This is a genomic window from Streptomyces sp. NPDC018263, assembly GCF_055562575.1.
In genome coordinates this window covers 453,494-511,164 of sequence record NZ_JBVHFA010000006.1, presented here as the reverse complement: position 1 = coordinate 511,164, position 57,671 = coordinate 453,494, and the positions used below count along the sequence as shown (strand labels likewise).

Annotated in this window: 44 protein-coding genes, 1 tRNA gene and 1 other RNA gene (2 of these 46 running past the window's edge); 32 read left to right on the top strand and 14 right to left on the bottom strand. The window is 73.1% G+C overall.

Features of this window, described 5'->3' with window-relative positions; translation table 11 throughout:
* Nucleotides 1-936, bottom strand: partial view of a glycosyltransferase family 2 protein gene (locus ACZ3HQ_RS20335; protein ID WP_467512755.1) — the 5' portion only. It extends 669 nt beyond the left edge of the window; 936 of the gene's 1,605 nt are visible here — the first part of the coding sequence; the start codon lies at nt 934-936; its stop codon lies beyond the left edge, outside the window.
* A 16-nt stretch (nt 937-952) separates the two neighbouring features.
* Nucleotides 953-2,218 (bottom strand): glycosyltransferase 87 family protein, encoded by a 1,266-nt coding sequence (locus ACZ3HQ_RS20330; protein WP_467512753.1) that lies wholly within the window; start codon nt 2,216-2,218, stop codon nt 953-955.
* 154 nt (nt 2,219-2,372) lie between these two features.
* Here ACZ3HQ_RS20330 and ACZ3HQ_RS20325 point away from each other — a divergent pair, with 154 nt between their 5' ends.
* Nucleotides 2,373-3,941: a glycosyltransferase family 39 protein gene (locus tag ACZ3HQ_RS20325; RefSeq protein WP_467512751.1), complete on the top strand. Its 1,569-nt coding sequence runs from the start codon at nt 2,373-2,375 to the stop codon at nt 3,939-3,941.
* On the opposite strand, the gene ACZ3HQ_RS20320 is transcribed toward ACZ3HQ_RS20325, so the two are convergent.
* Nucleotides 3,883-4,395, bottom strand: a complete 513-nt coding sequence (locus tag ACZ3HQ_RS20320) for a MarR family winged helix-turn-helix transcriptional regulator (protein WP_467512749.1) — start codon at nt 4,393-4,395, stop codon at nt 3,883-3,885. The two genes, ACZ3HQ_RS20325 and ACZ3HQ_RS20320, sit on opposite strands and share 59 nt — an antisense overlap.
* A 130-nt stretch (nt 4,396-4,525) precedes the next feature.
* On the opposite strand from ACZ3HQ_RS20320, the gene ACZ3HQ_RS20315 reads away from it, so the two are divergent.
* The gene (locus tag ACZ3HQ_RS20315; RefSeq protein WP_030811020.1) at nt 4,526-4,939 is read left to right on the top strand and encodes an organic hydroperoxide resistance protein; all 414 of its coding nucleotides are present in this window, start codon (nt 4,526-4,528) and stop codon (nt 4,937-4,939) included.
* Between the two features lie 16 nt (nt 4,940-4,955).
* On the opposite strand, the gene ACZ3HQ_RS20310 is transcribed toward ACZ3HQ_RS20315, so the two are convergent.
* The 7 genes from ACZ3HQ_RS20310 to ACZ3HQ_RS20280 form a co-directional block, all read right to left on the bottom strand.
* Nucleotides 4,956-7,172 carry a bifunctional glycosyltransferase/CDP-glycerol:glycerophosphate glycerophosphotransferase gene (locus ACZ3HQ_RS20310; protein WP_467512747.1) on the bottom strand — a complete coding sequence of 739 codons (2,217 nt, stop codon included), beginning with the start codon at nt 7,170-7,172 and terminating at the stop codon, nt 4,956-4,958.
* Between the two features lie 6 nt (nt 7,173-7,178).
* Nucleotides 7,179-9,380, bottom strand: a complete 2,202-nt coding sequence (locus tag ACZ3HQ_RS20305; protein WP_467512746.1) for a bifunctional glycosyltransferase/CDP-glycerol:glycerophosphate glycerophosphotransferase — start codon at nt 9,378-9,380, stop codon at nt 7,179-7,181.
* Nucleotides 9,381-9,505: 125 nt separating this feature from the next.
* The gene (locus ACZ3HQ_RS20300; protein ID WP_467512744.1) at nt 9,506-11,677 is read right to left on the bottom strand and encodes a bifunctional glycosyltransferase/CDP-glycerol:glycerophosphate glycerophosphotransferase; all 2,172 of its coding nucleotides are present in this window, start codon (nt 11,675-11,677) and stop codon (nt 9,506-9,508) included.
* Nucleotides 11,678-11,817: 140 nt separating this feature from the next.
* Nucleotides 11,818-12,735 (bottom strand): carbohydrate ABC transporter permease, encoded by a 918-nt coding sequence (locus tag ACZ3HQ_RS20295; protein ID WP_467512742.1) that lies wholly within the window; start codon nt 12,733-12,735, stop codon nt 11,818-11,820.
* Nucleotides 12,732-14,075 carry a carbohydrate ABC transporter permease gene (locus ACZ3HQ_RS20290; RefSeq protein ID WP_467512740.1) on the bottom strand — a complete coding sequence of 448 codons (1,344 nt, stop codon included), beginning with the start codon at nt 14,073-14,075 and terminating at the stop codon, nt 12,732-12,734. The genes ACZ3HQ_RS20295 and ACZ3HQ_RS20290 overlap by 4 nt, the downstream gene beginning before the upstream one ends.
* A 7-nt stretch (nt 14,076-14,082) precedes the next feature.
* A complete protein-coding gene (locus tag ACZ3HQ_RS20285; RefSeq protein WP_467512738.1) occupies nt 14,083-15,459 on the bottom strand; it encodes an ABC transporter substrate-binding protein in 1,377 nt (458 codons plus the stop codon).
* Between the two features lie 174 nt (nt 15,460-15,633).
* On the bottom strand, nt 15,634-18,828 hold the full coding sequence (locus tag ACZ3HQ_RS20280; RefSeq protein WP_467512736.1) for an FHA domain-containing protein: 3,195 nt from the start codon (nt 18,826-18,828) through the stop codon (nt 15,634-15,636).
* A 387-nt stretch (nt 18,829-19,215) separates the two neighbouring features.
* Between ACZ3HQ_RS20280 and ACZ3HQ_RS20275 the strand changes: the two genes are divergently transcribed.
* From ACZ3HQ_RS20275 to ACZ3HQ_RS20260, 4 genes are all read left to right on the top strand, one after another.
* Entirely contained in the window at nt 19,216-20,913 is a 1,698-nt protein-coding gene (locus tag ACZ3HQ_RS20275; RefSeq protein ID WP_467512734.1) for a serine/threonine-protein kinase, read from the top strand.
* 131 nt (nt 20,914-21,044) lie between these two features.
* On the top strand, nt 21,045-22,265 hold the full coding sequence (locus tag ACZ3HQ_RS20270; RefSeq protein ID WP_467512732.1) for a serine/threonine-protein kinase: 1,221 nt from the start codon (nt 21,045-21,047) through the stop codon (nt 22,263-22,265).
* Nucleotides 22,266-22,481: 216 nt separating this feature from the next.
* Nucleotides 22,482-23,588, top strand: a complete 1,107-nt coding sequence (gene prfB, locus ACZ3HQ_RS20265) for a peptide chain release factor 2 (protein ID WP_467512730.1) — start codon at nt 22,482-22,484, stop codon at nt 23,586-23,588.
* Between the two features lie 327 nt (nt 23,589-23,915).
* Nucleotides 23,916-24,779 (top strand): hypothetical protein, encoded by an 864-nt coding sequence (locus tag ACZ3HQ_RS20260; protein ID WP_467512728.1) that lies wholly within the window; start codon nt 23,916-23,918, stop codon nt 24,777-24,779.
* Between the two features lie 104 nt (nt 24,780-24,883).
* On the opposite strand, the gene ACZ3HQ_RS20255 is transcribed toward ACZ3HQ_RS20260, so the two are convergent.
* Nucleotides 24,884-25,078: a hypothetical protein gene (locus ACZ3HQ_RS20255; protein WP_030810994.1), complete on the bottom strand. Its 195-nt coding sequence runs from the start codon at nt 25,076-25,078 to the stop codon at nt 24,884-24,886.
* A 248-nt stretch (nt 25,079-25,326) separates the two neighbouring features.
* On the opposite strand from ACZ3HQ_RS20255, the gene ftsE reads away from it, so the two are divergent.
* From ftsE to ssrA, 5 genes are all read left to right on the top strand, one after another.
* The gene (gene ftsE, locus ACZ3HQ_RS20250; protein ID WP_030810993.1) at nt 25,327-26,016 is read left to right on the top strand and encodes a cell division ATP-binding protein FtsE; all 690 of its coding nucleotides are present in this window, start codon (nt 25,327-25,329) and stop codon (nt 26,014-26,016) included.
* Nucleotides 26,017-26,050: 34 nt separating this feature from the next.
* Nucleotides 26,051-26,971 carry a permease-like cell division protein FtsX gene (gene ftsX, locus ACZ3HQ_RS20245; protein WP_467512726.1) on the top strand — a complete coding sequence of 307 codons (921 nt, stop codon included), beginning with the start codon at nt 26,051-26,053 and terminating at the stop codon, nt 26,969-26,971.
* A gap of 67 nt (nt 26,972-27,038) precedes the next feature.
* Nucleotides 27,039-28,226 carry a S41 family peptidase gene (locus ACZ3HQ_RS20240; RefSeq protein WP_467512724.1) on the top strand — a complete coding sequence of 396 codons (1,188 nt, stop codon included), beginning with the start codon at nt 27,039-27,041 and terminating at the stop codon, nt 28,224-28,226.
* Between the two features lie 88 nt (nt 28,227-28,314).
* The gene (gene smpB / locus ACZ3HQ_RS20235) at nt 28,315-28,854 is read left to right on the top strand and encodes an SsrA-binding protein SmpB (RefSeq protein WP_467512722.1); all 540 of its coding nucleotides are present in this window, start codon (nt 28,315-28,317) and stop codon (nt 28,852-28,854) included.
* Between the two features lie 109 nt (nt 28,855-28,963).
* Nucleotides 28,964-29,332, top strand: a transfer-messenger RNA (tmRNA) gene (gene ssrA, locus ACZ3HQ_RS20230).
* A 95-nt stretch (nt 29,333-29,427) separates the two neighbouring features.
* Here the strand turns inward: ssrA and ACZ3HQ_RS20225 are convergent.
* Entirely contained in the window at nt 29,428-30,612 is a 1,185-nt protein-coding gene (locus tag ACZ3HQ_RS20225) for an MFS transporter (protein WP_467512720.1), read from the bottom strand.
* A gap of 85 nt (nt 30,613-30,697) precedes the next feature.
* Here ACZ3HQ_RS20225 and ACZ3HQ_RS20220 point away from each other — a divergent pair, with 85 nt between their 5' ends.
* The 10 genes from ACZ3HQ_RS20220 to ACZ3HQ_RS20175 all read left to right on the top strand — a co-directional run bounded on the left by ACZ3HQ_RS20220 (nt 30,698) and on the right by ACZ3HQ_RS20175 (nt 43,246).
* Entirely contained in the window at nt 30,698-31,663 is a 966-nt protein-coding gene (locus tag ACZ3HQ_RS20220; RefSeq protein WP_467512718.1) for a LysR family transcriptional regulator, read from the top strand.
* 454 nt (nt 31,664-32,117) lie between these two features.
* The gene (locus ACZ3HQ_RS20215) at nt 32,118-32,828 is read left to right on the top strand and encodes a hypothetical protein (RefSeq protein WP_467512716.1); all 711 of its coding nucleotides are present in this window, start codon (nt 32,118-32,120) and stop codon (nt 32,826-32,828) included.
* An 18-nt stretch (nt 32,829-32,846) separates the two neighbouring features.
* Nucleotides 32,847-34,994: a bifunctional polysaccharide deacetylase/glycosyltransferase family 2 protein gene (locus tag ACZ3HQ_RS20210; RefSeq protein WP_467512714.1), complete on the top strand. Its 2,148-nt coding sequence runs from the start codon at nt 32,847-32,849 to the stop codon at nt 34,992-34,994.
* Nucleotides 34,991-36,175 (top strand): acyltransferase family protein, encoded by a 1,185-nt coding sequence (locus ACZ3HQ_RS20205; RefSeq protein WP_467512712.1) that lies wholly within the window; start codon nt 34,991-34,993, stop codon nt 36,173-36,175. Before ACZ3HQ_RS20210 ends, ACZ3HQ_RS20205 begins: the two co-directional genes overlap by 4 nt.
* A gap of 89 nt (nt 36,176-36,264) precedes the next feature.
* Nucleotides 36,265-36,828 carry a CGNR zinc finger domain-containing protein gene (locus ACZ3HQ_RS20200; protein WP_467512710.1) on the top strand — a complete coding sequence of 188 codons (564 nt, stop codon included), beginning with the start codon at nt 36,265-36,267 and terminating at the stop codon, nt 36,826-36,828.
* Between the two features lie 270 nt (nt 36,829-37,098).
* Entirely contained in the window at nt 37,099-37,692 is a 594-nt protein-coding gene (locus ACZ3HQ_RS20195; protein ID WP_030810966.1) for a sigma-70 family RNA polymerase sigma factor, read from the top strand.
* A 47-nt stretch (nt 37,693-37,739) separates the two neighbouring features.
* Nucleotides 37,740-38,513: an anti-sigma factor family protein gene (locus ACZ3HQ_RS20190; RefSeq protein ID WP_467512708.1), complete on the top strand. Its 774-nt coding sequence runs from the start codon at nt 37,740-37,742 to the stop codon at nt 38,511-38,513.
* Between the two features lie 87 nt (nt 38,514-38,600).
* On the top strand, nt 38,601-40,916 hold the full coding sequence (locus ACZ3HQ_RS20185; RefSeq protein WP_467512706.1) for a HelD family protein: 2,316 nt from the start codon (nt 38,601-38,603) through the stop codon (nt 40,914-40,916).
* A gap of 357 nt (nt 40,917-41,273) precedes the next feature.
* Complete coding sequence (locus ACZ3HQ_RS20180; protein WP_467512705.1) at nt 41,274-42,698, top strand: NAD-dependent malic enzyme; 1,425 nt, start codon at nt 41,274-41,276, stop codon at nt 42,696-42,698.
* A gap of 266 nt (nt 42,699-42,964) precedes the next feature.
* Nucleotides 42,965-43,246 carry an HU family DNA-binding protein gene (locus ACZ3HQ_RS20175; protein WP_018549700.1) on the top strand — a complete coding sequence of 94 codons (282 nt, stop codon included), beginning with the start codon at nt 42,965-42,967 and terminating at the stop codon, nt 43,244-43,246.
* A 69-nt stretch (nt 43,247-43,315) separates the two neighbouring features.
* On the opposite strand, the gene murA is transcribed toward ACZ3HQ_RS20175, so the two are convergent.
* The gene (gene murA / locus ACZ3HQ_RS20170; RefSeq protein WP_467512702.1) at nt 43,316-44,656 is read right to left on the bottom strand and encodes a UDP-N-acetylglucosamine 1-carboxyvinyltransferase; all 1,341 of its coding nucleotides are present in this window, start codon (nt 44,654-44,656) and stop codon (nt 43,316-43,318) included.
* 246 nt (nt 44,657-44,902) lie between these two features.
* On the opposite strand from murA, the gene ACZ3HQ_RS20165 reads away from it, so the two are divergent.
* The 8 genes from ACZ3HQ_RS20165 (at nt 44,903) to ACZ3HQ_RS20130 (ending at nt 55,368) form a co-directional block, all read left to right on the top strand.
* Entirely contained in the window at nt 44,903-45,478 is a 576-nt protein-coding gene (locus ACZ3HQ_RS20165) for a YqgE/AlgH family protein (RefSeq protein WP_467512700.1), read from the top strand.
* Nucleotides 45,479-45,507: 29 nt separating this feature from the next.
* Nucleotides 45,508-45,792, top strand: coding sequence for a DUF3039 domain-containing protein (locus ACZ3HQ_RS20160; protein ID WP_030810948.1), 285 nt, complete (start codon nt 45,508-45,510; stop codon nt 45,790-45,792).
* Between the two features lie 154 nt (nt 45,793-45,946).
* Nucleotides 45,947-47,620 (top strand): beta-N-acetylhexosaminidase, encoded by a 1,674-nt coding sequence (locus ACZ3HQ_RS20155; protein ID WP_467512828.1) that lies wholly within the window; start codon nt 45,947-45,949, stop codon nt 47,618-47,620.
* 224 nt (nt 47,621-47,844) lie between these two features.
* A complete protein-coding gene (locus ACZ3HQ_RS20150) occupies nt 47,845-48,738 on the top strand; it encodes an FAD binding domain-containing protein (RefSeq protein ID WP_467512698.1) in 894 nt (297 codons plus the stop codon).
* Nucleotides 48,735-50,171: a (2Fe-2S)-binding protein gene (locus tag ACZ3HQ_RS20145; RefSeq protein ID WP_467512696.1), complete on the top strand. Its 1,437-nt coding sequence runs from the start codon at nt 48,735-48,737 to the stop codon at nt 50,169-50,171. Before ACZ3HQ_RS20150 ends, ACZ3HQ_RS20145 begins: the two co-directional genes overlap by 4 nt.
* Nucleotides 50,168-52,474, top strand: a complete 2,307-nt coding sequence (locus tag ACZ3HQ_RS20140) for a xanthine dehydrogenase family protein molybdopterin-binding subunit (RefSeq protein ID WP_467512694.1) — start codon at nt 50,168-50,170, stop codon at nt 52,472-52,474. Before ACZ3HQ_RS20145 ends, ACZ3HQ_RS20140 begins: the two co-directional genes overlap by 4 nt.
* 246 nt (nt 52,475-52,720) lie before the next feature.
* Entirely contained in the window at nt 52,721-53,842 is a 1,122-nt protein-coding gene (locus tag ACZ3HQ_RS20135; protein WP_467512692.1) for an SUKH-4 family immunity protein, read from the top strand.
* Between the two features lie 341 nt (nt 53,843-54,183).
* Entirely contained in the window at nt 54,184-55,368 is a 1,185-nt protein-coding gene (locus ACZ3HQ_RS20130; protein WP_467512690.1) for a Cmx/CmrA family chloramphenicol efflux MFS transporter, read from the top strand.
* A 217-nt stretch (nt 55,369-55,585) separates the two neighbouring features.
* Here ACZ3HQ_RS20130 and ACZ3HQ_RS20125 read toward each other — a convergent pair.
* Nucleotides 55,586-55,657 (bottom strand) — tRNA-Cys (locus tag ACZ3HQ_RS20125).
* Between the two features lie 165 nt (nt 55,658-55,822).
* On the opposite strand from ACZ3HQ_RS20125, the gene ACZ3HQ_RS20120 reads away from it, so the two are divergent.
* The 3 genes from ACZ3HQ_RS20120 to ACZ3HQ_RS20110 all read left to right on the top strand — a co-directional run.
* A complete protein-coding gene (locus tag ACZ3HQ_RS20120; protein WP_467512688.1) occupies nt 55,823-57,229 on the top strand; it encodes an MFS transporter in 1,407 nt (468 codons plus the stop codon).
* A 39-nt stretch (nt 57,230-57,268) separates the two neighbouring features.
* The gene (locus tag ACZ3HQ_RS20115; RefSeq protein WP_467512686.1) at nt 57,269-57,469 is read left to right on the top strand and encodes a CopG family transcriptional regulator; all 201 of its coding nucleotides are present in this window, start codon (nt 57,269-57,271) and stop codon (nt 57,467-57,469) included.
* Nucleotides 57,470-57,655: 186 nt separating this feature from the next.
* Nucleotides 57,656-57,671: the 5' end (the start) of a hypothetical protein gene (locus ACZ3HQ_RS20110; protein WP_467512684.1), read on the top strand. 116 nt of this gene lie beyond the right edge of the window; 16 of the gene's 132 nt are visible here — the first part of the coding sequence; it begins with the start codon at nt 57,656-57,658; its stop codon lies off the right edge, out of view.

The window sequence follows — 57,671 nt, the reverse complement described above, 5'->3', positions numbered from 1 at the left end:
CGCCGCGGGGTCGCGGGCCCAGTCCTCCTCGTCGTACCCGGCGAGGTACGCGCGGGTGTGCGCCCACCAGGCACGCTGGTACTCCGGGTCGCGCAGGCTCAACTCGCGCAGGTACATGCGCAGTTCGTGGTCGAGGAACTTCGTCCGTGCCGCCCGTGCCAGTTCCGTCTCCCCGGCGTCCCGCAGGATCTCGTACGCCTCGGCGCAGGCGCGGGTGCGGGAGTGCCAGTTGCCGATGTGTTCCCGGTTCAGGGAGAGCGAGAGCTGTTCGGCGGCCCGGCGGACGTGCCAGACGTAGACGAGGTCGGGGACGAGGGCGAGGCGGGGGGCGGCGGCGAGGACGCGGGCGGTGAAGACGAAGTCCTCGTAGAGGTAGCGGCCCTCGGGGAAGCGGATGCCATTCACCCGGAGGAAGTCGGTGCGGTACAGCTTGTTGACGCACAGGGTGTCGTGGACGAGGTGCGGGCGCCCGGCGGGGTGGCCGATCAGCGCCGCCTCGGCGAACAGGCCCGGCTGCCAAGGGTGTTCGCGCCCCGAGGGCAGCTCCCGGCGCACGCACAGCCCGGCCGCCACCTCGGCGCCCGCCTCCGTCGCCGCCCGCAGCAGCGCGTCCACCGCGCCGGGCGGCAGCAGGTCGTCGCTGTCCAGGAACATCACGTACGGCAGGGTCACCGCGTCGATGCCGGTGTTGCGCGGGGTGCCGCAGCCGCCGCTGTTGACGGCGTGCCGGATCACCCGCAGCCGAGGCTCGCCGGCCGCGACCCGGTCCAGGATCTCGGCGCTGGTGTCGGTGGAGCGGTCGTCCACGGCGATGACCTCGCCCACCGCCGGACCCTGGTCCAGCGCGGAGCGCACGGCGTCGGTGACATGGGCGGCGTCGTTGTAGCCGATGACCACGACGGCCACCCGGGGCGCGGTTTCGGGCATGGGGTCCATGGTGGGTGCCGGGCCGTCAGGAGCCGGTCAAGGCGCGGTCCGGGACCCGGCCGGACTCCGGCCGGGCGCGGCTCGCGGGCACATTGGCCGGGGACCGGGTGGACTGCCACAGGCGGACGAAGGACAGTACGGCGGCGGACAGCAGCAGCACGTTGCGGGCCAGGATGAGCAGGCAGCCCGGCCAGGTCCCGTCGATGACGGCGCCGTAGTTCATCGGGAATACCAGGGTGCTCACCCCGGTGGAGAGGAGGATCAGCACGGCCACCGGGCGCTGGCGGGTGTGCCGCGAGGTCAGGCAGACGGCGGCCAGGCCCAGCAGCCAGATCAGGTACTGCGGGCTGATGACCCGGCTGGTGACGGTGAACAGCAGCACCGCGGTGAGCGCCGCGTCGTACGGGGTCGCCGGGGAGAAGTGCCGGGCCCGCAGCCGCCACACCACCAGCAGCGCGAAGGCGACCGCCGTCAGCGCCAGGGAGACGGTGGCGACCGTGTGCACCCGGGGACCGACCAGCTCCATGGAGCCGTACTGGTAGCGGACCGTGCCCGACCAGCCCGCGTGCCGGGCGAGGTTGAGCGCGGTACCGCCGAGGGACTCCAACTGGACGCCCCGGTCGCCCTGTTCGCGCAGGAAGCCGAAGGGGTTGGCGAACAGCAGCGCCAGCACCGCGAGACAGGCGCAGCCGGTCGCCGTCGCCCACGACCACGCCGAGCGGGTCGCCCGTCCGCGTGACACGCCGAGCAGCACCAGCGCGGGCCACACCTTCACCACCGCGCCGAGTGCGCCGAACACCCCCGCCGCGCGCGGCGACCGGCCGAGCGCCAGCAGGGCGGCCACACCGAGCGCGGTGACCTGGACGTCGTAACGCGCCAGCGGCATGTGCAGCAGCAGCGGGAGCCCGCCCACCCAGAGCGCGGCGCCGCGCAGACTGCGCCCGGTGCGCCGCCCGGCGACGGCCAGCGCCACCGTGACGGCCGCGTCCGTCACCAGCGTCAGCAGCACGAACGCCTCGAAGTACGACAGCCGCGGCAGCAGTCCCGGCGCCAGCAGCACCAGCCCCGCGCCCGGCGGGTACTGCCACAGCGTGTCGTGCGTGGGGAACGTGCCCTGCGCCAGCACGCCGTACCAGTGGAAGTACAGCCGCCACACCTCGCGCGACACCGAGCCGCCGCCCAGCACGTGCGCCGAGCCGAGGACGAGGAGCCCCAGCATCAGCGCGCGGGTGGCGAGCCAGCCGGCGACGAGGGCGAGGACCGGACCGGAGGTGACACGGAGACGGTTCATCGCGTGGGAGCCTAATCCGCGCGGATGGTGTATCTCTGCCGATACGCCGTCAATGATCGGAAAAGACTGTCACATCGCAAAAGATCGGGCCGTGGTGGACGTCGGGCCTCTGGTGGAAACGCAGCCGCCCCGAGCGGCTGGAAGAACGGCGGTCGTGCCGGGCGGCGCGGACGCGGAGCGGACCGGCCGGGTGCCGTGGCGCGTCCGGTGGGGCGCGCCCGTGTGCCTGCCCGCGCTGGTGATGCTCGGGCTCGGGCTGTGGGGGGTGGACCGGGGCGGGATATGGCGCGACGAGGCCGTCACCTTCCAGGTCGCCCGCCGCTCGGTGCCGCAGATCTGGCAGCTCCTGCACGGCGTCGACGCGGTGCACGGCCTGTACTACCTGCTGATGCACGCCGTCCTCGCCCTTCACCCGAACGAGGTCGTGCTCCGGTTGCCGTCGGTGTGCGCGGCGGCCGTCACCGCCGCCCTCGTCGGCGAACTGGGCGTCCGGCTCGCCGGGCCGCGCGTCGGCCTGTGGGCCGGGCTCCTGTACGCCGTCTCCCCGTTGGCCGGGCACTACGCCCAGGAGGGCCGCTCGTACGCGCTCGTCGCCGCGGGCGCCACCGGCGCGACCCTGCTGTTCGTCCGCGGGGTGCGCACCGGCGCCTGGCGGGCCTACGGCACGGTCCTCGCGGTCACCTGCTGGCTGCACGAGTTCGCCGTGCTGCTGCTCCTCGCCCACGCGGCGTCCCTCGCGCTCGCCCGCGTCGGCGCCCGGGTGTGGCGGGGCTGGGGGAGTGCGGCCGGGGCCGTGACGCTCACTCTGCTGCCGATGATCCTGGTCTCGCACGCCCAGTCCGCCCAACTGGCCTGGGTGCGGCCGCCGACCTGGGCCACCGCCGACAGCCTGCTGCGCTGGTTCCTCGGACCGGGTGAGGGCGTGTACTGGGCCTGCCTGGTGCTCGCCGCCCTGGGCCTGGCCGGACTCGCCGGGCCGCCGGGACGGCTGACCTGCGCGCGGATCGGCCTGCCGCTCGCCCTGGTGCCGCCCGCCGCCCTGATGCTGGTCTCGCAGCTCTCCCCGCTCTACGTCGACCGGTACGTCCTCTACGCCCTCTCCGGCGCGCCCCTGCTGGTCGCCGCCGGTGCCGACCGGCTGGCCCGGCTCGCGGCCCGGCTGCGGCTGCGGGTGCCCCGGCCCCCGGTACTGGCCCTGAGCGGGGCCGCGCTGGCCGTGCTGGCGCTGTGCCTCCAGCTCCCGCTGATGAGCGAGGACCGCGACCCGGCCCGCCGCCCGGACGACCTGGCCGCCGTCGCACGGGTCGCGGCGCGCGAGGTCAGGCCCGGCCAGCCGGTGCTGTTCCTGCCCACCCAGGCCCGCAACGCCGCCCTCGCCTACCCGGACGCCTTCGCGGGCGTCCGCGACGTGGCCCTCGACGAGGCCGCCCCCGAGTCCGGGACGCTGTACGGCAGGGAGGCCGACGCGGCCGAACTGCGCCGGCGGCTGTCCGGGCTGGACCGGGTGTGGGTGGTGGCCGACCGGGACTTGCTGGCCGGCCGCTGGAGCCCGGCCGGCCCCGCCGAGCGGGCCAAGATGGCCGTACTGGCCCAGGAGTTCATGCCGGCCGGGGAGTCGGCCGACGGCGACGCGAGCGTACGGCTCTATGTCCGCCGGGTCGCCCTCAGCGCACTGCCGGGTCTTGCTCCAGTTCCCGCACCGCAGCGTCCAGCGCGCCGGTGAGCCGGTCGAGGCGCTCCCGCAGCTCGCCGATCTCCGCCGGGTCGGCCCCGGTCGCGGCGGCGATGCGGCGGGGCACCTCCAGCGCCCGTTCGCGCAGGGCCGTGCCCTCGCCGGTGAGCGTCACCCGTACCGAGCGCTCGTCGCTCGCGCTGCGCTCCCGGCGCACCAGGGCGGCGGCCTCCAGCCGCTTGAGCAGCGGGGAGAGGGTGCCGGAGTCCAGTCGCAGATGCTCGCCGAGCTGTTTGACGGGCAGCGCGCCGCGCTCCCACAGCACCAGCATCACCAGGTACTGCGGGTAGGTGAGCCCGAGGTCCTTGAGCAGCACCCGGTAGACGCCGTTGAAGGCGCGGGAGGCGGCGTTCAGGGAGAAGCAGATCTGCCGGTCCAGGCGGAGCCAGTCCGCTTCGGCGGCGTCGGTGGCGGGGTCGGCCGACGGGGTGGGCGAGGCGCTCATGGCGTCCAGGATAGCCGGACGACGGCAGTTTGGTTGTGCACAATTTAATTGTGTGCTTGACTCGGGATCGAGGGCGGCGGTCCTCCCCGGTCCGCCGCCACCGACTTTCTTCGAGAGGACCGGTCTCCCCATGGACGCGCTCTACACCGCCGTCGCCACCGCCACCCACGGCCGCGAGGGCCGTGCCGTCTCCTCCGACGGCCGCATCGACCTGCCGCTGGCCATGCCGGTGGAGCTGGGCGGCGACGGCCAGGGCAGCAACCCCGAGCAGCTCTTCGCCGCCGGCTACGCCGCCTGCTTCGGCAGCGCCCTCGGCCTGGTCGGCCGCCAGGCCAAGGTGGACGTCTCCGACGCCGCCGTCACCGCCGAGGTCGGCATCGGCAAGGAGGGCGAGGGCTTCGGCCTCAAGGTGACGCTCCGCGTCGAGCTGCCCGACACCGTGGACGAGGAGACCGGCCGCAAGCTGGTCGAGACCGCCCACCAGGTCTGCCCGTACTCCAACGCCACCCGCGGCAACATCGAGGTCACCCTCGTCGTCGAGTGAGCCCCCGCCTCACGTCTCACGGGGACCGGGTGAGCTGATCGGCTCCCACGGCCGGGCCGGGGATGCGCGCCGCACCGGTGGCGGGCATCGCCTCGCCGAGCAGCAGGGTGCGCACCACCCGCTCGGCGGCCCGGCCGTCCTCGAACTCGCAGAACCGCGCCCGGAAGTCGGCCCGCAGCCCCGCCGACTCCCCGTCCCGCCACGCCCCGGACTCGAACAGCCGGGCCAACTCCCGCTGCGAGTACGTGACATGACCCGGCGGCCGGGCGGTGATGTCCAGATAGGCGCCCCGGCTCGCCCGGAAGGTGTCCCAGTCGTCGGCGTGGACCACGATCGGCCGGTCCAGCACGGCGTAGTCGAACATGATCGACGAGTAGTCCGTGACCAGCGCGTCCGAGGCCAGCATCACCTCCGCCGCGTCCGGCTCGTCGGTCGCGTCGACCACCACCCCGCGCCGGGCCAGCTCGGCCAGCCCCGCGCCGCGCGCCGGGCCGTTCGCCAGCGACGGGTGCAGCCGCACCACCAGCGTGTGCCCCTCGCCCAGGTCCGCCGCGAAGGCCGCCAGGTCGATCCGGTCCACATGGCCGCCCCGCACGTAGTCGCGCCGGGTCGGGGCGTACAGCACCACCGTGTGGTCCTCGGGGATGCGGTGCCGTCGGCGGAACTCCCGGCCCCGCGAGGCGCCCGCGCCCACCAGGACGTCGTTGCGCGGGCTGCCGGTGCGGACCGAGGTGAAGTGACAGGGGAACGCCCGCTCCCACACCAGCTCCGCGTGCCGGTTCGCGACCAGGCCGTAGTCCCAGCGGTCCGCCCGGCGCAGCATCCGGGGCACGTCGAAGCCGAGCCGGGCGCCGGGCCGGTCCAGCAGATCGGCGCCCAGGTACTTCAGCGGGGTGCCCTGGTGGGTCTGGATGTGCGTGGCACCGGGCCGCTTGACCAGCGCGCCGGGCCAGTTGACGTCGTTGACGAAGTACGAGGCCCGCGCGGTGACCTCCAGATAGCGCCGCGAGCCCAGCAGCACGTACTCGGTGTCCGGGGGCAGGGTCGCCGCGGTCTCCTCGTCCCGCACCACCCACACCCCGCGCAGGTGGGGAGCGATCACCGAGGCCGCCCGGTACACCGCCGCCGGATCGCCGAGCATGCCCCGGTGCGAGGACGCCGAGTACACCACCAGATGGGGGTCGAGCGGGCGGCGCGACTGCACCGCCGACCAGCCGCGCCGGGCCCGTGTCCCGGCCGCCGTCCGCAGCCGCGCCGCCCGGCGTCCGGCCTCCCGGCCCGCCTGCGCGGCCCGGCGCCGCAGGAGGTACGCCCCGTAACCGCCCTCCAGCACACGGGTCTCGCCCTCGGCGCGGGTGCCCTCCGGCCGGTGCGTGCGGAACATCTCCGCCGTGCGCCGGAAGAACTCGGCCCTGTCACCCGGCGGCAGCCGGTCCGGCTTGGCCAGGATGTCCAGGCAGTGCTCGCCCATCTTGCGGTGCAGATACGGCCGCCAGCGCCACAGCTCCGGGTTCCGCTCCACGAACGCGAAGACCCGCGCGTACTGGTCGTGCACGTCGAAGTGCTTGCGGCTGGTGGTGGAGAGGATGTTGCCCTGCCTGCGCTGGCGGTAGTGCAGACAGATCTGGTCGAGCGTGGCGATGCGGCCGGCGCTCAGCATGACCGGGAAGGTCCAGGGGGTGTCCTCGTAGTAGCCCGGCGGGAACGCGAAGCCGTGCCGGGCCACGAAGTCGCGGCGGTAGACCTTGTTCCACACCACCATCAGCAGATCGAGGATCTCCGGCCGCTCGGCGGCCGTGAAGGTACCGTCCCCGGCCGCCAGCACGTGCGCGAGCACGTTGCGACGGGTGCCGCCCCACCAGTAGGTGCGGGCGTAGTCGAAGACCAGCACGTCCGGGTCCCCGGTCTCCGCGAGGCGGCCGGCGACGGCGGCGAGGGCGCCCGGGGTGAGGGTGTCGTCGCTGTCGAGGAAGAGCAGGTAGTCGCCGGTGGCGTGTGGCATCCCGGCGTTGCGGGCCCGGCCGAGACCGACGTTCTCCGGCAGGTGCAGCACCTTCACGCGGGGGTCGCGTGCGGCGTACTCGTCGAGGATCGCGCCGCAGCCGTCCGGTGAGCGGTCGTCCACGGCGATCACCTCCAGGTCGCCGAAGGTCTGGCCGAGCACCGAGTCCAGGCACTCGCGCAGGAAGCCCTGCACCTTGAAGCAGGGGACGATGACACTGAAGCGGGGCACGGCGGATCAGCTCCTCACGAGGGACGCGGCGGCGGGGGCGGGCACACGCCCGGCGAGCGGCACCACCGGCGGCAGCGCCTCCGGCGGTTCACCGAGCAGCACCCGGCGTACGACCCGCTCGGCCGCGCGCCCGTCGTCGAACTCGCAGAACCGCTCCCGGAAGACGGCCCGGCGCGCGGCGGACTCCGCGCCCCGGTACTCGCCCTCGCGGAAGACCCGCGCCAGCTCCTCGGGCGTACGGGCCACCGGGCCCGGCGCCTCGGCCATCAGGTCGAAGTACACGCCCCGCGTCTCGCGGTAGACCTCCCAGTCGTCCGCGAACACCACGATCGGCCGGTCCAGGTTGGCGTAGTCGAACATGATCGAGGAGTAGTCCGTGATCAGCGCGTCCGCCGCCAGACACACGTCCTCGGCCGAGCGGTGCGCGGTGACGTCGATGATCCGGTCCGAACTCCGGGCGGTGCCCTGGTCGTAGAAGTAGTGGGCGCGCAGCAGCACCACCACGTCGTCCCCGGCCGCCTCGCAGAACGCGGCCAGATCCAGGCCGGGTTCGAAGCCGGTGGCGTGGTCGCGGTGGGTGGGGGCGTACAGCACCGCCGTCGCGCCCTCCGGGACGCCCAGCTCGCGGCGGACGCGGGCCACGTCGTCGGCGGTCGCCGTCACGTACACGTCGTTGCGCGGGTAGCCGTACTCCAACTGCTCGTAGGAGCCGGGGAAGGCGCGCTCCCACATCTGGGTGGAGTGCCGGTTGGACGACAGGTTGAAGTCCCAGCGGTCCACCCGGCCCAGCAGCTTGGTGAAGCTGCCCGACCGCGCGGCCACCACCGGGTACGTCGACTGGTCCACGCCCATCTTCTTCAGCGGGGTGCCGTGCTGGGTCTGCAGATGCGTGCTGCCGGGGCGCTTGACGACACCCTCGGCGAAGTTGGCGTTGTTGATCAGGTACGTGGCGCGGGCCAGCACCTCCCAGTACCGGCGCGAACCGATCACCGCGTACTCGACGCCCTCGGGCACGGTGTGCGCCTGGTCGGCCTCCACCAGGAACACCGAGCGGATGTGCGGGGCGAGTTCGCGGGCCTTGGCGTGGATCGCGGCCGGGTTGCAGGCGTAACCCCGGCCCCAATAGGCGCAATAGACCGCGAGGTTGGGGTCCAGCGGGCGGCGCAGCGCTCGGGCGTAGCGCAGCCGGGTGCGCAGCATGCGCGGCCTCGGCAGCCGGCGCAGCGCCCCGGCGGTCACCCGGTTGGCCCCGCGCAGCGCGCGGAACGCGGTGTACGCGCCCGTCGCCAGCAGCCGGTGCTGCACCCCGAGGCTGCCGCCGGGCACCCGGTACCCGGCCGGGCGGTGCCTGCGGTACAGCCGTCCGGCGCGGCGGAAGAACGCCCGGTGGCCCTCGGTGAGCCGCTCGGGGCGGGACGCGGTCTTGAGCACCTGGGTGAAGAGCTGACCGAACAGGGCCCTGGCCCGCTCCGCCGGGAGCCCGGACTCGGCGGCCCGGCGCAGCACCCGGTCCACCTGGTCCAGCAGGTCGCGCTGGTGCGGTCCGGGCGCGTTCAGTCTGCTGCCCTGGCGCCGGGCCCGGTGCCGGACGACCGCCCGGCGCAGCACCGCGATCCGCCCGGCGGCGACGGTGACCAGACCGCCCCAGCCGAGGTCGGTGGAATGGCCCTCGGGGAAGGTGAGTTCGTGCTCGGTGAGGAAGGAGCGGCGGTAGCAGGCGCTCCAGGCGGGGAGCTGGGCGGCGGTGAACCAGGGGGCCGCGCCGGGCGCGAAGGCGCCCTGGGGGGCCTTCGCCAGCAGCGGGGCGGCCGGGTTGGCGGGCTCGCCCTCCCACCAGGGCACGCGCTCGTACTCGGCGTGCAGCACGTCGACGCCCGCGGTCTCGGTCAGCCTCCGGTCCAGCGCGGCCAGCGCGCCGGGCAGCAGCAGGTCGTCGCCGTCCAGGAACAGTACGTACCCGCCGCGCGCGGCCCGCAGCCCGGCGTTGCGCGCCCCGCTCAGTCCGGCCGAGGGCGGCGAGTTCACCGGGAGCACCCGCCGGTCGCGCTCGGCGTACCCGGCGGCCACGGCGGCGGCCGGGGCGTCGGGGGAGTCGCAGACCGGGATCAGTTCCAGGTCGCCGAAGGACTGCGCGAGGACCGAGTCGAGGGCCTGCGACAGCCGGCCCGGTACCCCGTGGGAGGGGACGATGATGCTGAAGCGGGGCATGCTGTTCTTTCTGTCGTCTTGCGGACGCGGCCCGGCCGCCCGGCGGGACGCCAGGTGGACGGCCGGGTCGGCGTGGGCCGCGTCGTGCCGAGGGGCATGGAAACTCCCGGTAGGTCCAACGGTGTTCAGCGGCTCTCGGTGACGGGGAGCGGGCCGGAAGGTTGCGGCACGGACGCCAGCGGCGCCCTGACCTGGGCCTCGGCCGCCGGCCGCACCGGCCCGCGCGCACCCGGCGGCACCGTCGGCTGCCCCAGCACCACATGGCGTACGACGCGCTCGCCCGCGTCGCCGTCGTCGTACGGGCAGAAGCGCTCGCGGAACGCGGCCCGCAGCCGGGCCGAGCGCACCCCGCGCCAGTGGCCGGAGGCGAACACCTCCGCGACCTCCTCCTCGGTGCGGGCCAGCGGTCCCGGCGGGCAGGCGAGCAGGTCGAGATAGGCGCCCCGGACCGTGCGGAAGGTGTCCCAGTCCCCGGTGTGCAGCACCACCGGCCGGTCCAGTCCGGCGTAGTCGAACAGCAGCGGCGAGAAGTCGGTGAGCAGCGCGTCCGAGGCCAGGCACAGGGACGGCAGGCCGGGATGGCCGGAGACGTCGACCAGCCGGGCGCCCTTCCCCGGCGCATCGATCGGGGTGCGGGTCAGCAGGGTGAACCGGGGTCCGAGCAGGCCGAGCAGCCGCGCGGGGTCCAGTGGCGGGGCCTGGATGCGCCGGTGGTCGCGGCGCGCGGGCACGTACAGCACGGCGACCGCCCCCTCGGGCACGCCCAGGGACGCGCGCAGCCGGGCCACGTCGGCCGAAGTGGCCTGCCGGAAGGCGTCGTTGCGCGGGCTGCCGTACTCCAGCGTGGTGTAGCCGCCGGGGTGGGCCCGCTCCCAGGTCAGGGTGGAGTGCCGGTTGCCGGAGAGGACGTAGTCCCACTGGTCGACCTCGCGCAGATGCCCGGCGAAGTCCGTGCCGGGGGCCGCCGCCGGGCGGTCCCGGAGGTCGAGGCCGGTGTGGGCGAGCGGGGTGCCCTGCCGGGTCTGCACATAGACCTGGCCGGGGCGCTTGACGAGGCCGGGTCCGAAACCGGCGTTGTGCACCAGGTACTTGGAGCGGGCCAGCGCGGTGAAGTGGGCGGCGGTGCCGGGGCGGCCGAGCCAGGCGGTGCGGATGTGCGGGGCGTGCGCGCGGAAGGCCGCCTCCAGGGCGCTCGGGTCGCAGCCCTGGTCGGGCGCCGGGTCGGCGGCGAAGAGGGCGCGGTCGGCGCGCAGGGGGAGATGCCGCTGGACCCGGTAGTGCAGGCGCAGCGCCGCCGTCCGCAGGACGTGGGTCCAGCGGCGGGCCGAGGCGCGGGCGTGGCGGCGGAGCGCGGCGGCCAGGCGCAGGGTGCGGAAGGTGCGGTGCAGGCCGTGCCGGACCAGGGCACGGCGCAGACCGCCGGGGGCGCGGTGGCGGCGGCAGTGGGTGCGGGCGCGGCGCAGGAACGCGGGGTGGCTGCCGCGCGGGAGACGGTCCCGGCGGGTGGCGATCGTGGTGAGGTGGTCGAGCATGCGGGCGTACAACTCGGGGCGCCAGCGCTCCAGTTCGGGTCTCGCGGCGAGGTGGGCGAAGACCCGGTCGTACTGGTCGAAGACGTCGAAGTGGCGGGGGCTGGTGGTGCGCAGGATGCTGCCTTGGCGGCGCTGGCGGTAGTGCACGCAGACCCGGTCCAGCGTGGCGAGCGACCCGGCCGTCATCAGCACCGGGAAGGTCCATGGGGTGTCCTCGTAGTATCCCGGCGGGAACCGGAAACCCTCGCGGGTGACGAACTCCCTGCGGTACGCCTTGTTCCACGCCACCATCAGCACCCGCAGCAGCCCCGGCCGCCCTGCCAGGGTGAAGGGGGCCGGTCCGTCCTCGGTGAGCCGGTCCGCGAGCCGGTTGCGCAGGGTGGTGCCGTCCCAGTGGGTGCGGGCGTAGTCGAAGACCAGCACGTCCGGCTCGCCGGTCGCCGCGAGGCGGTCCGCGACGGCGCGCAGGGTGTGCGGGGTGAGGGTGTCGTCGCCGTCGAGGAAGAGCAGGTAGTCGCCGCTCGCCACGTCGATCCCGGCGTTGCGGGCGGGGCCCAGACCGGCGTTCTCCGCGAGGTGCACGGCCTTCACCCGGGGGTCGCGGGCCGCGTACTCGTCGATGAGCGCCCCGCAGTGGTCCGGGGAGCGGTCGTCCACCGCGATCAGCTCGAAGTCCGGACAGGACTGCGAGAGCACCGAGTCCAGGCACTCGGCGAGGTACGCCTGTACCTCGTACGCGGGGACGATGACGCTGAACCTGGGCAAGGCACATCCATGGGTCGGTCGGCGCGGGCCTTCTGCCCGGCAACGGCCGCCTGGGTGGCTTGGTTACGGCTCCTAAGGCATACGGGGGACGCCCGGGAGAACCGTTTGGATTCCCCCGGGCAACACCTGTGCGGACACGGTCACTTGACCGCTCCCGCCATCACCCCGGACACGAACTGCCGCTGGAAGGCGAAGAACACGGCCAGCGGGATCACCATCGACAGGAACGCGCCGGGCGCGAGCACGTCGATGTTGTTGCCGAACTGCCGTACCTGGGTCTGGAGCGCCACCGTGACCGGCTGGGAGCCGGACTTGGTGAACACCAGCGCCACCAGCATGTCGTTCCACACCCACAGGAACTGGAAGATGCCCAGGCTCGCGATGGCGGGCGCGGCGAGCGGCATCACCACCCGTGCGAACAGCCGGAGTTCGCCCGCGCCGTCCAGCCGGGCCGCCTCCAGCAGCTCGCGCGGGATCTCCGCGAAGAAGTTCCGCAGCAGGAACACCGCGAAGGGCAGGCCGAAACCGATGTGGAACAGCACCACGCCCAGAATCGAGCCGAACAGCCCGATCTTGCCGAAGAGTTCGGCGATCGGGATGAGCGCCACCTGCACCGGCACCACCAGCAGCGCGACCACGCCGAGGAACCACCAGTCGCGGCCGGGGAACTCCATCCACGCGAACGCGTAGGCGGCCAGCGAGCCGATCACCACCACGCCGAGCGTCGCCGGGACCGTGATCAGCACGGTGTTGACCAGCGAGTGGGTGATGTCGCCGTTCTCCAGCAGCTTGCCGTAGCTCTCGAAGGTGAGCTTGGACGGCTCGGTGAACACCGTCCACCAGCCGCCGGCGTTCATGTCCTCCGGCGAGCGCAGCGAGGAGATCAGCAGCCCGATCGTCGGCACCAGCCAGAACAGCGCCACCACGACCAGGACGAACTGGACCAGTCCGCCGCCCAGCCCCTGGACCAGCCGGGCGCCCAGTGAGCGCCGGCCCCGCACGCTGTCCTTGGCGGGCACCTCGCGCACCCGTCCCGCGCTCTCGGTGTGCGTGCTCATCGCCGGCCCTCCCGCCGCAGCCTGCGGATGTTGAACAGCATCACCGGGATCACCAGCAGCAGCAGGAACACCGCGATGGCGCTGGCCACACCGGGCCGCCCCTCGGAGAAGCCCTTCCGGTACAGCTCCAGCGCCAGCACGTTGGCGTCGTCCTGGGACGAGCCCGGCGCGATGATGTAGACGAGGTCGAACACCTTCAGCACGTTGATCATCAGCGTGACGGTGACGACCGCGAGCACCGGCGCCAGCAGCGGCACGGTCACCTTGCGGAACACCTGCCACTCACTGGCGCCGTCCACCCGGGCCTGCTCCAGCAGCTCCCTCGGCACCCCGGCGAGCCCCGCCGCGATCAGCACCATGGCGAAGCCCGCCCACATCCAGACGTAGGAGCCGATGACCGCCGGGGTGACCAGGGCCGGGCCGAGCCAGTCGACGCCGTTGTACGCCTCCTTGAAGTTGGCCGCCGGAAGCCTGAGCCGAGCCCCGTCCGCCGAGGCGGGCAGGGTGAAGGTGCCGTCGGCGGCCGCCTTCGCCGAGGCCACCACCTTGCCGTCCTTCACGGCCTCGACGCGCATCCCGGCGTACCCGCGCTCGGCCGGGTCCGGGGCGCCGAGCCTGCCGACGCCCTTGCCGCGGGTGAAGTCCTGCCAGACCGTGCCGGTGACCTTCCCCGGCTCCGGCCGGGCGGCCACCGCACGCTTCGCGTCGTCCGGGAACTGGTCCGGGGCCACGCCGACCATGGGCAGCGCGATGGGGGTGCCCGCCTTCACCGGGTCCTTGGTGACGAAGGCGCCGCCCTGGCCGACGAGCGGCGACTCGCGGCCGGGGTGCGCCTTGGGGAACGCCGACGACTGGGCGAAGGAGTCGTGCACCCCGACCCACACCGCGTTGGCGACCCCCTTGTCCGGGTCCTGGTCGTACACCAGCCGGAAGATGATCCCGGCCGCCAGCATCGAGATCGCCATCGGCATGAAGACGACCAGCTTGAACGCCGTTCCCCAGCGCACCCGTTCGGTCAGCACGGCGAAGACCAGGCCGAGCGCGGTGGAGACGGTGGGCGCGAACACCACCCAGATCACGTTGTTCTTCAGCGCGGTGCGGATGCCGTCGTCGGTGAAGAGCGCCTGGTAGTTGTCGAACCCGGCGAACCGGTCGCCCGAGAAGTCGTAGAGACTGCGGACGAGCGAGTACCCGATCGGGTAGAGCACGAGCGCGCCGAGCAGCACCAGGGCGGGCAGCAGGAACAGCGCCGCCACCACCTTGCGCGTCCCGGTCACGCTCCTGCGGCTCTTCGGCGCGGCCGGGCCCGCAGGGGCGCCGGCCGCCGCTGCCGATGCCATGACCGGATCAGCCCCCGTTCCCGTACGCGGCCGCCGCGTCCTTCTCCAGCCTCGCCTGGGTGCCCGCGACGTCCTTCGGGTTCTTCAGGAAGTCCTGGAGGTCCTTCCACTCGCCCTTGCCGGGCGTGCCGCCGAACGCCTGCGGCGCCTGGTCGGACATGTCGAAGCGGAAGTCGTCGCCGGACTTGATGAGCGCCTTGGCGATGGTGCGCTGGGTCTCGTTCGGGTAGGCCGAGTCCGGCACGTTCTTGTTCGGCGAGAGGTAGCCGCCGAGCTTGGCCTGAACCGTCGCCGCGTCCGGGGACGCCAGGAAGGTCGCCAGCGCCTGGGCGCCCTTGGAGTCCTTGAGGATCACCGCCGCGTCACCGCCGGAGACCACCGGCGCGGTCGAGCCGACCGACGGGAACGGGAAGACCTTGGCGTCCGCGCCCACCTTCGCCTTGGTCTCACCGATGTTGACCTGCGCGAAGTCGCCTTCGTAGACCATCGCGGCCTTGGGCTGGTCGCCGCCGGTGAAGGTCTGCGTCACCGAGGCCGGGAACTCGGTCTGCAGGGCACCGTCCGCGCCGCCCGCGACATAGTCCTTCTTGCCCCAGATCTGGGCGAGCGTGGTGAGCGCCTGCTTCACCGAGGGGTCGGTCCACTTGATCTCGTGCTTGGCGAGCTGGTCGTACTTCTCCGGTCCGGCCTGGGAGAGGTAGACGTTCTCGAACCAGTCGGTCAGCGTCCAGCCGTCCGCGCCGCCCACCGAGAAGGGGGTGACACCGGAGTCGTACACCGCCTGCGCGGCGGTCAGCAGCTCGGCCCAGGTCTTGGGCTCCTTGGCGCCCGCGTTCTCGAAGACCGGCGCGTTGTACCAGATCAGCGACTTGTTGGCGGCCTTGTAGTAGACGCCGTACGGCTTGCCGTCGACCTTGCCGATGTCCTGCCAGCCCTGCGAGTAGTTCTTCGTCAGCTCCTTCACGGCGTCCGGGCCGAGCGGCTTGGCCCACTTCTTGTCGACCGCCTGCTTGATCGCGCCCGGCTGCGGCAGCAGCGCCACGTCCGGCGGCTGCCCGCCCGCGATCTTGGAACCGAGGAAGTTGATGATCGGGTCCTGCGCGGGCACGAACGTCACCTTCGCGCCCGTGCGCTTCTCGAACTCCGCCAGCACCTTCTTGAAGTTCGCCTGTTCGGTGCCGGTCCAGACGGCGGCGACCTCGAGTTCCGTGCCGTTCAGCTTCGGCAGGGTCACCGTGGAGCCGGTGGGTCCGCCGCCCTCGTCGGCGTCCTTCTTCCCGCCGTCACCGCCGGAGCAGGCGGTGAGCGTGAGGGCTCCCGCCAGCAGCGCGGCGACGGCGGCGCCGGCCCGGTGCCCTCGAATGGTGTCGCTCGGCTTGCGCATCACTTCCCCGTTCGTCGTTCTCCGTTGAACGCCTGAACTCTGCGTGTGCGCTCCGGTGTACGCCGGGCCGCCCCGCCGCGGCAAGAGCACCTGCATGCTCTGACCACGCATTGTGACCGGCTCGTGATCATCGGGGTATGCGCACCGGGCACCGGAAATCGAGGTGCCCGGCGGTCAGAGCAGCGAGGGCACCTGACCGGCCGACACCTGCCGGGCCGCCCGCTCCACCGCGCTCGCCAGCAGGGCCAGGTCGGTGGGGCCGTTGCCCAGCTCACGCACCGGGCGCCGGGTGGGGGGATCGCCCATCCGCTCCCAGTCCAGCGGCAGCACGGTCGGCCGCTGGGTCGCGGTGCGCGGGATACGGCCCGTCACCCGGCCGCCCTGCACCCCGGTGACCCGGCCGTCGGGGTACGCCAGCACCCCGCGCCCCGGCGCCGGTTCGCCCTCCGCGCCCCGCTCGGCCGCGCCCGTACCGCGTCCGCCGGCCGGCGCGTCCAGCGTCACCCGCAGGGTGGCCCGGCGCGCCGGTTCCGTCTCCGCCGCACGGCTGCCGGTGCCGGTCGCGGTCACCAGATGGACGCCGAGCCGCTCGCCCTCGCGGGCCACCGCCTCCAGCGCCCGGACCACCGAACCGGCGGCGGGCCGGCCCGGCGAACCCAGCGCGGGGGAGACCAGGGCGTCCAGGTCGTCCACGACCACCACCAGCCGGGGCAGCGGGGGCGCCGCCTCGGTGTGCTGCCGGGCGGCACCGGGCCGCAGCCGCAGCGTGGAGCTGGGCGGCGCCTCCAGGTCGCCGTTGCCCGCGCCGCGCCCGCCGGGGCCGCGCTGGGCCACCATCCGGCCGGACACCTCGTGCGCGGTGTGCCAGTGCGCGAAGTCGGTCAGCCCGACCAGCTCCGCCCGGCGCTTCAGCTCCGCGCTCAGCGACTGCGCGAACTCCCGCATGCGTACGGGGTCGTTGGCGATCAGATGGGTGGTCACATGCGGTATGTCGGTACAGGAGCGCAGCCCCTCGCCGGCCCCGGCCGCCGTGCCCACGCCGTCCCGGCCGTCGATCAGCACCATGCCGAGCCGGTCCGGGCGCTCGACGGCGGCCAGCGACGCCACCACCGCCCGCAGCAGCTCCGTACGGCCGCTGCCGGGCGGGCCCTCGACCAGCAGGTGGGGGCCGTCGGCCACCAGGTCGGCGGTGACCGGGCCGCGCGGACCGGCGCCCAGCACCGCGCGGGCCCGGCCGCCCAGCGACTCGGTGTCGTCGGCCGCGTCCGCCCAGCGGGCCATCAGCGAGGCCGGGGTGGCACGGGCCAGCCCCAGTTCGTCCAGCAGCCGGGCCGACAGGGGCAGCGGCACCGCCACGCGCGTGTGCCGGTCCTCGTCCGGGGCGTCCGGGCGCAGCGGGGCCAGCGCCCGCGCGAACCGCTCCGCCCAGGCGGGCGACACCGCGTCCACGGCGGCGAGGGTGCCCGGTCCCACCGGGCCGGTCGGCGCCACCCGCATCAGCCGCAGCGCGGTCGCCACGTCCCCGCTGAGCAGCGCCACCGCGCCGCACTCGCGGAAGGTGGGCGTCACCGCGCAGGCCGCCTCGTAGGTCTCCATGAGCGGGGAGGCGGGAGAGGCGGGCGCGGTCTCGGCCAGGCACACCACGTGCACCCCGGCGCGCGGCCCGCTCACCGCCAGCCGTGCCACGTCCTCGCGCAGCGCCGAGCCGCCGGGGTCGCCGTCCACCACGACCACCGTGTACGGCCCCGGATGCCCGTCCGGGCCGGGCCGGAAGAAAGCGGGGTCGGCGTGGGACTCGACGCGGCGCAGCAGCTCGCCGGTGCGGGCGGCCGCCTGTTCGCGGTCGTAGGCCAGCAGCAGCCGGCAGTCCTGCCCGTGGCCCGGCCGGACGTGCGGCAGCCAGCCCAGCCAGGACCACTCGGCGGTGCGCTCCTCCACCGGGCGGGCGCGGTCCGCGCTGATCAGCACGATCTCCAGCAGGTCCGGCGAGTGCAGCGCGGCCAACTGGGACAGCACCGCGCGGGCCAGCCCCGCGAGCCGGGGGCGCGGGCCGGCCAGGCCCAGGGCGCCCGCCTCGCGCAGCGCGGCCGTCACCGGCACCGCGGGCAGCGCCGAGCCGTCCGGCGCGGTCCGGTCGGCGGTGCCGAGCCGCACGGCCAGCGCCTCGCGGTGTCCCGGACCCCGCTCCCAGAGCCGGGGGCCCGGACCGAGCGCCGTCAGCAGCAGCGCGGCCGGGTCGGGCCAGGTCTCCGGGCGCCGGAACGCCTCGGGCGGCGCGACAGGGGCCGCCCCGGCGTACGGCGCCTCCTCGGCGGGGAGGTGCTCGCCCCGGCCGCCGGTCAGCTTGCGGGCCCAGGCGCCGATGCCGCCCCGGCGCCGGGCGGGCAGGTCGGTGCCCCGTACGGGGGTGCCCTTGCGGGTGGGGGAGTCCAGCTCGTCGGGGTGCGCGTCGTCGGGCCGGTGGCCGGCGTGGGTGTCGTGCTCCCGGTACCCGCCGGTGAGGTGGCCGGGGGCGGCCCGGCTCTCGATGCGGGGCGCCCGGCCCTGCTCGGGCACGGCGGCCCGCTCGACACGCTCGGCGCCGACCCGCTCCGCGGTGCCGTAGGCGTGACCGGTCGGGCCGGCCGGGCCGTCCGGGGCGGTCGCGGCCGGGGTGGTGTCCGGGGTTTCCCGGGGGCCGGCGTCCGGGTCCTCCCCGAGGGGCACCCGGACGCAGCCCTCGCCGTCCGGCACCGTGCGCACCCGGGCTCCGGGTCCCCCCGACGGGGTCACCCTGAGCGCGGATTCACCCAGGCGCAGCAGACCCCCCGACGGGAAGCGCAGCGGGCGGTCGCCGACGCGGACGCCGTCCAGCGTGGTGCCGTTGGTGGAGTCGAGGTCGGCCACCGAGACCCGGCCCTCGGCGGTGACCGTGACCGCGCAGTGCAGCCGGGACACGTCGGGGTCGTCCAGGGGTACGTCGGCGTCGGCGGAGCGGCCCACCGTTATCCGGCCGCCGTGCAGCAGATGGACCCCGCCCGCGTCCGGGCCCGCGACCACATGGAGCTGGGTCGGGGCGTCGTCCAGCTCGGGATGCGGCTCCGGGGCCGCCGGGGCGCCCAGCGAGAGCACCGCGCCGTCGACCAGCGGGGGTTCGCCCAGGGTGTGGCGGCGCGGGTCCAGGCGGTCGGTGCCCGCGTACAGCGCCACGGCGGCGCCGCCGCCGTCCCGGCCGGCCCCGCTCTCCCCGGTGACCGCCGAGGCCAGCGCGGGCGCCACCGCCGCCAGCTCGGTGCCGGTGGGCGCGGTGACCAGCACGTCGCGCGTCGCGGCGCCACCCCGCCTCGGGGACGCGCCCTGCGGATCTACGACGGTCAGCCGGATCTGCATCGCCGTCAGCGGTCCCTTCCGCCCGGCCGCGGAGGTCCCCCACTCCGCACGGGCACGTAGGCCAGTACTGCACGCATCCTCGCACCTGTCACGGCCCTCCCGCCCGCGTCCCGGTACGAAGTGATCTTGATTGGTCAGCTCTGCCCCCAAAAGTGCCTGACCGGTCACGCGGCGGCGATCACTTGAGATCGGTCACGCACCGGAAGCGGCAACCAGTGGACCGAGGTGGGCGTCTTTCCTCCGAACGCGGACGAACGCGGACCGGAAGCCGCACGTAGTACTCAGGGGGCGGCTTCCCGAGGGGCCATTACAGTGGTCGGAACGCCGGGACACCCCGGCGGGCCATCGGCGAACAAGCAGCCGAACAAGCAGCAGGGAGCGCGTGACGTGCGGCCAGTCGGCAGCAAGTACCTGCTCGAGGAGCCGCTCGGACGCGGCGCCACGGGCACCGTATGGCGCGCCCGCCAGCGGGAGACGGCGGGCGCCGAGGCGGCCGTGGCGGGCCAGCCCGGCGAGACGGTCGCCATCAAGGTCCTCAAGGAGGAGCTGGCGAGCGACCCGGACATCGTGATGCGCTTCCTGCGCGAGCGCTCCGTCCTGCTCCGGCTCACCCACCCCAACATCGTCCGGGTCCGCGACCTGGTCGTCGAGGGCGATCTGCTGGCGCTCGTCATGGACCTGGTCGACGGCCCCGACCTGCACCGCTACCTGCGGGAGAACGGCACCTTCTCGCCCGTGGCCGCCTCCCTGCTCACCGCCCAGGTCGCCGACGCGCTCGCCGCCAGCCACGCCGACGGCGTCGTCCACCGCGACCTGAAGCCCGCCAACGTGCTGCTGCGCCAGTACGACGGCCAGATGTACCCGATGCTGACCGACTTCGGCATCGCCCGGCTGGCCGACTCACCCGGCCTGACCCGCACCCACGAGTTCGTCGGCACCCCCGCCTACGTCGCCCCGGAGTCCGCCGAGGGCCGCCCGCAGACCTCCGCCGTCGACGTCTACGGCGCGGGCATCCTGCTGTACGAGCTGGTCACCGGGCGTCCGCCGTTCTCCGGCGCCACCGCCCTGGAGGTGCTGAACCAGCACCTCAGCGCCGAGCCGCGCCGCCCCTCCACCATCCCCGACCCGCTGTGGACGGTGATAGAGCGCTGCCTGCGCAAGAACCCCGACGAGCGGCCCAGCGCCGAGAACCTCGCCCGCGCCCTGCGCGTGGTCGCCGAGGGTGTCGGGGTGCACGCCAACCCGGCGCAGATCGCCGCGGCCGAGGGCGTCGCCGCTCTCCTCGCGCCCGACCCCGCCCCGGCCCCCGTACCGGACGTGCCCGGCGCCCCCGGCCCCAGTGCCGCCACCCAGGTACTGCCCCCGAACACCGCGCAGGCGGCCTACGACCCCAACGCGGCCACCAGCTTCCTGCCGCACACCGCCGGCCCGCAGGGCGCCGCCGACCCGACCACCGTCCTCCCCAGCACCGGAGCGGCCGACCCCACCACGGTCATGCCCCCGATGCCGCAGGGCCGGCCGGGCCCGCACGGCTCCCAGGACCCCTACGGGCAGAACCAGCAGAACCCCCAGAACCCCGACCAGCCGCACCCCTGGCAGACCCAGCTCCGCGCGGCCCGCGACCGCAACGAGCAGACCCAGGTCCAGTACCTCGACCCCGACGAGGACCCGCTGCGCCGCCGCCCCCAGCGGCAGGCCGCCCGCCCGCAGCACCAGCCGCAGCCGCCGCGCCACCAGGAGCCGCAGCAGCGCCCGCAGCCCCGGCGCTCCACCCCGCAGCCGCAGCAGTACTCCCCGCCGCCGCAGCCCCAGCGGTACGCGCCCGAGCGGCAGCGGCCCGCGCGCGAGCCCCGTCCGCCCCGGCAGCGCAGCGCCAACCCGATGAAGATCCCCGGCCTGGGCTGCCTCAAGGGCTGCCTGTTCACGATCGTCATCCTGGTCGTGGCGAGCTGGCTGATCTGGGAGCTGACCCCGCTGCACACCTGGGTCGGCCAGGGCAAGGGCTACTGGGACCAGATCAGCGACTGGGTCGGCTCCGTCTCCGACTGGTTCAAGAGCCTGGACAGTTCCTCCGGCGGCAACTGAACAGCCGCTCGCGGAGCCGGTTCTGGGGACTTGTCGACACCCAGCGGGTGATTTCCGGCTCCGCGGTGAAGGTGGGCCCCACGGGCGCGTAGTTTTGTCGACCGGGGCAACACGCGTCTGTGGGAGCAGTCTTGGCACGGAAGATCGGCAGCCGGTACACCGCCAACCAGATCCTGGGGCGGGGCAGCGCCGGGACAGTGTGGCTGGGCGAGGGACCGGACGGGCCCGTCGCCATCAAGATGCTGCGCGAGGACCTCGCCTCCGACCAGGAGCTGGTCGGCCGCTTCGTGCAGGAGCGGACCGCGCTGCTCGGCCTTGAGCACCCGCACATCGTGACCGTGCGGGACCTCGTGGTCGACGGCAACGACCTCGCCCTCGTCATGGACATCGTGCGCGGCACCGATCTGCGCACCCGGCTGGAGCGCGAGCGCCGTCTCGCGCCCGAGGCCGCGGTGGCGATCGTCGCCGACGTCGCGGACGGGCTCGCCGCCGCGCACGCGGCCGGGGTCGTCCACCGGGACGTCAAGCCGGAGAACATCCTCCTCGACATGCGCGGCCCGCTCGGCCCCGGCGGCGCCCACCCGGCGCTGCTCACCGACTTCGGCGTGGCCAAGCTCATCGACTCGCCCCGGCGCACCCGCGCCACGAAGATCATCGGCACCCCGGACTATCTCGCGCCCGAGATCGTCGAGGGGCTGCCGCCGCGCGCCGCCGTCGACATCTACGCCCTCGCCACGGTCCTGTACGAACTCCTCGCCGGCTTCACCCCCTTCGGCGGCGGCCACCCCGGCGCGGTGCTGCGCCGGCACGTCACCGAGACCGTCGTCCCGCTGCCCGGCATCCCCGAGGAGCTGTGGCAGCTCATCGTCCAGTGCCTCGCCAAGGGACCCGCCTCCCGGCTGCGCGCCTCCGAACTCGCCACCCGCCTCCGCGAACAGCTCCCCACCCTCGTGGGCATCCCTCCCCTGGAGGTCGACGAGCCCGACCCCGAGGCCGCCCCCGAGGAGCCCCCCGCCCCCCTCCCGTCCGGCGAACCGGTCCGCCGCCGGGGTGCCGTCTCCCTGGTCCCCGGCCCCAAGCCCGACTCCAACCGCGACACCCACACCTCCATGCGAGTCCCGGCCCCCGACGAGCTGGCCGGCGGCGCCCACGGCACAGCCCGCGCCCCCCGCACCCCCGGCGCCCCCCGCCCCGGCTCAGCCCGCCACCGGGCGGCGGCCCGGCGCCGGAGGATCACGTTGACCGTGGCCGGGGTCCTGCTGGCAGCAGGGGTCGGAGCGGGCGCCTGGGCGGCGACGAGCGGAGGGGACGAGACCCCGCCTCCGGCGCAGAGCAGCACTTCGGCACCGTGAAGCCCAGGTCAGGCATATCCAGCCGTCCCGGCCGGGGCCATGCGGCCAAGGCCGGCATCATTCAGCCCGTCCGGCGTTTGAGGACGAGGCCCCTTGGGGGCCGACAGCGGGGGTCCGGGGGCGGAGCCCCTGGTACGCCCGGTGCAGCACCCCGCACCCCGGTGGTACCGACCGCCGAGGACCGACCCCACCCGGCGGAGCCGTTACGCTGGGGGCGTGGCAGTCGTCGATGTATCCGAAGAGCTGAAGTCCCTCTCCTCGACCATGGAGTCGATCGAGGCCGTCCTGGACCTCGACAAGATGAGGGCAGACATCGCCGTGCTCGAGGAGCAGGCGGCCGTGCCGTCCCTCTGGGACAACCCGGACGAGGCGCAGAAGATCACCAGTAAGCTCTCCCACCTCCAGGCCGAGGTCAGGAAGGCGGAAGCGCTGCGCGGCCGGATCGACGATCTCGCCGTCCTCTTCGAGATGGCCGAGGAGGAGGACGACCCGGACACCCGCGCCGAGGCCGAGTCCGAGCTGACCTCGGTGAAGAAGGCGCTGGACGAGATGGAGGTCCGTACCCTCCTCTCCGGCGAGTACGACTCCCGCGAGGCGCTGGTCAACATCCGCGCCGAGGCGGGCGGTGTCGACGCCGCCGACTTCGCCGAGCAGCTCCAGCGCATGTACCTCCGCTGGGCCGAGCGCCACGGCTACAAGACGGAGATCTACGAGACGTCGTACGCGGAAGAGGCCGGCATCAAGTCGACCACCTTCGCCGTGCAGATCCCGTACGCCTACGGCACCCTCTCCGTCGAGCAGGGCACGCACCGCCTGGTGCGCATCTCGCCGTTCGACAACCAGGGCCGCCGGCAGACCTCCTTCGCGGGCGTCGAGGTGCTCCCGGTCGTGGAGCAGACCGACCACGTCGAGATCGACGAGTCGGACCTGCGCATCGACGTGTACCGCTCCTCGGGCCCCGGCGGCCAGGGCGTGAACACCACGGACTCGGCGGTCCGCCTGACCCACCTGCCCACCGGCATCGTGGTCTCCTGCCAGAACGAGCGCTCGCAGATCCAGAACAAGGCCACGGCGATGAACGTCCTCCAGGCCAAGCTGCTGGAGCGCCAGCGCCAGGAGGAGCGCGCCAAGATGGACGCCCTCAAGGGCGACGGCGGCAGCTCCTGGGGCAACCAGATGCGTTCGTACGTCCTGCACCCGTACCAGATGGTCAAGGACCTTCGCACCGACTTCGAGGTCGGCAACCCGCAGTCCGTGCTCGACGGTGAGATCGACGGCTTCCTGGAGGCCGGAATTCGCTGGCGCAAGCAGCAGGAGAAGTAAGTTTGTCGACATGACAACGTAGGGCAACTGCCGTCCGATGGGCGGCAGTTGCTTTTGTGTGTGGGGATTAGGTCACAGTCACATCAGCCAACTCCCGCCAAACGCACCCCCATGGGACATTGCGCCCGCAACGGCCTTGACGTTGCTTAAAAAAATGGGAAAGGTGAAGCGCGGCATGCGTATCAGTGGGGCGCATGTGAACCGGGGGAACGGGAGAGCGCCAGGTGCCGGCCGAGAGTCGGTACCGGTGTCGTCAGCTACCTCCGTCGAGCACGGCCCGCCCCATGCGCCGCCACATCGACAACAGCTACTGGGGGTAGCAGACATATGACGAAGAAGACGCGCGTCCGCGTCGCCCGTATAGCCGCCGGCGCCGTGATCGCGGCCGGCGCCTCGCTGATGGTGGCCGGCGTCGCCTCGGCCGACCCGGGCGAGCCCGACCCCTCGTGCACCCTTGGTGCCTGCACCGACCCGGGCCCGGCCGACACCAACGGCGGCACGAGCACCGGCACCCAGGGCGGCACGAGCACTGGAGCGCAGGGTGGCACGAGCACCGGCGCCCAGGGCGGTACCAGCACCGGCGCGCAGGGCGGCGCCAGCACCATCGGCGGCGTGATCGGTGGCGTGATCGGCGGCACCTCCACCGGCGGTTCGACCAACACGGGTGGCACGTCGACCACGGGCGGTACGTCGACCACAGGTGGCACGTCGACCACGGGTGGCACGTCCACCACAGGTGGCACGTCGACCACGGGTGGCACGTCGACCACGGGCGGTACCTCGACCACGGGTGGCACCTCCACCACGGGCGGTACCTCGACCACGGGTGGCACGTCCACCAGTGGCGGCACCTCCTCCACCGGCGGCGACTCCACCGGTGGCTCCACCTCCGGCGGCCACGACTCCACCGGCGGTTCCACCGGCGGTTCCACGGCCGGCGGTGGCGTCGGCGGCACCACCCCCGACGGTGGCGGCAACGACAACGTCTCCCAGGAGGAGGGCACCTCCGCCCTCACCGACACCGGCTCGGACGCCGCTCCGCAGCAGACCGGCAGCGGCAAGCAGCTCGCCGAGACCGGTGCCGGCCAGACCACCTTTTTGCTGGTGGGCGCCGCGACGATGATCGCGGGCGGCGTCGCCTTCCGCGTCCTGCCGCGCCTGGCGGGCAACCGCGGCGGCACGGCCGCCTGAGGGTAGCCACAACGTCACTCCGCGCAACCTGAGCGGATGAAGAGAAGGGCACGGAGCACCCGCTCCGGGCCCTTCTTCGTGTCCCTAGGTGTCCCTAGGGACACCTAGACGGTCTGGTGCGCCAGCAGCGCCGTCAGCGCGATCAGCACCACCAGCAACGCGACCAGCGCCGCCGGGCTCACCCCGCCCAGAAACCCCGCCTGCTGCTGGAGTCGCTCACGGCTCGCCCGGCACACGGGGCAGCGGCCCTCACTCACGGGCGCCGCGCAGTTCGCGCACACCAACCGGTCGTACGTCATGCGCTCGCCCTCCTCGTGCCAGGCCCTCAACCCCGTACAACGCCGACGGGAACGAGAACGTTCCCCCTCCACTCTGCCAGGTTCCCCCCGAAAGAGCGCGGGCGCTCCGGAAAAGCGGGGAGAGCCGCCCGTACAAAGGCCCGTACAAAAACGCACAAGTCTCTCCCAACGGCGACCGGGCCCTGCGTAGGCACTCCCGGTTCGCGTATGGTCACGCTCATCATCCCCCGGCGACCCGTGGTGCATCCGTGATCCGATTCGACAGTGTCTCCAAGGTCTACCCCAAGCAGACCCGCCCCGCCCTCAGGGAGGTGTCCCTGGAAGTGGAGAAGGGCGAGTTCGTCTTCCTCGTGGGGTCGTCCGGCTCCGGCAAGTCGACCTTCCTCCGGCTCGTCCTCCGCGAGGAGCGGTGCAGCCACGGCCAGGTGCACGTCCTCGGCAAGGACCTCGCCCGGCTGTCCAACTGGAAGGTGCCGCAGATGCGCCGCCAGCTCGGGACGGTCTTCCAGGACTTCCGCCTGCTGCCCAACAAGACGGTCGCGGAGAACGTGGCCTTCGCGCAGGAGGTCATCGGCAAGTCCCGCGGCGAGATCCGCAAGTCCGTGCCCCAGGTGCTCGACCTCGTCGGGCTCGGCGGCAAGGAGGACCGCATGCCGGGCGAGTTGTCCGGCGGTGAGCAGCAACGCGTCGCCATCGCGCGGGCGTTCGTCAACCGGCCCAAGCTGCTGATCGCGGACGAGCCCACCGGCAACCTCGACCCGCAGACCTCCGTCGGCATCATGAAGCTGCTCGACCGCATCAACCGGACGGGCACCACCGTCATCATGGCGACGCACGACCAGAACATCGTGGACCAGATGCGCAAGCGCGTCATCGAGCTGGAGAAGGGCCGCCTCGTCCGCGACCAGGCCCGCGGCGTCTACGGCTACCAGCACTAAACAAGTTCACGACGGAAAGGCTTGACCAGACGCCATGCGCGCCCAGTTCGTCATGTCGGAGATCGGTGTCGGTCTCCGCCGCAACCTGACGATGACCTTCGCCGTCATCGTCTCCGTCGCCCTGTCCCTGGCCCTCTTCGGCGGCTCCCTGATGATGAGCGACCAGGTGAGCACCATGAAGGGCTACTGGTACGACAAGGTCAACGTCTCGATCTTCCTCTGCAACAAGAGCGACGCCCAGTCGGACGTCAACTGCGCCAAGGGCGCGGCCACCGAGGACCAGAAGAAGCAGATCCAGTCCGACCTCGGCAAGATGTCCTCCATCGTGGAGAAGGTCACCTACGAGTCGCAGGACACCGCCTACAAGCACTACAAGGAGCAGTTCGGCAACTCCCCGCTGGCCAGCTCGCTGACGCCGGACCAGATGCAGGAGTCGTACCGGATCAAGCTCAAGGACCCGCAGAAGTACCAGGTGATCGCCACCGCGTTCAACGGGCGGGCCGGTGTGCAGTCGGTGCAGGACCAGCGGAGCATCCTCGACAACCTCTTCCAGTTGCTCAACCTGATGAACCGCGCCGCGCTGTTCCTGATGGCGCTGATGCTGTTCGTGGCGCTGCTGCTGATCGTCAACACCGTGCGGGTGTCGGCGTTCAGCCGCCGCCGGGAGACCGGCATCATGCGGCTGGTCGGCGCCTCCGGGTTCTACATCCAGGCGCCGTTCATCATGGAGGCCGCGGTCGCCGGACTCATCGGCGGCAGCCTCGCGTGCGTCTTCCTGGTGCTGGGCCGGTACTTCACCATCGACCACGGCATGGCGCTGTCCAGCAAGCTGACGCTCATCAACTTCATCGGCTGGGACTCGGTGTTGACCAAGCTGCCGCTGATCCTCGCGACCAGCGTGCTGATGCCTTCCCTGGCGGCGTTCTTCGCGTTGCGCAAGTATCTGAAGGTGTGACACATGCCAAGAGGGCCGTACGGGCATCCGTCTGTACGGCCCTTCGCGTTGTCCTAGACTCACCGCCATGTCAGGCCGCGCCCTGTTCCGCCAGCCCCGCCGCAAACGCCGCGGGGCCGCCCTGACGTTGGTGTTCGCCGGAGCGATCACCGCGGGGGCCGTCACGGGCTCCCTCCCCGACACCGCCCAGGCCCGCCGCCTGGACGCCAACGCCCGGTCCGCGGAGGGCATTCGGGCCACCGGGAAGCCGCGCCCCGAGGACGTCCGGCGGGCCGCCGCCGAGGCGATGGCAAAGGGCGAGTCGCCCACCGAGGCCGCCGAACAGGCCGTCAGCCGCAGCGGGGACCGCTGGGCCGCCGTCTACTCCGAGGACGAGTACGCCGAGTTCCGCGACGCCCTGGACGGCGAGTACACCGGCGTCGGGCTGTGGGCCAAGCGCGCCCGCGACGGGCAGGTCACCGTGAGCCGCGTACGGTCCCACTCGCCCGCCGCCGACGCCGGCATCCGCAAGGGCGACCGGCTGCGCAGCGTCGACGGGCGCGGGGTCGACGGCCGCCCGGTCACCGAGGTGGTCTCCCTGCTGCGCGGCGACGCCGAGGACGCCTCCGCCGGCACCCCGGTCACCGTCGGCATCCAGCGCGGCGCCGCCTCCTGGTCCCGCACCCTGCACCGGGCCCGCCTCTCCACCGACCCGGTGACCGTCACCGACCCGGTCGCCGGGGTCGTCGTGGTCCGGGTGTCCGCTTTCACCAAGGGCTCCGCCAAGGCCGTACGGGACGCCGTGCGGCGCGCACCGGCCGGCACCGGTGTCGTGCTCGACCTGCGCGGCAACTCCGGCGGCCTGGTCACCGAGGCCGTCGCCACCGCCTCCTGCTTCCTCGACGGCGGCCTGGTCGCCACCTACGACGTGGACGGCGCCCAGCGCGCCCTGCACGCGGCCTCCGGCGGCGACACCGCCCGCCCGCTGGTCACCCTGGTCGACGGCGGCACGATGAGCGCCGCCGAGCTGCTCACCGGCGCCCTCCAGGACCGGGGCCGGGCCGTGGTGATCGGCTCGCGCACCTTCGGCAAGGGCTCGGTCCAGATGCCGACCGCGCTGCCGGACGGTTCGGTGGCCGAACTCACCGTCGGCCACTACCGGACCCCCTCCGGCCACGCCGTCGACGGCCGGGGCATCACCCCGGACCTGGACCCGGGCCCGAGCGCCCTGAAGCGCGCGGAAACGGTCCTCACCGGCCTGGGCGACCCCCGATAACCCCCTGACCGGCCCCTGACCTGCCCCCTAATCCGCTTCCCTTCGCCCCCCTCCATGGTGCGAAAATGGCGGCACTATGAGTAAGGGAATGTACGTACCGAAGGAGTCCCAGCCCAAGCAGGGCGGGGCGGCCTCCGCCAAGGGCAAGGTCAAGGACGGCAAGCGCAAGCTCGTCGCCCAGAACAAGAAGGCCCGGCACGACTACGCGATCATCGACACCTACGAGGCCGGGATCGTGCTGTCCGGCACCGAGGTGAAGTCGCTGCGCCAGGGCCGGGCCTCGCTGGCGGACGGCTTCGTCCAGATCGACGGGAACGAGGCGTGGCTGCACAACGCCCACATCCCCGAGTACAGCCAGGGCACCTGGACCAACCACGCCGTGCGCCGCAAGCGCAAGCTGCTGCTGCACCGCGAGGAGATCGACAAGCTGGAGGCGAAGTCCCAGGAGACGGGCCACACCATCGTGCCCCTCGCCCTGTACTTCAAGGACGGCCGTGCCAAGGCGGAGATCGCACTGGCACGAGGCAAGAAGGAGTACGACAAGCGGCAGACCCTGCGCGAGAAGCAGGACCGGCGCGAGTCGGACCGGGCCATCGCGGCCGCCAAGCGCAAGCAGCGCGGCACCTGACGGGGCCCGCGGGAATAGGCTGGCACACTCCCGCGTTGGTCACGTACGATGGCACAGCACTCCATCGAGGGTGCGCCGCCTCCTGCGGGGGGCATTGAAAAAACAACATGGGGATGATCGGTTTCGACAGCGGATGTCGAAGCAGGGGAAGCGTGTCGAGGAAGCGGCAATGATCTCGTAAACCATATGTCGCAAACAATAATCGCCAACACCAAGCGCGATTCCTTCGCCCTCGCTGCCTAAGTAGCGACTTGCGAAGTGTCAGCCCGGGGCTGTTCCCGACCCGGATCCTGGCATCAGCTAGGGAACTAAACCTTGATCCCGGTCACGGGGTGAAGAGGGAAATCCAACAGTGACTGAGCCCGTCGGAGACTTGTCCGCGTGATCTCCGGGGCCGAGAAAATCGAAGCGGACTGCACACGGAGAAGCCCTGTTTCTGCACCGGTGGACGCGGGTTCGATTCCCGCCATCTCCACGATCGGGAGGCCCTCGGGCCTCCGGAACCCATGTGGGCGAAGGCCCCGTCGCGACAAGCGGCGGGGCCTTCGCTTTTTCACCGGGTGCCCCGCAGCTTCACCGGGTGCCCCGCAGCGCCCAGCCCAGCACGCAGGCCGTGGAGGCCGCCAGCGCCGGTATCGCGTAGGCGGTGCCCGGGCCGAGGTGGTCCGCCGCCCAGCCGCCGGACGCCGAGCCGCAGGCGATGCCGGTGAGCAGCGCGGTCACCACCAGGCTCATGCCCTCGTTGAGGCGGCCGTCCGGGGTGCGCTCCTGGACCAGCGTCATCGCGGTGACCATGGTCGGCGCGGTCGCCGTGCCCGCCACCAGCAGGGCACCGGCCAGCACCCAGAGCGACCCGGTGGTGGCCGCCAGCCAGGGCAGCGTCATCAGCGCGGCCATCGCGGGCAGGCACCGCCCCAGCCGCCGCGCGGCCGGCCCCGGCGGCAGCGCTCCGTACAGCAGGCCCGCCGCGCAGGACCCCGCGGCCTGGAGCGCGAGCACGACCCCGGCCAGCGCGCGCTGTCCCTGGGCGTCGGTGTAGGCCACGGTGACCACCTCCATCGACCCGAACACCGCCCCGGTCGCCGTGAAGCAGACCAGCAGGGCCCGGATGCCGGGGGCGCGCAGCGGGGAGGGGGCCCTGGTGCGGGGGCTGGGGGGCGGCTCGGTCGCGCGCTGGGCCGTGAAGAGCAGCATCCCGGTCGCCAGCAGCACGGCCCCGGCGAGCGTGCCCGCCTCGGGGAAGAAGGTGCCGGTCAGGAAGGACGCCAGGGCAGGGCCCAGCATGAAGCACAGCTCGTCGGCGGCCTGCTCGAAGGAGTTCGCGGTGTGCCGGGCTTCGGGATCGTCCCGCAGCAGATGCGCCCAGCGGGCGCGGGACAGTCCGCCGACGTTGGGCGTGGCCGCCCAGGAGGCGTACGCGGCGAACAGCGTCCAGTCGGGGGCGTCGTACCGCACGCACAGCAGCAGGGCCAGGGCGCCGAGCACCGCCGCCAGGGTCGCGGGCCGGGCCACCCTGGCCTGCCCGTACCGGTCGACCAGGCGGGCCAGCCAGGGGCCCGCGAGCCCGCTCGCCACCAGCCCGGTCGCGCTCACCGCGCCGGCCAGCGCGTACGAGCCGCGCGCACCGGCGATCATCACCACCGCGCTCACCCCGGCCATCCCCACCGGGAGGCGGGCGAGCAGGTTGCCGGCGGTGAAGGCGAGGGTGCCGGGGCGGGTGAAGAGCCGGCGGTAGGCGGGTGCGGTCTGCGGGGACATGCCGCTCACGCTCTCCCGTGCGCCGGACGCCGGTCCAACACCTGTTCCGCGCCGATTCACGCGTCCGCGTTGTAAGTTCGCCGCCATGCCTCCCGCGATCGAACCCCGGCTGCTGCGCGCCTTCGTGGCCGTCGCCGAGGAACTGCACTTCACCCGCGCCGCCGCTCGGCTCTACGTCGCCCAGCAGGCGCTCAGTCGGGACGTGCGGCGGCTCGAACGGGAGCTGGGTGCCGAGCTGTTCGTCCGTACCACCCGGCAGGTGACGCTCACCGCGGACGGCGAGCGCCTGCTGCCGCACGCCCGGCGGGTGCTCACCGCCCAGGACGACCTCCTCGCCGCCTTCGGCACCGCCCGCCCGCTACTGGTCGACGTCAACTCCGAAGGCCCCCTCACCGCCCACCGGGTACTGCTCCGGGCCCGCGAACTCGCGGCGGAGCACGAGCTGTTGGCCCGCTACGAGCGCGGGCTGACCGGAGCGGCGGCCGCGCTGCTCGCCGGTCACCTGGACGTCTCCTTCGGCCGCTACGCCGGTCTGGACCCCGCGCTGCGCGCCGGCCTCGCCCAACAGCCCGTGCGTTACGAGCAGATGGCGGTGCTGCTGCCCGAGGATCACCGGCTGGCCGCGCTGCCGGAGGTGCCGCTCGGGGCGCTCGCCGGGGAGACGGTGTACGCCGGCGCGGGCAACCCCGGCACCCGGGAGTGGACCGAGCTGGCGCGTCAGCTCTTCGAGGGACGCGGCATCCGGCTCGCGCCACCCCATCCGGTGGTTCTCGGCGCCGAGGAGTTCACCCGCGTGATGGCGGCGAGCCGGATGCCGGTGCTCGCGGTGGTGGATTTTCCGGCCATGTCGGGCGCGGCACTGCGGCCCCTGGTCGACCCGGTTCCGCTGTCGCCCGTCTCGCTGGTGTGGCGGAAGGGGCTGGTCCATCCCGCGCTGGACGCGCTGAAGGCGGCGGCGGCCGAGCTGGCGCGCGCCGAAAGGTGGCTTTCGCCGCCCGGCGACCGATGGATTCCGGCCACCGATTTCGAGGTCATGAGCCGCCCTTTCTGACACTCCGAGCACACGCGAACTCACCTTGCGCTACATTCGGGGACCCGAGCACTGGGGTAGAGGGGGGCGCTCGGACCGGGTGGGGGCCTGGTCCGGCCGGCGCGTGCTCGGGGTCGCCGGCGCACCCCGGAACAGTCCCGTGGGGGGATGCGCGCACATGGAACAGTGGCGGGACCGACGCCGACCGGAATGGCCCGACGTGGCCTCGGCGGCACGAGACATGCAGGTGGCAGGGGGTTCGACGCAGGCTTTTCCGGAAACCGGAACCGTCGCGGAGGCGGACCTGAAGCCACCGGGCGGGGACGGACCGGGCGGGGGACGCGCGGCCTTCCCGCGCGTCGTACGCCCGTCCGACGCAGGGGTGTTCGCGGCGACGGCGATACTCCGGGGTGGCCCGGCCGCCCTTGCCGGGGCCGATGCCACAGCCCTGCTCCCGCGCTCCGGGAGCCCACACGTGGCGGCCGAGTTCCGCCCCTCCGGCGAGGGGACGGCGATGCCGCCCGCCGAACCCGGCGCCGGGGCCCACGATCCGCACGAGGTGACCGTCCAGCTCGACTCCGTCCGGGCCGAGGGCCCCGAGCCCGCCGACCGTGCCGACGCCTCGGACCGCCCGGTGTTCGTGGACGAGTCCGGCCGCCGCAGCCGTACCTTCCGCCGCCTCGGCCTGCTGGTCGCCGGGCTCTGCGCGGGGTACGCCGTCGTCATCGGCGTCACCCTGCTCTCCGGCAGCTCCGACGCGCCCTGGCTGCCGGTGCCGCGGAAGGAGGACAAGCCCGCGAGCCGGGTCGACTCCCCGCCCGTGCCCAGCGCCTCGGCCGCGCCCGGCGGCGGCGTACGCACCGGCAGCGGCGGCGGCACGGAACCGGCGGCGCCGGGCACCGCGCCGGCCACCGTCGCCGCCGTACCCGTCCCCGGACGGAAGAGTCCGGCCGCCACCGGCACCACGGCGGCCCGGCCGCCCGCCGCGGCGAGTCCGACGCCCCGGCGGTCCGCGCCGCCCGCGCCTGGCGGGGGCAGCCCAAAGCCGACGCCCACCGCGACCGCGACCACCGAGGCGTCCCCGGTGCCCAGCACCACCGCGCCCAGCCCGGCCGCCACCGAGTCCCCGGCAGGTGGCGCCGGCCCGCAGCCCCAGGGCTCGGCCGGCCGGCCCGCCGCGTCCTGACACCGGAAGAACCCTTCGATGACTCCGCGAACCGCCCGCCGGGCGCTGCCCCGGCGCCGCCGTCTCCCGCTGCGCCCGCTGCTGGCCTTCCTGTTCCTGCTCGCCACGCTGGCCGTGCTCATGCTGCGCGGCTACGTCCACAACGAGATCCTCGCCGACCACCGTGTCCGGCCCGAGGCGCCCGCCGGGCACGTGCCGGCGAAGGTCATTGACGGCGGTCCCGTCGTCGACACCCGGGGAGGCCGCACCGACAGCCTCCGGGTGCCGAAGCGGCGCATCGTGCTCACCTTCGACGACGGCCCCGATCCGACCTGGACGCCCAGGGTCCTCGACGCGCTCAAGCGGAACCACGCGCGGGCCACGTTCTTCGTGACCGGCACGATGACCTCCCGCCATCCCGAGCTGGTCCGGCGCATGGTGGCCGAGGGGCACGAGGTCGGCCTGCACACCTTCAACCACCCCGACCTCTCCTACCAGTCCCAGCGCCGGGTCGACTGGGAGCTGTCCCAGGGGCAGTTGGCCCTCGCGGGCGCGGCCGGCATCCGCAGCTCGCTGTTCCGGCCCCCGTACTCCTCCTTCGCCTCCGCGATGGACGACCGGTCCTGGCCGGTGGCCAAGTACATCGGCGGGCGGGGCTACTTGATCGTCCTCAACGACCGGGACAGCGAGGACTGGCGCAGGCCGGGGGTCGAGGAGATCATCCGCCGGGCCACGCCGGAGAAGGGCGAGGGCGCCGTCGTCCTGATGCACGACTCCGGCGGCGACCGGAGCCAGACGATCCAGGCGATCGACACCCTGCTGCCCCGGCTCCAGGCCGACGGCTACCGCTTCCAGACCCTCACCCAGGCACTCGACGCCCCGAGCGCCGACACCCCGGTCACCGGGGTCGGGCTGTGGACCGGCAAGGCGTGGATCGCGCTGGTCAAGGCGGCCGACGGCATCACCACCGTGCTCGTCGTGGGCCTCGCCGTCATCGGCGTGCTGGTCTTCGGCCGGTTCGGGCTGATGCTGCTGCTGTCCGCCGCGCACGCCCGCCGCACCCGGCGCCGGGGTTTTCGCTGGGGCCCGGAGCCGGTCACCGAACCGGCGACCGTGCTGGTGCCCGCGTACAACGAGGCCAAGTGCATCGAGAACACGGTGCGTTCGCTGGTCGGCGGGGAGCATCCGGTGGAGGTCATCGTCGTCGACGACGGCTCCTCCGACGGCACCGCCCGCATCGTGGAGGGACTCGCGCTGCCGGGCGTCCGGGTCGTCAGGCAGCACAACGCGGGCAAGCCCGCCGCCCTCAACCGGGGCCTGGCGAACGCCCGGCACGACCTGATCGTGATGATGGACGGTGACACCGTCTTCGAGCCGTCCACCGTCCGCGAGCTGGTGCAGCCCTTCGCCGACCCGCGCGTCGGCGCCGTCGCGGGCAACGCCAAGGTCGGCAACAAGGACACTCTCATCGGCGCCTGGCAGCACATCGAGTACGTGATGGGCTTCAACCTGGACCGCCGGATGTACGACGTGCTGCGCTGCATGCCCACCATCCCCGGCGCCGTCGGCGCGTTCCGCCGCACCGCGCTGGAACGGGCCGGCGGGATGAGCGACGACACCCTCGCCGAGGACACCGACATCACCATGGCCCTGCACCGCGACGGCTGGCGGGTGGTCTACGCGGAGAAGGCCCGCGCCTGGACCGAGGCCCCGGAGTCCGTACGGCAGCTCTGGTCCCAGCGCTACCGCTGGTCCTACGGCACCATGCAGGCCATCTGGAAACACCGCCGGGCCGTGCTGGAACGCGGGCCCTCCGGACGGTTCGGCCGGGTCGGACTGCCCCTGGTCTCCCTGTTCATGGTGGTCGCCCCGCTGCTGGCCCCGCTGATCGACCTCTTCCTCGTCTACGGCCTGGTCTTCGGCCCGACCGGCAAGACCATCGCGTCCTGGTTCGCCGTCCTGGCCGTCCAGGCCGTGTGCGCGGCCTACGCCTTCGGGCTGGACCGGGAGCGGCTCGCCCCGCTGATCTCCCTGCCGCTCCAGCAGCTCCTGTACCGCCAGCTCATGTACGTCGTGCTGCTCCAGTCCTGGATCACGGCACTCACCGGCGGCCGGCTGCGCTGGCAGAAGCTGCGCCGCAAGGGCGGGGTGTCGGCCCCGGTCCCGGCCGAAGGAGCGCTGCGATGACCACGGCCCTCACTCACGAGGTGGCTCCCGAACCGGTACGGCGGCGCGCCCCGGTCCGGGACCGCTACTTCGATCTGCTCCGCGCGGTCGCCCTGTTCCGGGTCGTCTTCTACCACCTCATGGGCTGGGCCTGGCTGCCCGTCGTCTTCCCGTCCATGGGCGTGATGTTCGCCCTCGCCGGCAACCTGATGGCCCGCTCCCTGAAGCGCCCCGCCGTGGACGTCGTACGCGGCCGGCTGCGCCGACTGCTGCCCCCGCTCTGGCTGTTGGGCGCGCTCGGGGTGTCCGGCATGGTGCTCCAGGGCTGGGGTCCGGACGCCGAGGGGCACCCCGGCTGGTGGTTCGCCCACCTCGGCTTCTGGGTGCTGCCGCTGAGCGACCCGCCGTACGCGGGCACGCTGCCCGGCGTCCACGGGGTGCTCGGCCCGGACTGGGCGGCCGAACTGGCCGGACCGCTCTGGTACATCCGCGCCTACCTGTGGTTCGTGCTGCTCTCCCCGCTCCTGCTGCGGGCGCTGAGGGCGATCCCGTGGACCACCGTGCTGGCGCCGGTCGCGCTGGCTGCCGCCTTCGAGTTCGGCCACCTCCAGCTCCCCGGCGAGCGCGTCCCGTCGGCGCTGACCGACTTCAGCACCTTCGGCGCCTGCTGGATTCTCGGCATGGCCCACCAGCAGGGCGTCCTGAGACGCATCCCGCGCTACGTCGTGCCGTCCGTCACCCCCGTCGTCGCGGGACTCGGCCTCTGGTACGCGCTCACCCACGGCTTCCGGCAGGGGCACGACCTGGACGACATCCCGTTCGCCCAGTCCCTCTGGTCGCTGGCCACCGTGCTGCTCCTGCTGCACATCAGCCCGACCTGGACCGAGTGGCCCCGCCTGCTGCGCCCCTTCGACCGCCTGGTCACCCTGCTCAACTCCCGCGCGGTGACCGTCTACCTCTGGCACAACCTCTGCATCCTGATCGCCTCCACCCTCTGGGACCAGCTCTGGCGCTACGACGTCCTGGACGAGAACTGCCCCTGGCTCCTGGAGAGCCCCTGGCCCGTCCTCGCCCTCACCTGGACCCTGATCTGCGCCTGCGTCGTCACCTTCGGCTGGGCGGAGGACCTGGCGGCGAAACGCAGGCCCCGCATCTGGCCGGACGGACGCCCGCGCGCGGCCAGCCGCCACCGCGCGGCCTGACGGGCACGGGGGGTTCCGGCCGCCCGGCAGGAGGGGCACTGTGGAGGGGAGCGACAAGACGCCCTCCTGCCCAGGCGGTGACGCAGCGCATGGCCCTCGGTACGCCCCGATTCGACGCCGGACGAACCTGCCTGGACCTGCTGGCCACCGCGCACCCGGAGGAACGGATCGGTACAGCGGGGGAGTTGAGGATCTGGGTCGTGGGGGCCGGGCTGGTCCCGCGCGGGACTCCGCTCGGGCATGTCGACGGGTGCTGGGTGGCCGGATTCCTCGAACTCCGCCGGAACATCGCACGGTTGGTGCGCGCACCCCGTGCCCCCGCCGACTCCCTGGACCGGGTCAACCGCACCGCCCGCACCGCCGCGCCCCCGGCCGTCCGGGCCGTCGCCCAGCAGAACGGGCCGCTCGTGAGGGAGTTGGCCGAGGTGCCCACCGCCGACGCCCTCCTCTCCCTCCTCGCCCGCGACACGATCGACCTGCTCACCGACCCCCTCGCGCGGGCGGCCGTGCGCGAATGCGCGGGGGAGGGCTGCCCGTTGCTGTATCTCGACACCTCGCGCGGGCGCCGCAGGCGATGGTGTTCCAGTGAGGTCTGCGGCAACCGCGAGCGGGTCGCCCGGCACCGCAGGCGCGCCGCGCTCGCCCGGCCCTGAACGTCCGGGTACGGCCGAAGTGCCGGAAAGGCGCACGGATTTGAGATGTGTGATCTGCGCTACAGCAGGTTTGTCTGACTGCAAGTCAGGGCGGCTCCGCCACCTTTGACGTCGTGTCGGAAATGTAAAGATAGCGCGGTGGGAATGTGTGCGCATGTCCCGCTCGTCACACCGGCCTTGAGAAAAACACCACCTCACCTTGAACAACCACGCCTCCCGCCCCGTACGAAGGGGCGAGCGACCGACGGGGGCAAGCCCCGGACACCGGAGGTGGGCGTGCGCAAGGATGCGGCCGTGGCCAATGAACGTGGATCGAGGGCCCGACATCGCATGTCCTCGCAGCCCTCACAGTCGTCGGAACCCGACGAGGAGTTGATGCGTGCCCTGTACCGGGAGCACGCCGGACCGCTCCTCGCCTATGTCCTCCGGCTGGTCGCCGGTGACCGGCAGCGCGCCGAGGACGTCGTGCAGGAAACGCTCATCCGTGCCTGGAAGAACGCCGGCCAGCTCAATCGGGCGACCGGTTCGGTACGCCCCTGGCTGGTGACGGTCGCCCGGCGCATCGTCATCGACGGCCACCGCAGCCGGCAGGCCCGGCCGCAGGAGGTCGATCCGTCGCCGCTGGAGGTCATCCCCGCGGAGGACGAGATCGACAAGGCGCTGTGGCTGATGACGCTGACGGACGCGCTCGACGACCTGACCCCGGCCCACCGGGAGGTGCTCGTCGAGACCTACTTCAAGGGGCGTACCGTCAACGAGGCGGCCCAGACCCTCGGGATACCCAGCGGCACAGTCCGCTCACGGGTGTTCTACGCCCTGCGATCGATGAAGCTGGCGCTGGAGGAGCGGGGGGTGACGGCGTGATGAGTGTGTACGGGGGAATGCGAGGATTCGGCGCGGGGAGTACGGGTATGTCTGGCCCCATGCAGGGATCTCCGGTGCCGAACGAGCACGAGACCGTCGGCGCCTACGCGCTGGGGATTCTCGACGACACCGAGGCGACCGCGTTCGAGACGCACCTCGCGGGCTGCGAGTGGTGCGCCCAGCAACTGGACGAACTCGCGGGGATGGAGCCCATGCTGGCCGCCCTCGCCGACCTGCCGGGCACCGGCAGCACCCCGGTCATCGGGGAGTCGCTGTCCGCGCGGCCCACACCGAGGCTCGTCGAGAAGCTGGTCGACGAGGTCGCCGAGCGGCGCGCGAGCAAGCGGCGCCGCGGCTTCTACCTGGTCGCCGCCGCGGCCGCGCTGATCATCGGCGGACCGGTGGCCGTGATGTCGGTGAGCGGTGGTGGCACGAGTCAGACGGCGACCCCGCTGGCCGCCTCCGCCAAGGACCACTTCGACCAGTTGCCCACCAAGGTCACCGGCACGGACGCCGGCACCGGCGTCTCCGCGACCATCGCCCTCCAGGGCAAGGCATGGGGCACCGACGCGGTACTGCGGCTCGGCGGCGTCAAGGGCGACCAGAAGTGCTCCCTGATCGCGGTCGGCAAGAACGGCGAGCGGCAGACGCTCGGCTCCTGGAGCGTGCCCAAGGACGGCTACGGCCTCCCGGACGCCAAGACCGAGCAGGCACGCAACCCGCTGTTCATCGGGGGCGGCACCGCTCTCCAGCCCGGCGACATCGACCACTTCGACGTCATGACCCTGGACGGCAGGAAGCTGGTCCAAGTGGACGCCTAGCAGGTGCTCAGAATCACGCCCGCGTAGCTTTGCCGGGTCCTCTTCGCGTACGGTTGACGGCTGCCCAGCACGTCAGAAGGGGGCCCGGTGGCCGCTCAGGTTCAGCATTCCGCGGTCGGCTCGGTACACGGCGCAAGCGACTCCGTACGGGACCGAGAGATCAGTGTCGAACAGGAACACCTGGACCGGGTGTACCGCCGGCTCGAGGAGAAGATCCACGAGGCCGAGTTCCTGATGCACGACGCGGCTCAGCGCGGCCATGTGGGCACGCCGGGCGCGCTGGCCGAGCGGGACGCCCAGGTCTTCCGGGCCGGCATCCACCTCAACCGGCTCAACAACGAGTTCGAGGACTTCCTCTTCGGCCGGGTCGACCTGCTCCAGGGCAAGGACGGCAAGAAGGGCCCGGACGGCGCGTACACCGCCGTCGAGCCCGCCGAGGGGGCCGTGCGCCCCGACAACACTGCCGACATCGCCGAGACCCTGCACATCGGCCGGATCGGCGTCCTGGACGAGGACTACTCGCCGCTGGTCATCGACTGGCGGGCGCCGGCCGCCGCGCCGTTCTACCGCTCCACCCCCGTCGAACCCGGCCGGGTCGTGCGGCGCCGGGTCATCCGCTCCAAGGGCCGCCGCGTCCTCGGGGTCGAGGACGACCTGATGCGCCCCGAGCTGAAGGCCACCCTGGACGGCGAGGAACTGCCCGTCATCGGTGACGGCGCGCTGATGGCCGCCCTCGGCCAGGCGCGCGGGCACACCATGCGGGACATCGTCTCCTCGATCCAGGCCGAGCAGGACCAGGTCATCCGCGCCCCCGCCGCCTCCGTCACCTACGTGGAGGGCGGCCCCGGCACCGGCAAGACCGCCGTCGCCCTGCACCGCGCGGCCTATCTGCTCTACCAGGACCGCAGACGCTACGCGGGCGGCATCCTGATCGTCTCGCCGACCCCGCTGCTGGTGGCCTACACCGAGGGCGTGCTGCCCTCCCTCGGCGAGGAGGGGCAGGTCGCCATCCGCGCGATCGGCTCACTCGTCGACGGTGTCGAGGCCACCCTCCACGACTCACCGGCCGTCGCCCGCGCCAAGGGCTCGTACCGGATGCTGAAGGTGCTGCGCCGGGCCGCGCGCGGCGCCCTCGAACTCGGCACCGAAGGCAACGCGCTGCCCGACCGGCTCCGCGTCGTCGCCTTCGGCCGCCGGCTGGAACTGGAGTCCGGGGAGCTGGAGAACGTCCGCCGCACCGCGCTCGGCGGCACCGCCCCGGTCAACCTGCTGCGCCCCCGCGCGCGCAAGCTGCTGCTGGACGCCCTGTGGGCCAAGTCCGGCGCCGCCTCCCGGCACACCGACCCGGAACTCGCCGCCGAGCTGCGCGCCTCCTTCGACGAGGACGTGACCGACGAGGACTCCTTCATCGCCTTCCTCGACGCCTGGTGGCCCGAGCTGACCCCCAAGGGCGTCCTGGCGGCCATGGCCGACGAGAAGCGGCTCGGTCGCTGGGCCCGCCGCGTGCTCAACCCCGGCGAGGTCCGCAAGGTCGCCCGCGCGCTGAAGCGGGACGGCCTCTCCGTGCACGACATCGCCATGCTGGACGAACTCCAGGCGATCCTCGGCGCCCCGGCCCGCCCCCGCAAGAAGCGCGAACTCGACCCGCTGGACCAGCTCACCGGCCTGGACGAGCTGATGCCGGTGCGCGAGGAGACCCAGCGCGAGCGCGCCGAGCGGCTCGCCCAGGAGCGCACCGAGTACGCGCACGTCATCGTGGACGAGGCGCAGGACCTCACCCCGATGCAGTGGCGCATGGTCGGCCGCAGGGGCCGGCACGCCACCTGGACGGTCGTCGGTGACCCCGCCCAGTCCTCCTGGTCCGACCCGGACGAGGCGGCCGGGGCCCGCGACGAGGCCCTGGGCACCAGACCCCGGCGACGCTTCGAGCTGACCGTCAACTACCGCAACCCCGCCGAGATCGCCGAACTGGCCGCCAAGGTGCTCGCCCTCGCCATGCCCGGCGCCGAGTCCCCCCGCGCCGTCCGCTCCACCGGGGTCCGGCCGCGCTTCGAGGTCGCCGGGGACTCCCTGGCCGACACCGTCCGCGCGGAGGCCGAGCGGCTGCTCTCCCTGGTCGACGGCACCGTCGGCGTCGTCGTCGCCATGAACCGGCGCGAGGAGGCCCGCCGCTGGCTCGCCGGGCTCGGGGACCGCGTGGTCGCCCTCGGCAGCCTGGAGGCCAAGGGCCTGGAGTACGACGCGACCGTGGTCGTCTCCCCGGCCGAGATCGCCGACGAGTCCCCGGCCGGGCTGCGCGTGCTCTACGTCGCCCTCACCCGCGCGACCCAGCAGCTCACCGTCGTCTCCGGCGACCGCGACGAGCCGGACGCGGCCCGCGTGCCGGACCTGCTGCGGGACTGACGCGGGACTGAACGGGGGCTGTTCTCCACAACCCCGTGCACGGGGGAATGCCCCTGGGGGTGCGTTTGTTAGCCTTGACGTGGCACCGGCCCGATCCAAGCCCCCGGGCCCAACCTTCGTCGCTACGAGCGACCACTTGCCGCGAGGCGAGCATGGCGGGTCGGTGTCATGAGTGTGAGCGAGAGGCCCACGTCCCTGTGACGTGGGCCTCTCGTCTTGGCCAGCGGCCCGAGTCGTCCCGGGCAGTGGCCCGAGAACACAACGTCCGCAATCGGAGCCGACTACCACGTACTCGGCGGTAGGTGCGACGATCGGACGGCACAACACGCGACACGGTGAAAGCAGAGGAAGTCGGCCATGGCAACGGCGCCCAGCGTCTCCTACTCGATGACGGTCCGGTTGGAGGTGCCCGCGAGCGGAACCGCCGTATCGCAGCTCACCACCGCCGTCGAGTCCTCCGGAGGCTCGGTCACCGGCCTCGACGTCACCGCCTCCGGGCACGAGAAGCTCCGGATCGACGTCACCATCGCGGCCAGCTCCACCGCGCACGCCGACGAGATCGTCGAAGAGCTGCGGGGCATCGAGGGCGTCACGCTCGGCAAGGTCTCCGACCGTACGTTCCTGATGCACCTCGGCGGCAAGATCGAGATGCAGTCCAAGCACCCCATCCGCAACCGTGACGACCTCTCCATGGTCTACACGCCCGGTGTGGCCCGCGTCTGCATGGCCATCGCGGAGAACCCCGAGGACGCCCGGCGCCTGACCATCAAGCGGAACTCCGTTGCGGTCGTGACGGACGGTTCCGCCGTGCTCGGCCTCGGCAACATCGGCCCCAAGGCCGCGCTGCCGGTCATGGAGGGCAAGGCGGCCCTGTTCAAGCGGTTCGCCGGGATCGACGCCTGGCCGCTGTGCCTGGACACCCAGGACACCGACGCCATCGTGGAGATCGTCAAGGCCATCGCCCCCGGCTTCGCGGGCATCAACCTGGAGGACATCTCCGCGCCCCGCTGCTTCGAGATCGAGGCCCGGCTGCGCGAGGCCCTGGACATCCCGGTCTTCCACGACGACCAGCACGGCACCGCCATCGTGGTGCTGGCCGCGCTGACCAACGCGCTGCGCGTCACCGGCCGCTCGATGGAGTCCATCCGGGTGGTCATGTCCGGCGCCGGAGCGGCCGGTACGGCCATCCTGAAGCTGCTGCTGGCCGCCGGCGTCAAGAACGCCGTGGTCGCCGACATCCACGGCGTGGTGCACGCCGGCCGCGAGGACCTGGTGGACGCCCACCCGGACTCCGCGCTGCGCTGGATCGCGGACAACACCAACCCCGAGAACCTCACCGGCACCCTCAAGGAGGCCGTGCGCGGCGCCGACGTCTTCATCGGCGTCTCCGCCCCGAACGTCCTGGACGGCGCCGACGTGGCCGCCATGGCGGACGGCGCGATCGTCTTCGCACTGGCGAACCCGGACCCCGAGGTCGACCCCGCGGTGGCCCGCCGTACGGCCGCCGTGGTCGCCACCGGCCGCTCGGACTTCCCCAACCAGATCAACAACGTGCTGGTCTTCCCCGGAGTCTTCCGGGGCCTGCTGGACGCCCAGTCCCGCACCGTCAACACCGAGATGATGCTCGCCGCCGCGCAGGCGCTCGCCAACGTGGTGACCGAGGACGAGCTGAACCCGAACTACATCGTCCCCAGCGTCTTCAACGACAAGGTCGCCGGCGCGGTGGCCGGGGCCGTCCGGGAGGCCGCCAAGGCGGCCGGAGCGGCGGCTGCGGCGTCCTAGCAGCGCTTGCCGTAGGGTCGGGGAGGTTGTGGGCACCGACGCGGCCTCCCCTACGGCGAGTCGTCGGTTCCCCGGTCGTGACGCCCTCTAGGGTGTCGGCGGGGCAGGCGCTTTCCTGTGACTCCCCAGGGTGGTCTCATGACTCCTACGGGTGCCGGATTGGCTTTCCCGCCGCAGGTAGGGGCAGGATGCGTCTCTGGGCGCGAGCGCATCGGCATCGATCTCACCTCACGCCTCATTGGCAAGAAGAACACGGGAGTAAGAACATGAACCGCAGTGAGCTGGTGGCCGCGCTGGCCGACCGCGCCGAGGTGACCCGCAAGGACGCCGACGCCGTGCTGGCCGCGTTCGCCGAGGTCGTCGGCGACATCGTCTCCAAGGGCGACGAGAAGGTCACCATCCCCGGCTTCCTGACCTTCGAGCGCACCCACCGTGCCGCTCGTACCGCGCGCAACCCGCAGACCGGTGAGCCCATCAACATCCCGGCCGGCTTCAGCGTGAAGGTCTCCGCGGGCTCGAAGCTCAAGGAAGCGGCAAAGGGTAAGTAACCCCGACAACGCGAAATGGGCGGCCCCCCGATCGGGGGGCCGCCCATTTCGCGTTGTGGCGTGGGGCCTCTAGCCGAGCGCCTTGCCCGGCAGCTCGACCTTCGCGCCCAGTTCCACGAGCTTCTCCATGAAGTTCTCGTAGCCGCGGTTGATCAGGTCGATGCCGTGGACCCGCGAGGTGCCCTCGGCGGCCAGGGCCGCGATGAGGTACGAGAAGCCGCCGCGCAGGTCGGGAATGACCAGGTCGGCGCCCTGGAGCTTGGTGGGGCCGGAGACGACCGCCGAGTGCAGGAAGTTCCGCGCGCCGAAGCGGCAGTGCGAGCCGCCCAGGCACTCGCGGTAGAGCTGGATGTGGGCGCCCATCTGGTTCAGCGCCGAGGTGAAGCCGAGCCGGGACTCGTACACCGTCTCGTGGACGATGGACAGGCCCGTGGCCTGGGTGAGGGCCACCACCAGCGGCTGCTGCCAGTCGGTCTGGAAGCCGGGGTGCACGTCCGTCTCCAGCGCGATGGACTTGAGCTGGCCGCCGGGGTGCCAGAAGCGGATGCCCTCGTCGTCGATCTCGAAGGCGCCGCCGACCTTGCGGTAGGTGTTCAGGAACGTCATCATCGAGCGCTGCTGGGCGCCCCGGACGTAGATGTTGCCGCCGGTCGCGAGCGCCGCGGAAGCCCAGGAGGCGGCCTCCAGGCGGTCCGGGAGGGCGCGGTGGTTGTAGCCGCCGAGCGAGTCCACACCGGTGATGCGGATCGTCCGGTCGGTGTCCATGGCGATGATCGCGCCCATCTTCTGCAGTACGCAGATGAGGTCCTCGATCTCGGGCTCCACGGCCGCGTTGGACAGCTCGGTGACACCCTCGGCCAGCACGGCCGTCAGCAGCACCTGCTCGGTGGCGCCCACCGACGGGTAGGGCAGCTCGATCTTCGTGCCGCGCAGCCGCTGCGGGGCCTCCAGGTACTGGCCGTCGGCCCGCTTCTCGATGGTCGCGCCGAACTGGCGCAGCACGTCGAAGTGGAAGTCGATCGGGCGGCCGCCGATGTCGCAGCCGCCGAGGCCCGGGATGAAGGCGTGGCCCAGGCGGTGCAGCAGCGGGCCGCAGAACAGGATCGGGATACGGCTGGAACCCGCGTGGGCGTCGATGTCGGCGACGTTCGCGCTCTCGACGTAGGTCGGGTCCAGGACCAGCTCGCCCGGCTCCTCGCCCGGCCGCACCGTCACGCCGTGCAACTGGAGCAGGCCGCGCACGACCCGCACGTCTCGGATGTCCGGGACGTTGCGCAGGCGGCTGGGCGCACTGCCCAGAAGGGCGGCGACCATGGCCTTCGGCACGAGGTTCTTCGCACCGCGGACACGGATCTCGCCCTCCAGCGGGGTTCCGCCGTGGACAAGCAGGACATCGTCGTTGACGGTCATGAATCTCGCGTTCCGATGAGTCGGGCAGGGGTCGGCCGATCACTTTGCGCAGGGGCCGGAGAGACAGGGTAATCGCCGATCACCCTTCGCCCGTAAGCCCGACTACCCGCCAGCCGTGTCACAACACGAACGGTTTCCCCGCGGGTACGTCCGGTCACCGCGGCGCCGCCCCCGCGTACGGACGTGCTTCCTGTTCATGCGCCTCCCGGCCCCCACGCGGGCCCAAGATGCGGGATCATGTCTGGCATGACCGAGGTGTCCTCGCTCACAGGGCGGCTGCTCGTGGCAACCCCCGCTCTGGCGGACCCGAACTTCGACCGCGCGGTGGTGCTCCTCCTCGACCACGACGAGGAGGGCTCCCTGGGTGTGGTCCTCAACCGCCCCACCCCGGTGGACGTGCGCGACGTGCTGGCCGGCTGGGCGTCCCTGGCGGGCGAGCCCGGCGTGGTCTTCCAGGGCGGGCCCGTCTCGCTGGACTCCGCGCTCGGCGTCGCCGTGGTCCCCGGCGGGGGCGAGGGGGAGAGCGCGGCCCCGCTGGGCTGGCGGCAGGTGCACGGCGCGATCGGCCTGGTCGACCTGGAGACCCCGCCCGAGCTGGTCGCCTCCGCCCTCGGCGCGCTGCGGATCTTCGCCGGGTACGCGGGCTGGGGACCGGGCCAGCTCCAGGACGAGCTGGACCAGGGCGCCTGGTACGTGGTCGAGTCCGAGCCCGGCGACATCTCCTCCCCGGCGCCCGAACGGCTGTGGCGCGAGGTGCTGCGACGGCAGCGCGGAGACCTCGCGATGGTGGCCACGTATCCGGACGACCCGTCGCTCAACTGATGCCCGTGAGCTTCAGTACCCTTGGGCCTATGAGCACTCTTGAGCCCGAGCGCGGGACTGGTACGGGGACCCTCGTCGAGCCGACGCCGCAGGTGTCCCACGGTGACGGCGACCATGAGCGCTTCGCCCACTACGTCCAGAAGGACAAGATCATGGCGAGCGCCCTGGACGGGACCCCCGTCGTGGCGCTGTGCGGCAAGGTCTGGGTGCCGGGCCGCGACCCGAAGAAGTACCCCGTCTGCCCCATGTGCAAAGAGATCTACGAGTCCATGAGCAGCGGTGGCGACAAGGGCGGGGACAAGGACAAGAAGTAACCCGTCCTGCCCCGCCCCGCTCCCTCGCGGAATGCCTCCGGCGCCCTTCCCCGTGAATTTCGCGCGTGTTTCACCGGGCGCCGGGGCAACGTCCCCCTGATACGGATTCCGGGCCGTGCACCGAGGTATTGCGGGGGCTGAAGTGACCGGTGTGATTCCTGATGTGATTCCGGCGCCGATGGAGGCGTACCGAGGACCGGGCGAGGGATTCGTGCTCGGTCCCGGCACCGCTCTGGCGGCCTCGGGGGAGGGCGCCGAGAACACCGCGCGCCGGCTTCGCGGCACCCTGGGCGCGGCCACCGGCTTCCCCCTGCCCCCGGCCGACGGCACCGGTGAGAACGCCGTACGGCTCACCGTCGACCCGCGACTCGCCGGGGAACTCGGCGCCGAGGGCTACCGGCTCGACGTCACGCCCACCGGTGTCGACCTGCGCGGCGGGGGCCCGGCCGGGCTGTTCTGGGGCGCCCAGACGCTGCGGCAACTGCTCGGCCCCGACGCCTTCCGCCGCGCCCCGCTGGCCGGCCGTACCTGGCTGCTGGCGCCGGTGCGGATCAGCGACGCGCCCCGGTTCGGCTGGCGGGGCCTGCTGCTCGACGTGGCCCGGCACTTCATGCCCAAGGAAGGCGTGCTGCGCTATCTCGATCTGCTGGCCGCGCACAAACTCAACGTGCTGCACCTGCACCTGACGGACGATCAGGGCTGGCGCATCGAGATCGAGCGGTACCCCCGCCTCACCGAGGTCGGCTCCTGGCGCGCGCGGACCAGATTCGGCCACCGCTCGTCCCCCTTATGGGAGGCGAAACCGCACGGCGGCCACTACAGCCAGGACGACATCCGGGAGATCGTCTCCTACGCCGCCGAACGGCATATCACCGTCGTCCCGGAAATCGATCTCCCCGGCCACTCCCAGGCCGCCATCGCCGCGTACCCGGAACTCGGCAACACCGATGCCGTCGACACCAAAGCCGTCACCGTCCGGGACGACTGGGGGATCTCCCCGTACGTGCTCGCCCCCACCGAGGCCGTGCTGCGGTTCTACGAGGGCGTGCTGGAGGAGGTGCTTGAGCTGTTCCCGTCGCCCTTCGTGCACCTCGGCGGCGACGAGTGCCCGCCGGACCAGTGGCGCGAGTCGGCCACCGCGCGGGCCCGCGCCGCCGAACTCGGGCTCGCGGACGTGGACGGGCTGCGCTCCTGGTTCGCCGGCCACTTCGGCGCCTGGCTCGCCGCGCGCGGGCGCCGGATGATCGGCTGGGACGAGATCCTCGACGGCCCGCTGCCGCCCGGCGCCGTGGTCTCCTCCTGGCGCGGACACCGGGGCGGGGAGATCGCCGCGCGGGCCGGGCACGACGTGGTCATGTGCCCCGAGCAGCACGTCTACCTCGACCACCGGCAGGCGCCCGGCGAGGACGAACCCGTGCCCGTCGGGTACGTCCGCACCCTGGCCGACGTCTACCGGTTCGAGCCCGTGCCGGCCGGCCTCACCGCCGAGGAGACCCGCCATGTGCTGGGCGCCCAGGCCCAGGTGTGGACCGAGGTGACCGAGGACGCCCCACGCGTGGACTACCAGGTCTTCCCCCGGCTCGCCGCGTTCGCCGAGGTCGCCTGGAGCCGGCTGCCCACGCCCGCCGAGCGGGACCTCGCCGACTTCGAGCGCCGGATGGGCACCCACTACCGGCGACTCGACGCCCTCGGTGTCGCCTACCGCCCGCCCGGCGGCCCCCACCCCTGGCAGCAGCGCCCCGGAGTGCCGGGACGGCCCTTCGCCGGACCGCCCCTCGAACCGGGAACCCCGGCCCCCGTGCCCTCGAACGCCCAGCCGAACGCGTAACGGGAGAACCACCCGGGCATCACCGAAGAGGGTCAATCGGACCCACCCGAAGATGCTGGTGTAAACGGGACCATCCGCCCGATGGAGTGGGTCAACACCCCTTGGCCGACCCGCGCGTCCGAGCCTTGCGAAGATGTGCCAGAGTTGCCACGTCCGCCCTGTCAGCACGTACCGTACGGCAGCACAGGCGCGACCAGGTGGGGCAGCGGGAAGGGGCAGCCGGTTTGACCACGCACGCACCGCAGGCGGCACAGGCCGTCACGCTGCCCACGACGCTGGACGAGGCGGTGGCGGCCCTGACCGCCATGCCCGCCGCGGTCCCCGTCGCCGGCGGCACCGACCTCATGGCTGCCGTCAACTCCGGGCAGCTCAGGCCCGCCGCGCTGGTCGGCCTCGGCCGGATCAGCGAGATCCGCGGCTGGCAGTACCAGGACGGCCACGCGCTGCTCGGCGCCGGCCTCACCCACGCCCGCATGGGCCGCCCCGACTTCGCCGCGCTGATCCCGGCGCTCGCCGCCGCCGCGCGCGCCGCCGGGCCGCCGCACATCCGCAACGCGGGCACCCTCGGCGGCAACATCGCCTCCGCCGCGCCCACCGGCGACGCGCTGCCGGTGCTGGCCGCGCTGGAGGCCACGCTGATCGTCGCCGGACCGGACGGCGCCCGCCGCGAGGTCCCCGTCTCGCACCTGCTGGCCGGGGTCGAGATGCTGCGCGGCGGCGAACTCATCGGCTACGTCCGGGTTCCGCTGCTGCACGCCCCCCAGGTCTTCCTCAAGGCCACCGGACGCACCGGGCCCGGCCGCTCCCTCGCCTCCGTCGCCCTCGTCCTCGACCCCGCCCGGCGCGGAGTGCGGTGCGCGGTGGGCGCCATAGCGCCCATGCCGCTGCGCCCGCTGGACGCCGAGCAGTGGGTCGCGCAGCTCATCGACTGGGACAACGACCGCGCCCTCGTCCCCGAAGCCCTCCAGGCGTTCGGCGAGTACGTCGCCGCGGCCTGCATCCCCGACCCGGTGCCGGAGCCGGACGGCACGGTCGTCCCGCTGCCGCCCGCGGTACTGCACCTGCGGCGTACCGTCGCCGCGCTGGCACGACGAGCACTGGGGAGGGCGCTGTCGTGACCGACGACCAGCGCGGACACGAGGACGACACGTCCCAGGGCGGCGGCCGCTGGAACCCGCTGCCCCAGGGCGAGTACGACGACGGCGCGACCGCCTTCGTCCAGCTCCCCGAGGGCGGCATCGACGCCCTGCTGGCCGGCGACAGCCCGCTGGCCGCGCCCGGCCACGGCTATGTGCCGCCCCGGATAACGACCCCGCCCGAGGGCGAGAACGCGTGGGGCGCCCAGGAGCAGTGGCCCGCCCAGGACGCTGTCCCGGACCGGCAGCCGCACGGCGACGACCGGTTCACCCACCAGCCCGAGGCGCAGGGGCACTGGGCTCCCGAGGAGACCGCCGCCGCGCCCGGCCACGACGTCACCGGGCAGTGGTCCGTGCCGGTCGCCGGGGGCGATCTGCCGGACGAGTCCGGCGAGTTCACCACCTCCGCGCTGGCCGAGCAGTGGGGCGCGGCCCCGCCCGTCCTGCCCGGCGGCGCGGCCGCGCCCTGGGTCACGGACACGATCGGGGGGGCGTGGGGGCCGCAGGAGCCCGCGGCGCCCGTCGCTGAGGCCGAGCCGGACGACGAGTCCACCGAGTCCACCGAGTCTCCCGAGTCCTCCGAGGCCGACGAGAGCCCCTTGGCGGCCCCTGAGGGCGCCTCTGACGGGCCGTCGAGCGAGGACGCGGCCGGGGAGCCCGAGGCGGCTCCCGAGGCCGTGGAGGAGCCCCTCGCGGCCGACGAGGCGAGCGAATCCGGCGAGGCCGAGGACGAGGAACCGCCACCCCCGCCCCAGGACGAACACCCCCTCGCCTCCTACGTGCTGCGCGTCAACGGCGCCGACCGGCCCGTCACCGACGCCTGGATCGGCGAGTCCCTGCTCTACGTGCTGCGCGAACGCCTCGGCCTCGCGGGCGCCAAGGACGGCTGCTCGCAGGGCGAGTGCGGGGCGTGCAACGTCCAGGTCGACGGCCGGCTCGTGGCCTCCTGCCTGGTCCCGGCGGTCACCGCCGCGGGCAGCGAGGTCCGTACCGTCGAGGGCCTGGCGAGCGGCGGCCACCCCTCCGACGTCCAGCGGGCGCTGGCCCGGTGCGGCGCCGTGCAGTGCGGTTTCTGCGTACCCGGCATCGCCATGACCCTGCACGACCTGCTGGAGGGCAACCCCGCCCCCACCGAGCTGGAGACCCGCCAGGCGCTCTGCGGCAACCTGTGCCGCTGCTCCGGCTACCGGGGCGTGCTCGACGCCGTACGGGACGTCGTCGCCGAGCGCGAGGCCGGCCTCGGTGCCGAGGCCGAGCCGGACGACCCCGCCGCGCGCATCCCGCACCAGGCGGGCCCCGGCTCCGGCGGCGTGCACCCCTCGGCGTTCGAGGCGCCCGGTGCCTTCGACGCGTTCGGCGCCCCGCAGGACCACCCGCACGACCCGCACCACGGCCAGGACGGAGGCCAGGCGTGAGCGACGAAGCCGCCACCGCGACCACGGCGGCCACAGCCCCCGCGGCCGAGCCGTTGCCGCACGGCCTGGGCGCCTCCCTGCCCCATGCCGACGCCCGCGCCAAGACCGAGGGCACCTTCCCGTACGCGGCCGACCTGTGGGCCGAGGGCCTGCTGTGGGCCGCCGTGCTGCGCTCCCCGCACGCGCACGCGCGCATCGTCTCCATCGACACCACGCACGCGCGCGCCATGCCCGGCGTACGGGCCGTCGTCACCCACGAGGACGTGCCCGGCACCTCCCGGCACGGCCGGGGCACCCCCGACCGGCCGGTGTTCGCCTCCGAGGTGGTCCGCCACCACGGCGAGCCCATCGCCGCCGTCGCCGCCGACCACCCCGACACCGCGCGGATGGCCGCCGCCGCCGTCATCGTCGAGTACGAGCCCCTGGACCCGGTCACCGACCCCGAGCGCGCCTTCGAGGCCGAGCCGCTGCACCCGGACGGCAACCTGATCCGGCACATCCCGCTGCGCCACGGCGACCCCGACGCGGCCGGCGAGATCGTCGTGGAGGGCCTGTACCGCATCGGCCGCCAGGACCCCGCGCCCATCGGCGCCGAGGCCGGGCTCGCCGTACCGCGCCCGGACGGCGGGGTGGAGCTGTACCTCGCCTCCACCGACCCGCACAGCGACCGCAACACCGCCGCCGCCTGCTTCGGGCTGCCCGCCGACCTGGTGAAGATCGTGGTCACCGGTGTGCCCGGCGCCACCGCCGACCGCGAGGACCAGGGCTTCCAACTGCCGCTCGGCCTGCTCGCGTTGCGCACCGGCTGCCCGGTGAAGCTCACCGCGAGCCGCGAGGAGTCCTTCCTCGGGCACGCCCACCGCCACCCCACCCTGCTGCGCTACCGCCACCACGCGGACGCCGAGGGCAGACTCGTCAAGGTAGAGGCGCAGATCCTGCTGGACGCGGGCGCCTACGCCGACACCTCCGCCGACGCCCTGGCCGCCGCGGTCTCCTTCGCGTGCGGCCCCTATGTCGTGCCGAACGCCTTCATCGAGGGCTGGGCGGTCCGCACCAACAACCCGCCCTCCGGCCATGTGCGCGGCGAGGGCGCCATGCAGGTGTGCGCCGCCTACGAGGCGCAGATGGACAAGCTGGCCAAGAAGCTGGGCCTGGACCCGGCCGAGGTGCGGCTGCGCAACGTCCTGGCCACCGGTGACGTGCTCCCCATCGGCCAGACCGTGACCTGCCCGGCCCCGGTCGCCGAACTCCTCACGGCGGTACGGGACTTCCCGCTACCGGCGCTGCCCAAGGACGGCCCGGAGGAGGACTGGCTGCTGCCCGGCGGCCCCGAGGGCGCGGGCGAGCCGGGCGCGGTGCGCCGGGGCGTCGGCTACGGCCTCGGCATGGTGCACATGCTCGGCGCCGAGGGCACCGACGAGGTGTCCACCGCGACCGTGCGCGTCCACGACGGCGTCGCCACCGTGCTCTGCGCCGCCGTGGAGTCCGGGCAGGGGTTCACCACGCTGGCCCGGCAGATCGTGCAGGAGACGCTCGGCATCGACGAGGTGCACGTGGCGCCGGTCGACACCGACCAGCCCCCGGCCGGCCCCGGCTGCCGGGGCCGCCACACCTGGGTCTCCGGCGGGGCGGTGGAACGGGCGGCCAAGATGGTCCGCACCCAGCTCCTCCAGCCGCTGGCGCACCAGTTCGGCATGTCCACCGAGCTGCTCCAGATCGCCGACGGCAAGATCACCTCGTACGACGGGGTGCTCTCCACCACCGTCACCGAGGCGCTGGAGGGCAAGGAACTGTGGGCCACCGCGCAGTGCCGCCCGCACCCCACCGAGCCGCTGGACGGCGCCGGGCAGGGTGACGCCTTCGTCGGCCTCGCCTTCTGCGCGATCCGCGCGGTCGTCGACGTCGACGTCGAGCTGGGCTCGGTACGGGTGGTGGAGCTGGCGGTCGCGCAGGACGTGGGCCGGGTGCTCAACCCCGCCCAGTTGGCGGCGCGGATCGAGGGCGGGGTCACACAGGGCGTGGGCATCGCGCTCACCGAGAACCTCCGTACGCCGCGCGGGCTGATCCGCCATCCCGACCTCACCGGGTACGCGCTGCCGACCGCGCTGGACGCGCCGGACATCCGGATCGTGAAGCTGGTCGAGGAGCGGGACGTGGTGGCGCCGTTCGGCGCGAAGCCGGTCAGCGCGGTGCCGGTGGTGACGTCGCCGGCGGCGATCGCGTCGGCGGTGCGGGCGGCCACGGGGCGTCCGGTGAACCGGTTGCCGATCCGGCCGCAGGCGGCTGTGGTCAACGCGCGGTGAGCTGAGGTTTGTTCGGCTGGGGCAGCCTTCTGCTCGGCTGGGGCTGCCTCCCGTCCGGCTGGGGTCGCCTGTTCGGCTGAACTCGCTCCGGCGAGGCAACGCGAACGCGTCCCCGTGCGTCTTCCGGCTCGGGGCGTTGTCAGTGGTGCGGTCTAGGGTTCTTGGAGTCCGAGGGTTCTTGGAGTCGGGGGACGGCCGCCGCACGCGGAGCCCGCCGTACCGAGTCCGATCGCGGGGGAGCGAGCCATGAGCATGACCGACGCCGAGGTCACGGCGATCACGCTGACCGAGGCCGAGCTGGACCGCTGGGTCACGCACGCGCCGACGCGCGGCCTGCTCGCCGGTCCCGGACTGCCCCCGGACACCGGCCCGCTGACCTTCGCCCCGCTGCGCGCGCACGGGCTGCGCCGCCTGGCCGACGCGACGGACGGCCCGTGCCGGCTCGCGGACGAGCTGCGGGACCGTCTGGTCATCGGGGAACTGCTCAACCCGGCCGGTCTGGAGCGCGAGTCGATACTGCTCGACGGCGCGACGGGCGAGGTGACGACTGCGTACCTCGTCGACCCGTCCCGTACGCGCCCCTTCGCGCCCTCGCTCACCACGATGCTCCGCTTCGCCGCCGTCACCGAGGAACTGGCGGGCCTGCGCGGCCGGTTCGCCTCCCTCGCGGGGCAGTACGGGCCGGGTGTCGCCGGTGAGGCGTCCCGCCGGCTGCTGGCGCTGTTCGAGGCGGGGACGGACGGCGCGGTCCCGGCGTACTGGAAGGCGGCGGCGCTGATCCGCCCGCTGTCCCTGGTCGCGGGGCCGGGGTCGGCCGGGCTGGTGCTGGAGATGCCGGGGCGGCTGCTGGACCAGGAGTTCGGGCACGGGCGGGTGGCCCGCTTCGAGGAGACCGACTTCCCGCCGACCCTCACCCACGGCCCGACGCGCCGCTTCCTCCGCGAGACGGGCCTGCCGGAGGAGGTGGTCGACACGGAGCTGCTGCTGCCGACGCTCACGGAGTACCACGCCGAGGAGTACGAGGCGCTCCCCGCCCACGCCGACCACCTGATCCGCCTGGGCGCCCTGACCCCCGACACCACCCTCGTCCTGGACGGCCGCACCGGCGCGGTCCTCACCTACGCGAATTCCACCCTCCACCCCCTCAACACCGACATCTCCACCCTCGCCTACACCCTCTGGCTCCTCCACCACGAACGCACCATCGACGCCCACCTGTCCCACGAGCTGACGACGCTGGCCTACGACCAGTTGGCGGCGGCGATGCTGGACACGCTCGCGGTCCTGGACCCGACGGGGGCGTCTGCCGGGAGCTCGTGGCACTACTGGACGGAGCTGCTGCGGGGGGAAGCGGGCGGGGTCCTCTGAGGGGCGCGGCACGGTCGCAGGACGGAGGGGCGGCGCCTGTGGGGTGCGGTGTCGGCCATCAGACGGGCACTCACTGGTCGTCGCGGGACATGACGTTGACGGCACAGGCCGATGCCCGGGAAACCGAGATGCCCCGACGGGTGCCGGGCGGGTAGCGTGCGGGCCATGTCGAGTCCTGAGTCAGACACGGTGGGGGCTTTCGGTCACGCCGTCAGCCCCCTGGACCACTGAGCCCGTAGCCCTGTCGTCGCGCCGCTCTCGCGGTGTGACGCGTGTGCGCGTGGGGCTGGCCGCGGTGACGAGATGACCTTCTCGTGCTTCTCTCACCTCGGAGCGACTCGATGCCTCTTCCTCTGTATCTGCTTGCCATGGCGGTCTTCGCCATGGGGACCTCGGAGTTCATGCTCGCCGGCCTCTTGCCGGACATCGCCTCAGATCTTGACGTCACAGTCGGGACAGCGGGCGTCCTCACCTCGGCGTTCGCGATCGGCATGGTCGTCGGGGCCCCTCTCGTGGCCGCGCTTGCCCGTAACTGGCCGCGGCGCGGCGCCCTTCTCGGGTTCGTGCTCGCCTTCGCGGCAGCTCACGCCGTGGGCGCCCTCACCACGAGCTTCGCCCTCCTGTTCGCCACCCGGGTCGTCGCCGCACTCGCGAACGCGGGGTTCCTTGCCGTCGCTCTGACGGCTGCCGCCCTGTCGGTCCCGCCCGGCAAAAAGGGACGCGCGCTGGCCGTCCTGCTGTCGGGCACCACGGTGGCCACGATCGCCGGAGTTCCGGGTGGGGCTGTGCTCGGCACGCTCCTCGGCTGGCGCGCCACCTTCTGGGCCGTCGCCGCTCTCTGCCTGCCCGCAGCGCTCGGTATCCTGACGGGAATCCCGGCAGGACGTGAGGGGGAGCCCGGCAGGCCGGCCCTGCGGGCGGAAATCGTCCAGCTCACCAGGCCGCCGCTGCTCCTGGTGATGCTGCTCGGTGCGCTGGTGAACGCGGCGACGTTCGGAAGCCTCACTTTCCTCGCACCCGTGGTGACCGACACGGCCGGGCTGGGCGAGTGGTGGATTCCTGTCGCGCTGGTGCTTTTCGGCGCCGGTTCCTTCTTAGGCGTCACTGTCGCCGGACGGCTCTCCGACCGGCGTCCCGGCCCGGTCATCGCAGTCGGCGGTCCGTTGCTGCTCATCGGCTGGCCGGCCCTGGCGGTGCTCGCCGATGAGCCGGTCACTCTGTTCGTCCTCGTGTTCGTGCAGGGCGCGCTGTCGTTCGCGCTGGGCAGCACCCTGATCGCGCGGGTCCTCTACGAGGCCGCAGGAGCCCCCACCATGGCAGGCTCGTACGCGACTGCGGCGCTCAACGCAGGCGCTGCCATCGGGCCCGTCATCGCCGGGGCCGCCCTCAGCACCGAAGCCGGGACCCGCGGGCCGCTCTGGGCGAGCGGACTCCTGGTCGCCATGGCGCTGCTCATCGCCTTCCCTCTCCTCACCGTCATCACGGCCGACCGGAGCACGGAGGTGCGTGCCGGTGGACATGCTTGAAGCTGATGGAGTGGCCGGCCGAGCGGGGAGGCACGAGTAGTTCAGGCCCTTCCGCTCTTTCTCCCCGGCCGGTGCGGCTTCCCGCGCGGCCTTGGAAAGCGGCTGCCCAGACTCTTGGGGCGAACGGGGCGGTCGTGCGATTGCGACGCGGGCATGGCCCGGAAGGGCGGTACCCCGTGAGGGTGCCGCCCTTCCGTTTTGCCTGGTCAACCGCCGGAGGCCGTGGCGGGAATCGAACCCGCGTAACTCGCTTTGCAGGCGAGTCCCTGAGCCACTCGGGCACACGGCCGTGTGTTGTGGAATGACCGTAGGGCGGGGTGGAGAAAGGGGGCAAGGGGTGCAATGTGACTGCCATGTGGTGTTCACAGGGGGTGGGGGCCTACGGCGAAGGTCGTAGGACAGGTAGGGCTTCGGACAGGGGTCAACCTGGGCTACGGGCCTTACTCTGGCCCCTATGGCCGCCCTTGATTCTTCCGACAGTGTTGTCGTCGACCCAGCCCGCCCGGAAGACCAGGGCGGGGTGTTGGGGCGGGCGCATCGGGCGCTCAGCGTGGGGATCGTTTCCGTCGTCCTGCTGATCGCCTTCGAGGCGACGGCCATCGGGACCGTGATGCCCGTCGCGGCGCGGGAACTGGACGGGGTGTCGCTGTACGCGTTCGCGTTCTCCGGGTACTTCACCACCAGCCTCACCGGCATGGTGCTCGCCGGGCAGTGGGCGGACCGGCGGGGGCCGCTGGCCGCGCTGGCCACCGGGATCGGGGCGTTCGCGGCCGGGCTCGTGGTGTCCGGGACCGCGCAGGTGATGTGGGTGTTCATCCTGGGGCGGGCGGTGCAGGGGTTCGGCGGCGGGCTGGTGATCGTCGCCGTGTACGTGGTCGTCGGCCGGGCCTACGCCGAGCGGCTGCGGCCCGCGATCATGGCGAGCTTCGCCGCCGCGTGGGTCGTGCCCTCCATCGTCGGACCGCTCGCCTCCGGCGCCGTCGCGGAGCACCTCGGCTGGCGGTGGGTCTTCCTCGGCATCCCGCTGCTCGTACTCCTCCCGCTGGGGCTCGCCCTGCCGCAGATCCGGCGCCGGGCGGGCGGACCCGTGGACCACGACGCCGGTACCCCCGCCTTCGACCGGCGCCGCGTCCGGCTGGCGCTCGCCGTCTCGCTGGGCGCCGGACTCGTGCAGTACGCGGCCCAGGACCTGCGGCCCCTCTCGCTGGTGCCCGGCATCCTCGGCGCCGCCCTGCTGGTGCCCGCCGTGCTGCGGCTGCTGCCGAAGGGGACGTACCGGGCGGTGCGCGGGCTGCCGTCGGTCGTGCTGCTGCGCGGGCTGTCGGCGGGGTCGTTCATCGCGGCGGAGTCCTTCGTACCGCTGATGCTCGTCACCCAGCGGGGGCTGTCGCCGACGCTCGCCGGGTTCTCGCTGGCCGCGGGCGGGCTGACCTGGGCGGCGGCGTCGTGGGTGCAGTCGCGGGACCGGATGGAGCCGTACCGGGAGCGGCTGATGACCTTCGGCATGGTGCTGGTGGCCGCCGCCATCGCCGTCGCGCCCGCGGTGCTCGTCCCCGCCGTGCCGGTGTGGACCGTCGCGGTCGCGTGGGGGTTCGGCTGCTTCGGGATGGGGCTGGTGATCTCCTCCACCAGCGTGCTCCTGCTCAAGCTCTCCGCCCCCTCCGAGGCCGGCGCCAACTCCGCCGCCCTCCAGATCTCCGACGCCCTCTCCAACGTCGTCCTCCTCGCCACAGCGGGCGCGGCCTTCGCGGCCCTGGGCTCCACAGGCGCCGAAGCCTTCGCGGCGGTCTTCCTGCCGATGGCGGCGGTCGCGCTGGTGGGGGCCTGGGTGACGACGCGGCTGCGGACGCCGGCGGAGTAAGCGGTATCAATCCGACTCCGCCGAACGGTACCGTTTTGTATGGCTATAAAGCTGCGTCTACGGGATGACCAGACGGAAGCCCTGTTGTTGCGGGCGGAGTTGGAGGGGATCAGCATGCACGCCGTAATCCTGAGGGCCGTGGACGCCTATCTGGCGCGGACGGCGCACGAAGCGCTGGTCCGTCAGGCGGCGAAGGAGCAGACCGCCAAGTGGGTCGAGCTGCTGAATCGGCTCAAGTGACCTGGGTCCATCTCTCAGCCCAGGATGTCGTGTCCATGGTCGAGGGTGATGACCGAGACACCTTTGTCAGCGACTTAGGGCTGCTGGGGTCCGTCCGGCGTACACCGGCCGTGGTTTGCGATGTTCGGGCAAGAGGTCTGCACTGACCTGTACCGACAAGACTGCCGCACTCCATCAATACCCGGCATGAACGGCCGGCAGT

Bases quoted from the DNA above. Each gene is read 5' to 3' on its own strand.
- ACZ3HQ_RS20135 (WP_467512692.1), top strand. From the start codon at position 52,721: ATGAGCATGACCGACGCCGAGGTCACGGCGATCACGCTGACCGAGGCC.
- ACZ3HQ_RS20315 (WP_030811020.1), top strand. From the start codon at position 4,526: ATGGACGCGCTCTACACCGCCGTCGCCACCGCCACCCACGGCCGCGAG.
- ACZ3HQ_RS20115 (WP_467512686.1), top strand. From the start codon at position 57,269: ATGGCTATAAAGCTGCGTCTACGGGATGACCAGACGGAAGCCCTGTTG.
- ACZ3HQ_RS20165 (WP_467512700.1), top strand. From the start codon at position 44,903: ATGACCGAGGTGTCCTCGCTCACAGGGCGGCTGCTCGTGGCAACCCCC.
- ACZ3HQ_RS20120 (WP_467512688.1), top strand. From the start codon at position 55,823: ATGGCCGCCCTTGATTCTTCCGACAGTGTTGTCGTCGACCCAGCCCGC.
- ACZ3HQ_RS20260 (WP_467512728.1), top strand. From the start codon at position 23,916: ATGACGAAGAAGACGCGCGTCCGCGTCGCCCGTATAGCCGCCGGCGCC.
- ACZ3HQ_RS20160 (WP_030810948.1), top strand. From the start codon at position 45,508: ATGAGCACTCTTGAGCCCGAGCGCGGGACTGGTACGGGGACCCTCGTC.
- ACZ3HQ_RS20190 (WP_467512708.1), top strand. From the start codon at position 37,740: ATGTCTGGCCCCATGCAGGGATCTCCGGTGCCGAACGAGCACGAGACC.
- ACZ3HQ_RS20305 (WP_467512746.1), bottom strand. From the start codon at position 9,380: ATGCCCCGCTTCAGCATCATCGTCCCCTCCCACGGGGTACCGGGCCGG.
- ACZ3HQ_RS20220 (WP_467512718.1), top strand. From the start codon at position 30,698: ATGCCTCCCGCGATCGAACCCCGGCTGCTGCGCGCCTTCGTGGCCGTC.
- ACZ3HQ_RS20320 (WP_467512749.1), bottom strand. From the start codon at position 4,395: ATGAGCGCCTCGCCCACCCCGTCGGCCGACCCCGCCACCGACGCCGCC.
- ACZ3HQ_RS20290 (WP_467512740.1), bottom strand. From the start codon at position 14,075: ATGGCATCGGCAGCGGCGGCCGGCGCCCCTGCGGGCCCGGCCGCGCCG.
- ACZ3HQ_RS20280 (WP_467512736.1), bottom strand. From the start codon at position 18,828: ATGCAGATCCGGCTGACCGTCGTAGATCCGCAGGGCGCGTCCCCGAGG.
- ACZ3HQ_RS20225 (WP_467512720.1), bottom strand. From the start codon at position 30,612: ATGTCCCCGCAGACCGCACCCGCCTACCGCCGGCTCTTCACCCGCCCC.
- ACZ3HQ_RS20295 (WP_467512742.1), bottom strand. From the start codon at position 12,735: ATGAGCACGCACACCGAGAGCGCGGGACGGGTGCGCGAGGTGCCCGCC.
- ACZ3HQ_RS20180 (WP_467512705.1), top strand. From the start codon at position 41,274: ATGGCAACGGCGCCCAGCGTCTCCTACTCGATGACGGTCCGGTTGGAG.
- ACZ3HQ_RS20205 (WP_467512712.1), top strand. From the start codon at position 34,991: ATGACCACGGCCCTCACTCACGAGGTGGCTCCCGAACCGGTACGGCGG.
- murA (WP_467512702.1), bottom strand. From the start codon at position 44,656: ATGACCGTCAACGACGATGTCCTGCTTGTCCACGGCGGAACCCCGCTG.
- ftsX (WP_467512726.1), top strand. From the start codon at position 26,051: ATGCGCGCCCAGTTCGTCATGTCGGAGATCGGTGTCGGTCTCCGCCGC.
- ACZ3HQ_RS20210 (WP_467512714.1), top strand. From the start codon at position 32,847: ATGACTCCGCGAACCGCCCGCCGGGCGCTGCCCCGGCGCCGCCGTCTC.
- ACZ3HQ_RS20330 (WP_467512753.1), bottom strand. From the start codon at position 2,218: ATGAACCGTCTCCGTGTCACCTCCGGTCCGGTCCTCGCCCTCGTCGCC.
- ACZ3HQ_RS20255 (WP_030810994.1), bottom strand. From the start codon at position 25,078: ATGACGTACGACCGGTTGGTGTGCGCGAACTGCGCGGCGCCCGTGAGT.
- ACZ3HQ_RS20130 (WP_467512690.1), top strand. From the start codon at position 54,184: ATGCCTCTTCCTCTGTATCTGCTTGCCATGGCGGTCTTCGCCATGGGG.
- ACZ3HQ_RS20200 (WP_467512710.1), top strand. From the start codon at position 36,265: ATGGCCCTCGGTACGCCCCGATTCGACGCCGGACGAACCTGCCTGGAC.
- smpB (WP_467512722.1), top strand. From the start codon at position 28,315: ATGTACGTACCGAAGGAGTCCCAGCCCAAGCAGGGCGGGGCGGCCTCC.
- ACZ3HQ_RS20285 (WP_467512738.1), bottom strand. From the start codon at position 15,459: ATGCGCAAGCCGAGCGACACCATTCGAGGGCACCGGGCCGGCGCCGCC.
- ACZ3HQ_RS20175 (WP_018549700.1), top strand. From the start codon at position 42,965: ATGAACCGCAGTGAGCTGGTGGCCGCGCTGGCCGACCGCGCCGAGGTG.
- ACZ3HQ_RS20240 (WP_467512724.1), top strand. From the start codon at position 27,039: ATGTCAGGCCGCGCCCTGTTCCGCCAGCCCCGCCGCAAACGCCGCGGG.